The 55808-nt window shown below is 65.9% G+C and carries 52 protein-coding genes and 2 pseudogenes (1 of these 54 cut by a window edge); 27 read left to right on the top strand and 27 right to left on the bottom strand.

The genetic code is table 11. From position 1 onward, the window contains the following. Nucleotides 1-36: 36 nt before the first annotated feature. Nucleotides 37-1044, top strand: a complete 1008-nt coding sequence (locus H7F35_RS13370) for a recombination-associated protein RdgC (protein ID WP_187113322.1) — start codon at nt 37-39, stop codon at nt 1042-1044. Nucleotides 1045-1165: 121 nt separating this feature from the next. On the opposite strand, the gene H7F35_RS13365 is transcribed toward H7F35_RS13370, so the two are convergent. Further along, complete coding sequence (locus tag H7F35_RS13365; RefSeq protein WP_187113321.1) at nt 1166-2374, bottom strand: M20 aminoacylase family protein; 1209 nt, start codon at nt 2372-2374, stop codon at nt 1166-1168. A 38-nt stretch (nt 2375-2412) separates the two neighbouring features. Next, nucleotides 2413-3744: an MFS transporter gene (locus H7F35_RS13360; protein WP_187113320.1), complete on the bottom strand. Its 1332-nt coding sequence runs from the start codon at nt 3742-3744 to the stop codon at nt 2413-2415. 217 nt (nt 3745-3961) lie between these two features. Between H7F35_RS13360 and H7F35_RS13355 the strand changes: the two genes are divergently transcribed. Beyond that, nucleotides 3962-4906: a LysR family transcriptional regulator gene (locus H7F35_RS13355; protein ID WP_187113319.1), complete on the top strand. Its 945-nt coding sequence runs from the start codon at nt 3962-3964 to the stop codon at nt 4904-4906. Nucleotides 4907-4913: 7 nt separating this feature from the next. Here H7F35_RS13355 and H7F35_RS13350 read toward each other — a convergent pair whose 3' ends face one another. Together H7F35_RS13350 and H7F35_RS13345 are read right to left on the bottom strand one after the other, a co-directional pair. Further along, nucleotides 4914-5345, bottom strand: a complete 432-nt coding sequence (locus H7F35_RS13350; protein WP_187113318.1) for a glycerate kinase — start codon at nt 5343-5345, stop codon at nt 4914-4916. Next, nucleotides 5333-5722: a VOC family protein gene (locus tag H7F35_RS13345; protein WP_222622022.1), complete on the bottom strand. Its 390-nt coding sequence runs from the start codon at nt 5720-5722 to the stop codon at nt 5333-5335. Before H7F35_RS13345 ends, H7F35_RS13350 begins: the two co-directional genes overlap by 13 nt. Before the next feature lie 175 nt (nt 5723-5897). Between H7F35_RS13345 and H7F35_RS13340 the strand changes: the two genes are divergently transcribed. Further along, nucleotides 5898-6353, top strand: a complete 456-nt coding sequence (locus H7F35_RS13340; RefSeq protein WP_187113317.1) for a hypothetical protein — start codon at nt 5898-5900, stop codon at nt 6351-6353. Nucleotides 6354-6402: 49 nt separating this feature from the next. Here H7F35_RS13340 and H7F35_RS13335 read toward each other — a convergent pair whose 3' ends face one another. Further along, nucleotides 6403-7920, bottom strand: coding sequence for a BCCT family transporter (locus H7F35_RS13335; protein ID WP_187113316.1), 1518 nt, complete (start codon nt 7918-7920; stop codon nt 6403-6405). An 87-nt stretch (nt 7921-8007) separates the two neighbouring features. Further along, nucleotides 8008-9396 carry a DNA repair protein RadA gene (gene radA / locus H7F35_RS13330; protein WP_187113315.1) on the bottom strand — a complete coding sequence of 463 codons (1389 nt, stop codon included), beginning with the start codon at nt 9394-9396 and terminating at the stop codon, nt 8008-8010. Nucleotides 9397-9495: 99 nt separating this feature from the next. Between radA and hpaR the strand changes: the two genes are divergently transcribed. The 15 genes from hpaR to H7F35_RS13255 all read left to right on the top strand — a co-directional run bounded on the left by hpaR (nt 9496) and on the right by H7F35_RS13255 (nt 22124). Then, nucleotides 9496-9930, top strand: coding sequence for a homoprotocatechuate degradation operon regulator HpaR (gene hpaR / locus H7F35_RS13325; RefSeq protein ID WP_187113314.1), 435 nt, complete (start codon nt 9496-9498; stop codon nt 9928-9930). Then, the gene (locus H7F35_RS13320) at nt 9927-10562 is read left to right on the top strand and encodes a fumarylacetoacetate hydrolase family protein (RefSeq protein ID WP_187113313.1); all 636 of its coding nucleotides are present in this window, start codon (nt 9927-9929) and stop codon (nt 10560-10562) included. The genes hpaR and H7F35_RS13320 overlap by 4 nt, the downstream gene beginning before the upstream one ends. Beyond that, entirely contained in the window at nt 10559-11341 is a 783-nt protein-coding gene (locus tag H7F35_RS13315; RefSeq protein WP_187113312.1) for a fumarylacetoacetate hydrolase family protein, read from the top strand. Before H7F35_RS13320 ends, H7F35_RS13315 begins: the two co-directional genes overlap by 4 nt. Then, nucleotides 11338-12801, top strand: coding sequence for a 5-carboxymethyl-2-hydroxymuconate semialdehyde dehydrogenase (hpaE, locus tag H7F35_RS13310; RefSeq protein WP_187113311.1), 1464 nt, complete (start codon nt 11338-11340; stop codon nt 12799-12801). Before H7F35_RS13315 ends, hpaE begins: the two co-directional genes overlap by 4 nt. Before the next feature lie 2 nt (nt 12802-12803). After that, nucleotides 12804-13772, top strand: a complete 969-nt coding sequence (locus H7F35_RS13305) for a tripartite tricarboxylate transporter substrate binding protein (protein ID WP_187113310.1) — start codon at nt 12804-12806, stop codon at nt 13770-13772. 3 nt (nt 13773-13775) lie between these two features. After that, nucleotides 13776-14111, top strand: a complete 336-nt coding sequence (locus H7F35_RS13300; protein ID WP_187113309.1) for an aromatic ring-opening dioxygenase subunit LigA — start codon at nt 13776-13778, stop codon at nt 14109-14111. Next, nucleotides 14108-14935, top strand: a complete 828-nt coding sequence (locus tag H7F35_RS13295; RefSeq protein ID WP_187113308.1) for an extradiol ring-cleavage dioxygenase — start codon at nt 14108-14110, stop codon at nt 14933-14935. Before H7F35_RS13300 ends, H7F35_RS13295 begins: the two co-directional genes overlap by 4 nt. A gap of 16 nt (nt 14936-14951) precedes the next feature. Next, a complete protein-coding gene (locus tag H7F35_RS13290; protein ID WP_187113307.1) occupies nt 14952-15359 on the top strand; it encodes a 5-carboxymethyl-2-hydroxymuconate Delta-isomerase in 408 nt (135 codons plus the stop codon). A gap of 13 nt (nt 15360-15372) precedes the next feature. Next, nucleotides 15373-16176: a 2-oxo-hept-4-ene-1,7-dioate hydratase gene (gene hpaH / locus H7F35_RS13285; protein ID WP_187113306.1), complete on the top strand. Its 804-nt coding sequence runs from the start codon at nt 15373-15375 to the stop codon at nt 16174-16176. A gap of 11 nt (nt 16177-16187) precedes the next feature. After that, nucleotides 16188-17009 (top strand): 4-hydroxy-2-oxoheptanedioate aldolase, encoded by an 822-nt coding sequence (gene hpaI, locus H7F35_RS13280; protein ID WP_187113305.1) that lies wholly within the window; start codon nt 16188-16190, stop codon nt 17007-17009. An 88-nt stretch (nt 17010-17097) separates the two neighbouring features. Further along, nucleotides 17098-17502: an ester cyclase gene (locus tag H7F35_RS13275; RefSeq protein ID WP_261803682.1), complete on the top strand. Its 405-nt coding sequence runs from the start codon at nt 17098-17100 to the stop codon at nt 17500-17502. Nucleotides 17503-17539: 37 nt separating this feature from the next. Then, nucleotides 17540-19276: a dihydroxy-acid dehydratase gene (gene ilvD, locus H7F35_RS13270; protein ID WP_187113303.1), complete on the top strand. Its 1737-nt coding sequence runs from the start codon at nt 17540-17542 to the stop codon at nt 19274-19276. Between the two features lie 38 nt (nt 19277-19314). Further along, the gene (locus tag H7F35_RS13265) at nt 19315-20316 is read left to right on the top strand and encodes a Bug family tripartite tricarboxylate transporter substrate binding protein (RefSeq protein WP_187113302.1); all 1002 of its coding nucleotides are present in this window, start codon (nt 19315-19317) and stop codon (nt 20314-20316) included. A 22-nt stretch (nt 20317-20338) separates the two neighbouring features. Beyond that, nucleotides 20339-21133, top strand: coding sequence for a class II aldolase/adducin family protein (locus H7F35_RS13260; RefSeq protein WP_187113301.1), 795 nt, complete (start codon nt 20339-20341; stop codon nt 21131-21133). Between the two features lie 13 nt (nt 21134-21146). Beyond that, entirely contained in the window at nt 21147-22124 is a 978-nt protein-coding gene (locus H7F35_RS13255; RefSeq protein ID WP_187113300.1) for a 2-dehydropantoate 2-reductase, read from the top strand. Nucleotides 22125-22191: 67 nt separating this feature from the next. Here H7F35_RS13255 and H7F35_RS13250 read toward each other — a convergent pair whose 3' ends face one another. From H7F35_RS13250 to H7F35_RS13240, 3 genes are all read right to left on the bottom strand, one after another. Next, a complete protein-coding gene (locus H7F35_RS13250) occupies nt 22192-22968 on the bottom strand; it encodes a hypothetical protein (RefSeq protein ID WP_187113299.1) in 777 nt (258 codons plus the stop codon). A 111-nt stretch (nt 22969-23079) separates the two neighbouring features. Further along, a complete protein-coding gene (locus H7F35_RS13245; protein WP_187113298.1) occupies nt 23080-23892 on the bottom strand; it encodes a hypothetical protein in 813 nt (270 codons plus the stop codon). 73 nt (nt 23893-23965) lie between these two features. Further along, nucleotides 23966-24919, bottom strand: coding sequence for a DMT family transporter (locus H7F35_RS13240; protein WP_187113297.1), 954 nt, complete (start codon nt 24917-24919; stop codon nt 23966-23968). A gap of 94 nt (nt 24920-25013) precedes the next feature. Between H7F35_RS13240 and H7F35_RS13235 the strand changes: the two genes are divergently transcribed. Continuing rightward, entirely contained in the window at nt 25014-25985 is a 972-nt protein-coding gene (locus tag H7F35_RS13235) for a LysR family transcriptional regulator (RefSeq protein WP_222622021.1), read from the top strand. Here H7F35_RS13235 and H7F35_RS13230 read toward each other — a convergent pair. Next, on the bottom strand, nt 25939-26652 hold the full coding sequence (locus H7F35_RS13230; RefSeq protein WP_187113295.1) for a hypothetical protein: 714 nt from the start codon (nt 26650-26652) through the stop codon (nt 25939-25941). The two genes, H7F35_RS13235 and H7F35_RS13230, sit on opposite strands and share 47 nt — an antisense overlap. Further along, nucleotides 26649-27758, bottom strand: coding sequence for an alanine racemase (gene alr, locus H7F35_RS13225; RefSeq protein ID WP_187113294.1), 1110 nt, complete (start codon nt 27756-27758; stop codon nt 26649-26651). The genes H7F35_RS13230 and alr overlap by 4 nt, the downstream gene beginning before the upstream one ends. A 181-nt stretch (nt 27759-27939) precedes the next feature. Here alr and lplT point away from each other — a divergent pair, with 181 nt between their 5' ends. The 3 genes from lplT to H7F35_RS13210 all read left to right on the top strand — a co-directional run bounded on the left by lplT (nt 27940) and on the right by H7F35_RS13210 (nt 30696). Then, the gene (gene lplT, locus H7F35_RS13220) at nt 27940-29244 is read left to right on the top strand and encodes a lysophospholipid transporter LplT (protein WP_187113293.1); all 1305 of its coding nucleotides are present in this window, start codon (nt 27940-27942) and stop codon (nt 29242-29244) included. 61 nt (nt 29245-29305) lie between these two features. Next, entirely contained in the window at nt 29306-30196 is an 891-nt protein-coding gene (locus H7F35_RS13215; RefSeq protein WP_187113292.1) for a DMT family transporter, read from the top strand. An 11-nt stretch (nt 30197-30207) separates the two neighbouring features. Beyond that, nucleotides 30208-30696: a glutathione peroxidase gene (locus H7F35_RS13210; RefSeq protein ID WP_187113291.1), complete on the top strand. Its 489-nt coding sequence runs from the start codon at nt 30208-30210 to the stop codon at nt 30694-30696. 364 nt (nt 30697-31060) lie between these two features. On the opposite strand, the gene H7F35_RS13205 is transcribed toward H7F35_RS13210, so the two are convergent. The 9 genes from H7F35_RS13205 to H7F35_RS13165 all read right to left on the bottom strand — a co-directional run bounded on the left by H7F35_RS13205 (nt 31061) and on the right by H7F35_RS13165 (nt 40854). Further along, nucleotides 31061-31498, bottom strand: a complete 438-nt coding sequence (locus tag H7F35_RS13205) for a carboxypeptidase regulatory-like domain-containing protein (protein WP_187113290.1) — start codon at nt 31496-31498, stop codon at nt 31061-31063. A gap of 89 nt (nt 31499-31587) precedes the next feature. Continuing rightward, on the bottom strand, nt 31588-32829 hold the full coding sequence (gene glcF / locus H7F35_RS13200) for a glycolate oxidase subunit GlcF (RefSeq protein ID WP_187113289.1): 1242 nt from the start codon (nt 32827-32829) through the stop codon (nt 31588-31590). Nucleotides 32830-32850: 21 nt separating this feature from the next. After that, nucleotides 32851-33963 carry a glycolate oxidase subunit GlcE gene (gene glcE / locus H7F35_RS13195; RefSeq protein WP_187113288.1) on the bottom strand — a complete coding sequence of 371 codons (1113 nt, stop codon included), beginning with the start codon at nt 33961-33963 and terminating at the stop codon, nt 32851-32853. 17 nt (nt 33964-33980) lie between these two features. Continuing rightward, nucleotides 33981-35483, bottom strand: coding sequence for an FAD-linked oxidase C-terminal domain-containing protein (locus tag H7F35_RS13190; protein ID WP_187113287.1), 1503 nt, complete (start codon nt 35481-35483; stop codon nt 33981-33983). Between the two features lie 264 nt (nt 35484-35747). Then, the gene (locus H7F35_RS13185; RefSeq protein WP_187113286.1) at nt 35748-36632 is read right to left on the bottom strand and encodes a LysR substrate-binding domain-containing protein; all 885 of its coding nucleotides are present in this window, start codon (nt 36630-36632) and stop codon (nt 35748-35750) included. Nucleotides 36633-36983: 351 nt separating this feature from the next. Beyond that, nucleotides 36984-37916 (bottom strand): SMP-30/gluconolactonase/LRE family protein, encoded by a 933-nt coding sequence (locus H7F35_RS13180; protein WP_187113285.1) that lies wholly within the window; start codon nt 37914-37916, stop codon nt 36984-36986. 196 nt (nt 37917-38112) lie between these two features. Next, complete coding sequence (locus H7F35_RS13175; RefSeq protein WP_187113284.1) at nt 38113-39543, bottom strand: ammonium transporter; 1431 nt, start codon at nt 39541-39543, stop codon at nt 38113-38115. Nucleotides 39544-39572: 29 nt separating this feature from the next. Further along, entirely contained in the window at nt 39573-39911 is a 339-nt protein-coding gene (glnK, locus tag H7F35_RS13170; protein WP_007833403.1) for a P-II family nitrogen regulator, read from the bottom strand. 64 nt (nt 39912-39975) lie between these two features. Next, on the bottom strand, nt 39976-40854 hold the full coding sequence (locus H7F35_RS13165) for a TorF family putative porin (RefSeq protein ID WP_187113283.1): 879 nt from the start codon (nt 40852-40854) through the stop codon (nt 39976-39978). A gap of 214 nt (nt 40855-41068) precedes the next feature. Here H7F35_RS13165 and H7F35_RS13160 point away from each other — a divergent pair. Further along, nucleotides 41069-41761, top strand: a pseudogene (locus tag H7F35_RS13160) (magnesium chelatase domain-containing protein); the annotation flags it as partial. A gap of 31 nt (nt 41762-41792) precedes the next feature. Here H7F35_RS13160 and H7F35_RS13155 read toward each other — a convergent pair. Together H7F35_RS13155 and H7F35_RS13150 are read right to left on the bottom strand one after the other, a co-directional pair. Next, nucleotides 41793-42065 (bottom strand): hypothetical protein, encoded by a 273-nt coding sequence (locus H7F35_RS13155; protein ID WP_187113282.1) that lies wholly within the window; start codon nt 42063-42065, stop codon nt 41793-41795. A 9-nt stretch (nt 42066-42074) separates the two neighbouring features. Beyond that, nucleotides 42075-42707 carry a hypothetical protein gene (locus tag H7F35_RS13150; RefSeq protein ID WP_187113281.1) on the bottom strand — a complete coding sequence of 211 codons (633 nt, stop codon included), beginning with the start codon at nt 42705-42707 and terminating at the stop codon, nt 42075-42077. Nucleotides 42708-42935: 228 nt separating this feature from the next. On the opposite strand from H7F35_RS13150, the gene H7F35_RS13145 reads away from it, so the two are divergent. From H7F35_RS13145 to H7F35_RS13135, 3 genes are all read left to right on the top strand, one after another. Next, nucleotides 42936-43169, top strand: coding sequence for a hypothetical protein (locus H7F35_RS13145; protein ID WP_187113280.1), 234 nt, complete (start codon nt 42936-42938; stop codon nt 43167-43169). A 960-nt stretch (nt 43170-44129) separates the two neighbouring features. Continuing rightward, nucleotides 44130-44354: a hypothetical protein gene (locus H7F35_RS13140; RefSeq protein WP_187113279.1), complete on the top strand. Its 225-nt coding sequence runs from the start codon at nt 44130-44132 to the stop codon at nt 44352-44354. A gap of 627 nt (nt 44355-44981) precedes the next feature. Further along, nucleotides 44982-45572 (top strand): recombinase family protein, encoded by a 591-nt coding sequence (locus H7F35_RS13135; protein ID WP_187113278.1) that lies wholly within the window; start codon nt 44982-44984, stop codon nt 45570-45572. A gap of 260 nt (nt 45573-45832) precedes the next feature. Here H7F35_RS13135 and H7F35_RS13130 read toward each other — a convergent pair whose 3' ends face one another. Both H7F35_RS13130 and H7F35_RS13125 read right to left on the bottom strand, forming a co-directional pair. Continuing rightward, entirely contained in the window at nt 45833-46540 is a 708-nt protein-coding gene (locus tag H7F35_RS13130; RefSeq protein WP_187113277.1) for a hypothetical protein, read from the bottom strand. Nucleotides 46541-47926: 1386 nt separating this feature from the next. Continuing rightward, entirely contained in the window at nt 47927-49486 is a 1560-nt protein-coding gene (locus H7F35_RS13125; RefSeq protein ID WP_187113276.1) for a recombinase family protein, read from the bottom strand. 4 nt (nt 49487-49490) lie between these two features. Here H7F35_RS13125 and H7F35_RS13120 point away from each other — a divergent pair. Further along, nucleotides 49491-50360, top strand: a pseudogene (locus H7F35_RS13120) (YifB family Mg chelatase-like AAA ATPase); the annotation flags it as partial. A 17-nt stretch (nt 50361-50377) separates the two neighbouring features. On the opposite strand, the gene H7F35_RS13115 reads toward H7F35_RS13120, so the two are convergent. The 3 genes from H7F35_RS13115 to H7F35_RS13105 all read right to left on the bottom strand — a co-directional run. Next, nucleotides 50378-51559 (bottom strand): fumarylacetoacetate hydrolase family protein, encoded by a 1182-nt coding sequence (locus H7F35_RS13115; RefSeq protein WP_187113275.1) that lies wholly within the window; start codon nt 51557-51559, stop codon nt 50378-50380. Nucleotides 51560-51631: 72 nt separating this feature from the next. Further along, the gene (locus H7F35_RS13110; protein ID WP_187113274.1) at nt 51632-55381 is read right to left on the bottom strand and encodes a molybdopterin cofactor-binding domain-containing protein; all 3750 of its coding nucleotides are present in this window, start codon (nt 55379-55381) and stop codon (nt 51632-51634) included. Between the two features lie 64 nt (nt 55382-55445). Beyond that, nucleotides 55446-55808 carry the 3' portion of a (2Fe-2S)-binding protein gene (locus tag H7F35_RS13105; RefSeq protein ID WP_187113273.1) on the bottom strand. 138 nt of this gene lie beyond the right edge of the window, so 363 of the gene's 501 nt are visible here — the last part of the coding sequence; the start codon falls outside the window, past its right edge; the stop codon is at nt 55446-55448.

Below are 55808 nucleotides of genomic sequence, written 5' to 3'. Positions count from 1 at the left end.
TGGCCGGTTGTCCAAACCAGTGGAAAAAGGGTTCCCGTGTCCGTATTCAAGAACGTCATCGTCTATCGCATCGAACCTGCCTGGTCCCAAACACTGACCGAGGCAGAAGAAGGGCTCGGCAAGCAGCGCTTCGAGCCTTGCACCCCTTCGCAGGAAAAATCCGCCGGCTGGTCCGAGCCCCGCGGCGAGGCCAACGGCCCGTTGGTCGAATCCATCGACGGCCAGTGGCTGGTCGAGTACATGATCGAGAGCAAGACGCTCCCCGGCTCCGTGGTGCGCCGCAAGCTCGACGAGCGCTGCGCGCAGATCGAGGCCACCACCGGCCGCAAGCCCGGCAAGAAGGAAAAGAAAGAGCTCAAGGAAGACATCACCCTGGAGCTGCTGCCGATGGCCTTCACGCGCAATGCGCGCGTGGCGGTGTGGATCGACCAGGCCGAGCGCCGCCTCGTCATCAACAGCGCCAATGCGGCGCGCGCCGACGAAGTGGTCACCAGCCTCGTGAAGTCGCTCGACGGCTTTGCCGTGAGCCTCATCAACACGCAGATCGAACCGGCCGCCGCCATGGCCGAATGGCTGCTGACGCAGGAGCCGCCGGCCGGCTTCACCATCGACCGCGAGTGCGAGCTGAAGGCTTCGGACGAATCGAAAGCCGTGGTGCGCTACGCCAAGCACCCGCTGGACATCGAGGAAGTCAAGCAGCACATCACCGACGGCAAGCGCCCCACGCGCCTGGCCATGACCTGGGACGACCGCGTGTCCTTCGAGCTGACGCAGGGCATGCTGATCCGCAAGATCGTGTTCCTCGAAGGCACGGGCGACGGCGCCGCGGGCGGCAAGAAGGAAGACAACTTCGACGCCGACGTGGCGATTGCCACGGGCGAGCTGGGGCAGATGGTGCCGGCGCTGCTGGATGCACTGGGTGGCGAAGCGGCGTTCTCGGCCGCGCTGCCTGACGAAGCACCGAAGCCTGTTGCTGCAGCGGCCAAGCCGACCACCACAACCCCGACCGATGCCGTCGAGGCAGAAGAAGACGCGCCGTTCTAAAAGGCGTGCCGAAGACGTGAAGAAACCGTAGCGAGCAGCCCGAGCTTGCGTCGAGGACCGGAACCGTACTCGCGTACGGTGAGGACCGCAGATGCGAGATCGGGTTGCGCAGTAGGTTTATTCATGTCTTCGCCAGGTAGGTCTGCGCCAGGCGGACCCAGCAGGCGGCCCCCAGCGGCAGCACCTGGTCGTTGAAGTCGTACCCGGGGTTGTGCACCATGCAGCCCCCGAACTCGCCCTCCCCGTTGCCGAGCAGCAGATAGCAGCCCGGCAACGCGGCGAGCATCCACGCGAAGTCTTCGCTGCCCGCAAAGCCCTTGGGCACTTGCGTGACGACGTTCGCCTCGCCGACCAGCTCAGTGCAGACCTGTGCCATCAACTGCGTTTCCGCCACGGTGTTGACCACCGGCGGCACCAACTGGCGATAGTCGATCTCGGCTTCCACGCCATGTGCCTGCGCGGTGAAGCTCACGATCTCGCGAATGCGTTGCTCGACCAGCGCGCGCGTCTCGGGCCGTGCCGCGCGCACGTTGAGGCCGAGCGTCACCGACTGCGGAATCACGTTGTGCGTGGCACCGCCGCGGATGAAGCCGACCGACACCACCGCCGTGTCGTCGGGCGCCACATTGCGTGCCACCACGGTCTGCAACGCCGTCACCACCGCAGCCGCCGCGGCGACAGGATCGCGTGCGCGATGCGGCATCGCGCCATGGCCGCCTACGCCCTTGATCGTGACGTCGGCCACATCGGACGACAGCGTGACCGGCCCCGCCACCACAAGCGCCGTGCCCAACGGCACGCCCGGCGCGTTGTGCAGCGCGTACACCGCATCGCAGGGGAAGCGCTCGAACAGGCCGTCTTCGATCATCGCGCGCGCGCCGCAGAGGTTTTCTTCATCGGGCTGGAAGATCAGGTTCAGCGTGCCGTCGAAGTCACGCGTGCGTGCGAGCGCCTTCGCGGCCGCCAGCAGGATCGCCGTGTGGCCGTCGTGACCGCAGGCATGCATGCGGCCGGGGTTGCGGCTCGCATAGGGCAGGCCCGTGGCCTCGACGATGGGCAGCGCGTCCATGTCGGCGCGAATGCCCAGCCGGCGCGTGCCGTTGCCCAGCTTGAGCTGCGCCACGATGCCGGTCTTGCCGATGCCGGTGTGCACGTCGTAGCCCCATTCGCGCAGCAGGTTGGCCACCAGCGTGCTGGTGGCGTTCACCTCGAAACCGAGTTCGGGGTTGGCGTGGATCTGGCGGCGGATGTCGATGAAGGCTTGCGTGTCGGCGGGCGGCAGCAGGCGGGACAGGAGCTTGGTCGTGTGGAGGCTGAGTTCGCGGGTCATGAAGGGCGTTCGGTTCGTTCGGTAGGAAGGAAGGAGATTCAGTCGGCCTTGCGTTCGCGCATGGCCAGGAGCGCAACGAGGCTCAGCACGCCGCAGACCATCATGTAGAAGGCCGGCGACATCGGGTTGCCCGTCTTCGCGAGCAACCAGGTCACGATGAACTGCGAGGAGCCGCCGAAGACCGTCACGCCGATGCTGTAGATCACCGAGATGCCGCTGGCGCGCACGCCGATGGGCAGCATCTCCAGCATCATCAGGAACATGGGCGTGGTGCCGATGTTCACGCTTGCCGTGAGCAGCGCCGACAGCGCCAGCACCAGCGGCACGCTCGGGTAGTGGCTGATGAGCCAGAACACCGGGTAGACCGCGATCACGCTGAACAGCAGCGAGCCGATCACCAGCGGCTTGCGGTTGGGCAGCCGGTCGGCCAGGCGCCCCGCCACCAGCGAGACGACGAACAGCGTGATGCCGGTGACGCAGCCCGAGAGCAGCGACAGCGAAGGAGGCATGTGCAGCACGCGGATCATGTAGGTCGGCATGAAGAACACGACCAGGTACATGGTCGCCGTGCCCGCCGTGGTGGCGAAGATGCCCTTGAGCACCGTGCCGCCGTGCGCCCGCAGCAGCCGGCCGACGGGGCTGGATTCATGGCTGTCGGCGGTGTGCGTCTCTTCGAGGTTGGCGCGGATGTACAGGCCCACCGGCGCGATCAGCAGGCCGAGCAGAAACGGCAACCGCCAGCCCCAGCTTTCGAGCGAAGCCTGCGGCAGCGCGGCGTACAGCGCGGCGCCGGTGAGCGCACCCAGCAGCGCCGAGACGCCCTGGCTCGCCAGTTGCCAGCTCACGCGAAAGCCACGGCCCTTGATGCCGCCGGCTTCCATCAGCATCGAGGTGGCGGCACCCACTTCGCCGCCGAGCGAAAAGCCCTGCAACAGCCGGCCCGCCAGGATCATCAGCGAGCCGAACACGCCGGCCGACGCATAGCTGGGGGCCAGCGCAATGCACAGCGTGCCGAGCACCATCAACCCGATGGTCAAGGTCATCGCGGCCTTGCGGCCCTTGCGGTCGGCGTAGTTGCCGATGATCACGCCGCCCAGCGGCCGCATCACGAAGCCGATGCCGAAGGTGGCCACCGCGAGCAGCAGCGAGCCGTAGGGACTGTCGGAGGGAAAGAACAGCTTGCCGATCAAGAGCGCGAAAAAGCTGTAGACGGTGAAGTCGTACATCTCCAGCGCATTGCCCAGCGAGCAGGCGGCGATCAGGCGGAACTGGCTCTGCTTGCCCTTGCCGTGCGAGGCATCGGAAGAAGGTGCGGCAGTCGCCGAAGAAGAGCCCAGGATCGGGCTTGCAGGCAAGGCGGCTTCGCTCATTTAATGTCTCCACGAACGGGGTTGCGAGGGCGGCGGGTCGGGCCCTTCGCGGCGGAGTATTCAGGCAAAGCGCGCCAGCGCAGAATCACAAATTTTCATGCTGATAACCAAATGGAATCCCCGACAGAAGAGGCCTTGCGCGGCTATCGGGGCAACTACCGAGATGCCCCGTTTCTCGCTCCATTCGTCGCCCCATTTCTGAGAGAACCGCACCACGATGAAGCTGCAACAGTTGCGCGTTCTGCTGGCGGTGGCACAGCACGGCAGCATCCACGAGGCCTCGCGCAGCCTGCACACCACGCAACCGGCGCTGTCGAAGACCATCGCCGAACTGGAGCGCGAACTCGGCGTGACGCTGATGCTGCGCTCCACGCGCGGCGTGAGTCTCACGGCCTACGGCGTGGCGCTGGTCAAGCGCGCCAGCCTGGTCGAGCAGGAACTGCGGCACGCGCTCGAAGACATCGAGGCCATCCGCGGGCATGACGAGGCGCAGCTCAACATCGGCTTCACCGCCGTGGCATCGAGCGGGCCGCTGCCCGACGCGATGGCATCGTTTCGCCAGCGCTTTCCCAATGTGGCGCTGCGCGGCTTCGAGCTGCGGCCGCAGCAGATCTTCGAGGGCCTGCGCGAAGGCCGGCTCGACCTGGGCCTGATCTCCACCTGCAACGGGCCGGGCACCGGCGCCTTCCAGTGGGAGCCGCTGTTTTCGGTGGCGATGCACCTGTCGGTGCGCGCCGGCCATCCACTGCGGCGCGTGCGCAAGCTGCGCACGCTGATCGACGCCGACTGGCTGGTGCTCGACCCGATCGACGACGCCGGCAGCCCATTGGTGAGCACGATGCGCCTGCACGGGCTCGAGATGCCCAGGCGCATGGTGCAAAGCGCATCGAACCTGCTGGGCCTGCAGCTGGCCACGCAGACCGACCTGGTCAGCATGTGGTCGGACTTCGTGTTCCACGGCGCGGGGCCGCTGCGGCTGCAGCCCGGCCTGCTCGAACGGCTGCCGATCACCGACGAGGTGCCGGACTTCGGTGTGTTCCTGGTCTACCGTTCGGCCGACCTGATGACGCACATGTGCGCCGAGTTCGTGAAAGAAGCGCGCCACCACGCCAAGGCAAATCCGCCGTGGCGCCAGCCGCGCCGCAAGGCGGGCGCGGGCTGATGCCCGATCAGTTCGCGGGGGTGTTGTCTTCTTCGAGCGGCGTTTCCGGGCGCGTCATTTCCCAGCTTTGCAACTTGCCGCCGTTGAACACGGCATCGACGTAGGAGCCGCCGCCGTCGGTCCAGCGGTACAGCTCGGGCTGCTCGTCCTTGGGCGAACGCAGCTCGCCGAGGGCGCGCGTCATCGCGATGACGTGCATCAGCGTCGCGCCCGGCTTGAGCTTGGCATTGAGCATCACGGCGCTGCCGACATAGCCCACTGGCCGCTCGGCCGCCCGCTTGAGCACCTGCATCGCGCGGTTGAAATGCAGCAGCAGGAACATCACGATCGCGCCGCCGGCCAGTGCAACACCACCCCAGCCACCAGTGCGCCAGGCCAGACCAAGAAGGAGGATGGCGCCCACGGGCACCAGCAATTTCTGAAAATTCATGGCGCGCATTGTCGCCGCCCGCTGGATGGGCCCCGCAGGCCAATGCAGTTTCCCCACGGGTCGCGCACCTGGCACATGCGCTCCTCGCCCTCGATCTGCATTGGGCCGCGGTACAGCGTCGCGCCCAGCGACTGGAAATGACCCAGGGCCGCCTCGAAGCTCTCGACGTTCCAGTACACGACCGAACCGAAGGCGCCGGAGCCGACTTTCTCTTCCGCCGGAACGATCTCCAGCAGCACGCCGAAGAGCGACAGGCACTCGAAGGCCGGCGTGCCGATCGACACCCGCACGGCATCCGGAAAGGCGCGCTCGTACCAACGAAGCGCCGCCTCGGCATCGGCGACGTGGACCATGACTGCGGCAATGGGAAGAGGCGTCGATTTCATTGGCGGCCTGTGAACGTGGGAGCGCGATTCTGCCGCCCGGCTTCGCATGCCGCAGTAGCGGCCGTGGCTACTTCCGGGCGCGCGGCGCGGTACTCATCGCGAAAAGCGCAGGGCGCGAAGGTCGCACCGGGCACATTTCGCTTCACGGGCATCAGCCCGGGCCACTGAAAAGCGTATGACCATTCCGCGTTCCGTCACCCTCGTCCGTCTCACCCTTGTCGCCACGCTCACAGCCGCCGCACTCAGCGGTTGCTACGTGGTGCCGCTGGGGCAGCCAGCGCCCAACATGCCGTCGTCGCAAAGCTATGCGGTGGCACCGGTGCCGGTGGCACAGACCTTCAGCGCACGGCTCTATCCGTCCAACGCAGAAGCGGCACGCTACGGGACGATCGGCGGCACGGTGACCAGCGACTTGAACGGGCGCGGCCACTTCAATGCGCAGATCGGTGGAGAACAGTTTCAGGGAGAGGCAACCCGGGTCGCCGGCTCGCGGGGGACCGGCGTGGCGAATGCCACCGGCAGCCGCGGCGGCAACCTGAGTTGCCAGTACACGATGAACTCGGCCACGTTGGGCAGCGGCCAATGCGTGCTCAACAGCGGACCGGCGTTCACGATGCACATCGGGGGATAGGGGGGCTGCCCGGCGCGCCACTGGTGCGCCGGGCTTTTTTTAACAAGAGCTAACCGTTCACGAGCTGCCGCATCTTGCGTCGCAGCTCGCGTTCGCGTTTCTGCTCCGCGTTCCAGTCGTCGCGGATGGCCAGCGTGACCGACAGCGCCATCAGCAGGATCACGAACGCGAACGGCAGGGCGAACACGATGGTCGCGGTCTGTATCGCCTTGATCCCGCCCGCGAACAGCAGGCTCAGCGCAATCGCCGCCACCAGCACGCCCCAGGTGATCTTGACGCGGGCCGGCGGGTTCGGGTTGCCCTTGGTGCTCATGATGCCCAGCACCAGCGTCGCGGAATCGCCCGAGGTCACGAAGAACACGAACACCAGCAGCGTTGCGACCATCGACAGCAGCATGCCCATGGGCATGGCCTTGAACATCACGAACATGGTGGTCGACACATCGGCCTTCACCGCCTCGACCAGCGGCACGCCTTGGAATATCTGGAAGTTGAGCGCCGCGCCACCGAACACAGAGAACCATGCGAAGCCCACCAGCGTGGGCGCGATCACCGTGCCCAGGATGAACTGGCGGATCGTGCGGCCACGCGACACGCGCGCGATGAACAGGCCCACGAACGGCGACCATGCCAGCCACCAGGCCCAGTAGAAGAGTGTCCAGTCGCCGACCCACGAGCTGTTGCGGAACGGGTTCATGCGCAGGCTCATGCGGACGAACTCGGCAAGGTACGAACCCAGCGTGTTGGTGAAGGTCTCGACGATGGCAATGGTCGGACCCACGATCAGCACCACGAGCGCCAGCAGTGCCGCCAGCACCAGGTTGCCCATCGACAGCCACTTCACACCGCGCTCGACGCCGGTGACCGCCGAGGTGATGAACAGCACCGTCGTCACGATGATGATGGCCGCCTGCGTGCCCTGCCCGATCGCCACGCCGAAGGCCGCGTGCAACCCGCTGTTGATCTGCGTCGCGCCCATGCCCAGCGAGGCCGCGACGCCGAAGGCCGTGGCCACCACCGCCAGCACGTTGAAGGCCGGCGACAGCCGCTGCACGAAGCGCCACGGCAAAGCCTCGGTGGCCGAACTGACCAGCGGCAGCGCCTTGCGTCGGAACGTGAAGAAGGCAATCGACAGGCCGACGATGCCGTAGATCGCCCACGGGTGCAGGCCCCAGTGAAAGAACGCGTAGCGCATCGCCACGCCGGCGGCGTCGGGCGTGCCCGGGATCACGCCCGGCGGTGGGTTCGTGTAGTGCGAGATCGGCTCGGCCACGCCCCAGAACACCAGCCCGATGCCCATGCCGGCCGCGAACAGCATCGCGAACCATGCGGCGAGCGAAAACTCGGGCTCGTCGTCTTCATCGCCCAGCTTCAGGTCGCCGAAGCGGCTGAAGGCCAGGAAGAACGCCAGCACCACCAGCCCGAGCACCACCCACAGGTAGAACCAGCCGAAGTTGCGCGTGATGCCGGCCAGCGCGGTGCTGAACACGCTGTCGAGCGTGGCCGGCGAAACCAGCCCCCACAGGACGACCGCCGCGATCAGGCTGGCGGAAACGATGAGTTGCATGGTGAAGGTCCTCCGAAGGTGTGAACGGCTGCGCCACCGCCCGCAGGGTAACCTGCGGGGCGGCCGGCGGCACGAACCTGTCGTCGGTCAGTCGAGGCGGCGCACCACGTCCATCGCTTCCTCGATGCGCTCGACGGGGTGGATGGTCAGGCCTTCGATTTCCTTGGCGCCCTTGCGCGGCGCGTTGGCCTTGGGCACCACGGCGACGCTGAAGCCCAGCTTGGCGGCTTCGCGCAGGCGCTCCTGCCCACGCGGCGCGGGGCGCACCTCGCCGGCCAGGCCCACCTCGCCAAAGGCGATGAAGCCCTTGGGCAGCGGCTTGCCGCGCAGGCTGGAGGTGATGGCCAGCATCACGGCCAGGTCGGCGGCGGGTTCGCTGATGCGCACGCCGCCCACCGCGTTGACGAACACGTCCTGGTCCATGCAGGCCACGCCGGCGTGGCGGTGCAGCACCGCCAGCAGCATGGCCAAGCGGTCGCGGTCCAGGCCCACCGACAGGCGGCGCGGGCTGGGGCCGCCGTTGTCGACCAGCGCCTGGATTTCCACCAGCATCGGCCGCGTGCCTTCGAGCGTGACCAGCACCACGCTGCCGGGCACCGGCTCGGCATGCTGGCTCAGGAAGATGGCGCTCGGGTTGGTCACGCCTTTCAGGCCGCGCTCGGTCATGGCGAACACGCCGATCTCGTTCACGGCGCCGAAGCGGTTCTTGATGGCGCGCACGAGGCGAAAGCTCGAATGCGTGTCGCCCTCGAAGTACAGCACCGTGTCGACCATGTGTTCGAGCACGCGCGGGCCGGCCAGCGCGCCTTCTTTCGTGACGTGGCCCACCAGCACCACGGCCGTGCCGCTGGTCTTGGCAAAGCGCGTGAGATGGGCCGCGCATTCGCGCACCTGCGCCACCGAACCGGGCGCGGAGGTGAGCTGGTCGGAATACACCGTCTGGATCGAGTCGATCACCGCGATGGCCGGGCGCGTGGCGTCGAGCGTAGCGATGATTTTTTCAAGCTGGATCTCGGCCAGCACCTGCACCTGCGAATGGTCGAGCCCGAGGCGACGCGAACGCAGCGCGACCTGCGCGCCGCTTTCTTCACCGGTGACGTACAGCGCGTTCTGCCCCGCGCGCTGCAGCGCATCGACCGCCTGCAGCAGCAGCGTCGACTTGCCGATGCCCGGGTCGCCGCCGATCAGCGTGACGCCGCCCGAGACGATGCCGCCGCCCAGCACGCGATCGAGTTCGTCGATCCCGGTGGGCGTGCGCGCGATGTCGGTGGCCTCGATCTCGGACAGCGTGGCGAGTTCGGAAACGCCCGCCAGCGGAGAAAACTGCGTGCTGAAGCGGTTGTTGGCCGGTGCGTTGCTGCCGGCCACCTGTTCGATCAATGTGTTCCAGGCGCCGCAGCTCGGGCATTTGCCGAGCCATTTGGGGCTGGTGCCGCCGCATTCACTGCAGACGAAAGTTGTTTTGTCCTTGGCCATCTGCAGAGTTTAGGTGTCCGCACAAACCCTGATGGCTGACGCCTTGGAAAGAAAGAGCGATTCATTTAACATGTTAAGTAATTTCGAGAGGCACAGCTTTTGAGCACCACCTTCACGCACCGCAATTTGCCGCGCCTGCTGCTGCAGGCACGCGAAGCCGTGATGGCCCACACGCGGCCCAGCCTGCGCGAACACGCGCTGTCCGACCAGCAATGGCGCGTGCTGCGCGTGCTGGGCGAGCACGGCGCGGTCGACACCGGCCGCGTCGCGCGCGAGGCCTTCATCCTCGGCCCCAGCCTCACCGGCGTGCTCGCGCGCATGGAGCGCGACGACCTCATCACCCGCAGCCGCGACCCGGCCGACCAGCGCCGCACCGTGGTCGAGGCCACGCCGCATGGCATGAAGCTCGTGAAGCGGCTGGGCAGCAGCATCGAGTCGCACTACGCGTGGATGGAAGAGTCCATGGGCAAGGCCAAGCTCACGCAGCTCTATGGGCTGCTCGACGAACTCATCGCACTGGAACAACCCTCATGAGCCACAACGCTCCTTTCATGCCGACCGGCACCGTGTACGGCACGCTGCTGAACTTTCGCGCCGAGGTCGAGGCGCTCGCGCCGCAGATGACGCAGGCGCCCTACAAGGCTCCGCCCAAAGCGCCCGTGCTCTATGTGAAGACGGCCAACACCTGGAGCCCGCACGGCAGCGCCATCACGGTGCCCGCCGCGGTGCCTGAAGTGGAAATCGGCGCCAGCATCGGCATGGTGATCGGCGCCGAAGGCGACGTCGAAGGCTTCGTGCTGATGAACGACCTGTCGATTCCGCATGCCAGCTTCTTCCGCCCGCCGGTGAAGTTCAAGTGCGTCGACGGCTTCCTGGGCATCGGCCCGGCGCTGCGCGACGCACAGGACGTGGCCGACCCCGCGAACTTCCGCGCCGAGGTGCGCATCAACGGCGAGCTGAAGCAGTCGATCGATTTCTCGCAGCTCGTGCGCCCGGCCAGGCAACTGCTCGCCGAGGTCGGCGACTTCATGACGCTCGCGCACGGCGACGTGCTGATGCTCGGCTGCGACGCCGGCCGGCCGCTGGCACGCGCGGGCGACCGCATCGACATTTCCGCGCCGGGCTTCGAGACCCTGAGCAACACGCTGGTGAAGGAAGCCGCATGAAGCACGCACGCGTCATCCACGAAGGCCGCGAACACACCGGTATCGCCCACGATTTCAACGGCCAGCAAGACGCCGCCGTGCGACTGGAAGACGGCCGCATCGTGCCGCAGGAACAGCTCACCTGGCTGCCCCCGCTCGCGCCCACGGCGCGCCCGCGCACCATCCTCGCGCTCGGCCTGAACTACGCCGACCACGCCAAGGAACTCGAATTCAAGGCGCCCGAAGAACCGCTGGTGTTCGTCAAGGGACAGAGTGCGTTGATCGGCCACCGCCAGCTCACGCACCGCCCGGCCGACGTGAAGTTCATGCACTACGAGTGCGAACTCGCCATCGTCATCGGCAAGACCGCGAAGAACGTGAAGCGCGACGACGCCTATGACTTCATCGGCGGCTACACGGTGGCCAACGACTACGCGATCCGCGACTACCTGGAGAACTGGTATCGCCCCAACCTGCGCGTGAAAAACCGCGACACCTGCACGCCGCTGGGCCCGTGGTTCGTCGATGCGGCCGATGTGCCCGACCCCATGGCGCTCGCGCTGCGCACCACCGTCAACGGCGCGGTCACACAGCAAGGCAACACGCGCGACATGATCTTCGATGCGCCCTTCCTCATCGAATACTTCAGCCGCTTCATGACGCTGTCGCCGGGCGACCTGATCCTCACGGGCACGCCGGACGGCGTGGTCGATTGCCAGCCGGGCGACGTCATCGTCACCGAGATCGAGCGCATCGGCGCGCTCATGAACACCATCGAGACCATTCAAGGAAAAGCATGAGAGTCGATCACCTGATCAACGGCAAGAGCGTTGCCGGCACCGATTACTTCGAGACCGTCAACCCCGCCACGCAGGAAGTGCTGGCCGAAGTCGCCTCGGGCGGCGAAGCCGAAGTGAACGCCGCCGTGGCCGCCGCCAAGGCCGCCTTTCCCAAGTGGGCCGGCATGCCCGCGCCCGAGCGTGCCAAGCTAATCCGCAAGCTCGGCGACTTGATCGCCGCGCACGTGCCCGAGATCGCGCAGACCGAAACCAACGACTGCGGCCAGGTGATTGCGCAGACCGGCAAGCAGCTCATTCCACGTGCGGCCGACAACTTCTATTACTTCGCCGAGATGTGCACGCGTGTCGACGGCCACACCTACCCCACGCCCACGCACCTGAACTACACGCTGTTCCACCCGGTGGGCGTGTGCGCGCTCATCAGCCCATGGAACGTGCCCTTCATGACGGCCACCTGGAAGGTCGCGCCCTGCCTGGCCTTCGGCAACACGGCCGTGCTGAAGATGAGCGAGTTGTCGCCGCTCACGGCCGCGCGCCTGGGCGAGCTGGCGCTCGAAGCCGGCATTCCGCCCGGCGTGCTGAACCTGGTGCACGGCTACGGCAAGGAAGCCGGCGAGCCGCTGGTGGGCCACCCCGACGTGCGCGCGATCTCGTTCACCGGCTCCACCGCCACGGGCAACCGCATCGTGAAGAGCGCGGGCCTGAAGAAGTTCAGCATGGAGCTGGGCGGCAAGAGCCCCTTCGTGATCTTCGAGGACGCGGATCTCGACCGCGCGCTCGACGCGGCCGTGTTCATGATCTTCAGCAACAACGGCGAGCGCTGCACGGCCGGCTCGCGCATCCTGGTGCAGCAATCGATCTACGCCGACTTCGCCGCGAAGTTCGCGGAGCGCGCGAAACGCATCACCGTGGGTGACCCGCTCGACGAGAAGACCATCGTCGGCCCGATGATTTCGCAGGCGCATCTGGCCAAGGTGCGCAGCTACATCGAGCTGGGCCCGAAAGAAGGCGCGACGCTGCTGTGCGGCGGCCTCGAAGCGCCGTCGAACCTGCCCGACCGCGTGAAGAAGGGCAACTACGTCATGCCCACCGTGTTCGCCGATGTCGACAACCGCATGAAGATCGCGCAGGACGAGATCTTCGGCCCCGTTGCCTGCCTGATCCCGTTCAAGGACGAGGCCGATGCGATCCGCCTGGCCAACGACATCCAGTACGGCCTGAGCAGCTACGTGTGGACCGAGAACATCGGCAAGGCCCATCGCGTGGCCGCCGCCGTGGAAGCCGGCATGTGCTTCGTCAACAGCCAGAACGTGCGTGACCTGCGCCAGCCCTTCGGCGGCACCAAGTCCTCGGGCACGGGCCGCGAAGGCGGCACCTGGAGCTACGAAGTGTTCTGCGAACCGAAGAACATCGCGGTGTCGATGGGCTCGCACCACATTCCGCACTGGGGCGTGGCGTGAGCATGCAACGCCGCACACTGCTGCAAGGCGCAGCAGCCCTCGCGGCACTGCCCTCGCTGGCGCGCGCGCAGGCGGCGTGGCCCAACAAGCCGGTCCGCGTGATCGTGCCCTTCACGCCCGGCGGCACCACCGACTTCGTGGCGCGGCTCGTGGGCGTGGAACTGTCGAAGGCGCTGGGCCAGCCCGTCATCATCGACAACAAGCCCGGCGCAGGCACGGTGATCGGCGTCGATGCGGCCGCCAAGGCCGCGCCCGACGGCTACACCTTCGTCTGCGTGGCCAACAGCTTCACGGCCAACCAGACGCTGATCCGCAAGCTCCCCTACGACACGCAGAAAGACCTGCGCCCGGTCGCGCTCATGGGCATGTCGGAGCACGTGCTCGCCACGCACCCGAACAGCGGACTGAAAACACTGGCCGACCTGCGCAACGCAGCCAAGGCCAAGCCGGGCACGCTGAGCTTTGCCTCTTTCGGCAACGGCACCTCGGCGCACCTGTCGGGCGAAATGCTCAAGCAGCAGATGGCCCTGGACATCGTGCACGTGCCCTACAAGGGACAAGGCCCGGCGCTGACCGACCTGCTCGGCGGCCAGGTGACGATGATGTTCGGCAACTGGCCCGAGTTCCGCAGCCACGTGCAGAACGGCAAGCTCATTGCACTGGGCATGGCGACCGCGCAACGCTCGCAGTACGCGCCTTCCATACCCACACTGGCCGAACAGGGTGTGGCCATCGAGTCCAATTCGTGGAACGGCCTGCTGGCGCCCAGCGGCACGCCCGATGCCATCGTGCAACGCATGAACGCCGAGGTGAACCGTGCGCTCGCGGGGCCGGTGGTGAGCGAGGCCTTCCACAAGGGCGGCATTGCGTCGCTGTCGGGCACGCCGGAGCGCTTCGCGGCTTTCATCCAGAGCGAGATCGCGAAGTACGGCGACGTGATCCGCAAGGCCAACATCCAGATCGAGGGCTGACCGATGAGCCTCTATGCGATGCAGAAATTTTTGTTCGCGCTCAACCGCGAAGCGGAGGTGCAGCGCCGCTATGCCGAAGGCGGCGACACGCGCGCGGTGCTGCTCGCCGGCTACGACCTCGATGACGAGGAACGCGAAGCCATCGGCACCGGCAACATCGGCAAGCTCTACGTACTCGGCTGCAACGGCCAGTTGCTGATGCACTTCGCGCCACTGCTCGGCATTGCATGGGCCGACTACCTCGAAGCCATGCGTGAAGGCGTGCGCAAGTACGGTCCGGTACGCGCCGGCATCTACGCAATGACAACAGGCACAGACGAAAAGGTGGCGGGCGTATGAGTCTGGTTTTTGCAGGCGTGTGCAGCCACGCCCCCGGCATCACGGGCCGCTCCCATCTGGCCGACCCTGCCGTGAAGGACGAGTTCCACGCGCAGTTCCACCGCTTCGGCGAGGCGATGCGTGCCACGAAGCCCGACGCGGTGATCGTCATCGCGGCCGAGCACTTCGCGAACTTCTTCATGAACAACATGCCGGCCTATGCGATCGGCATGGCCGACAGCTACGAAGGTCCGATCGAAGACCCGAAGTGGCTCGGCATCGAGAAGCACAAGATCCCCGGTGACGCGGCACTCTCGCAGCGCCTGATCCGCGAAGTGATGCAGACGGTGGACGTGGCCTACGCGGAAGAATGGAAGTTCGACCACGGCATCATGGTGCCGCTGAACTTCCTCACGCCGAAGTTCGACACCAGGATCATCCCGGTGAACATCAACTGCCAGGGCCCGCCGCTCACGCCGCTGCACCGCGCCTGGGCCTTCGGCGAGGCATTGCGCCGCGCCTGCGACAAGGCGCCCGAGCGCATTGCGCTGGTGGGCACCGGCGGCATCTCGCACTGGCCGGCCACGCCCGACTCGGGCAAGGTCAATGCCGAGTGGGATGCCGAGTTCATGCGCCGCTGGTGCGCCAACGACCGAGAAGCATTGCTCTCGCAGGCCGACTACAACGACGAGGCCACCTACCGCGAAGCGGGCCAGGGCGGCTTCGAGATCCGCACCTTCCTGAGCGTGGCCGCCGCCGCGCGCGGCAAGGGCGAGATCCTCCACATGAAGGCCATTCCGATCTTCGCGGTGACCTGCACGGCCGCCGTGATGTCGGTGGAATGAAGAACGGAGCCACGACATGCCCCACCTGGTGATCCTGTACACGCCCAACATCGAAGCCGAGACCGACATCTCGGCGCTGTGCCGCACGCTGGCCGACACCATGCTCAAGCAGCGCGACGAAGCCGACAAGCCGGTGTTTCCCATCGGCGGCACACGCGTGCTGGCCTACCCCGCCGCGCACTACGCGGTGGCCGACGGCAAGGCCGACTACGCCTTCGTGTACCTCAACATCCGCATGGCGCCAGGGCGCTCCGAGGCGGTGAAGAAAAAGGCCGGTGACGAACTGCTGGCCGACGTGCGCGCGCATTTCGCGCCGATCTTCGACAAGCGGCACATCGGCATCACGCTGCAGATCGACGAAAGCCCCGGGCAGGTGTACGACGGCAAGCACAGCAACCTGCACCCCCTGTTCAATAAGTCATAAGAAGCGAGCCGACATGCTGTCCAAAGCCACCATCGCCCAACTGGCCGCCGAACTGCACGAAAGCGAAAAGTCGCGCGTGCAGGTCGAGCATTTCTCCAAGCGCTTTCCCGAGATGACCATCGAAGATGGCTACGCCATCTCGCGCGAGTGGGTGAAGAACAAGATCGCCGAAGGCCGCATCGTGAAGGGCCACAAGATCGGCCTGACCTCGCGCGCCATGCAGCAGTCCAGCCAGATCGACGAGCCCGACTACGGCACGCTGCTGGACGACATGTTCTTCGAGCAGGGCGGCGACATCCCGTTCAAGCGCTTCATCGCGCCGCGCGTCGAGGTCGAGCTGGCCTTCATCCTGGGCAAGAAACTGCAGGGCCCGAACGTGACCATCTTCGACGTGCTGGCCGCCACCGACTACGTGGTGCCCGCCATCGAGATCATCGACGCGCGCATCGAGCAGTTCGACCGGCACACCAAGGCGCCGCGCAAGGTGTTCGACACCATCGCCGACAACGCGGCCAATGCGGGCATCGTGCTCGGCGGCCGGCCGGTGAAGCCCGATGCGGTCGACCTGCGCTGGGTGAGCGCGCTGCTCTACAAGAACGGCGTGATCGAGGAGACCGGCGTGGCGGCGGGCGTGCTCAACCACCCCGCCACCGGCGTGGCATGGCTCGCGAACAAGCTCGCGCCGTGGGACGAATGCCTGGAAGCCGGCGAAGTGGTGCTGGGCGGCTCGTTCACGCGGCCCACCAACGCAGTGCCGGGCGACACGTTCCATGCCGACTACGGCCCTCTCGGCGCCATCTCCTTCCGCTTCGTCTGAAAGCCTTCTTCATGCAAACACCCACCAACACCTTCAAGCAGGCCCTGCAGGCCGGCAAGCCCCAGATCGGCCTGTGGGTCGGCCTGGCCGACGGCTATGCGGCCGAGATCCTGGCCGGCACCGGCTACGACTGGCTGCTGGTCGACGGCGAGCACGCGCCCAACGACGTGCGCTCGGTGCTCGCGCAACTGCAGGGCATCTCCAGCGCGTGGTCGGCGCAGCCCGAGGCCGAGCACTCGCACCCGGTTGTCCGCATTCCCGTGGGCGACACCACGCTCATCAAGCAGTACCTGGACATCGGCGCGCAGACGCTGCTGGTGCCGATGGTCGACACAGCCGAGCAGGCCGCGCGGCTGGTGCAGGGCATGCGCTATCCCCCCGAAGGCATTCGCGGCATGGGCAGCGCGCTGGCACGCGCCTCGCGCTGGCAGGCCTATCCCAACTACCTGCACGAGGCCAATGCACAGACCTGCCTGCTGGTGCAGGCCGAGACGGTCGAGGCGATGAAGAACCTCGACGCCATCGCGGCCACGCCGGGCGTGGATGGCGTGTTCATCGGGCCGGCCGACCTGTCGGCCTCGATGGGCTTCGTGGGTCAGCCCAACCACCCCGAGGTGCAGGCCGTGATCGCCGATGCCATCGCGCGCATCCTGAAGGCCGGCAAGGCGCCAGGCATTCTGTCGACCACCGAGGAGCAGGCGCGCAAATGGCTTGCGGCCGGCGCGCTGTTCGTGGCGGTGGGCGTGGACACCATCGTGCTCGCGGCAGCGGCCAAGCAACTGCTGGCGAAGTACAGGAACTCGGCGAAGACCGACGCTGTCAACGGCTACTGATCTTTCAACCAAGGGTTATCCAATGCAACGCATCACCTGGACGGCCATCGCCGCGACCGCCACCCTGTTCCTCGCAGCCTGCGCCCCCATGGGCGGTGCCACGCAAGGTGCCACCTCGCAACAGGAAGCCAACCGCCAGACCGTGCTCGCCTTCTACGAGAAGGGCCTGAACCAGAAGGACGCCGACGCGGCCCTGCAGTACGTGGGCAACCGCTACGTGCAGCACAACCCCACGGCCGCCGATGGCCCCGAGGGCTTTCGCAAGTTCGTCGCCTTCCTGCGCGAGAAGTTTCCCAAGTCGCACAGCGACATCAAGCGCAGCTTCGTCGATGGCGACTACGTGATCCTGCATGTGAACGCGGTGCGCGAGCCGGGCACGCGCGGCAGCGCCATCGTCGACATCTTCAAGCTCGAGAACGGCAAGATCGTCGAGCACTGGGACGTGGTGCAACCCGTTCCCGAAACCGCCGCCAACAAGAACGGCATGTTCTGACCTCCTGAAACCAAGCCAGCCAACGCCAGCCAGCCCGATGACCACGCCAACCGATCCGACGCCCAAGCGCTTTCGCTCCGCCACCATCCGCGAAGGCACGATCCGCGCGACCACGCGCAGCTTCCTGCACGCGCTGGGGCAGGACGACGAGGACATCGCGCGTCCGCACATCGGCGTGTTCCATACGGGCGGCGAAATGAGCCCGTGCAACCTCAACCTGCGCGAGCAGGCGCAGCATGCCAAGACCGGCATCTACGCGGGCGGCGGCACGCCGCACGAATGCCCGGTGGTGTCGATCAGCGACGGGCTGACCATGGCGCATTCGGGCATGCGCTTCTCGCTGGTCTCGCGCGAGCTGATCGCCGACAGCGTGGAAGCCTCCACGCGCGGGCACCAGTGGGACGGCATTTTCGCCATCGGTGCCTGCGACAAGAACCTGCCGGGCCTGATGATGGGCATGGTCCGCTGCAACGTGCCGAGCGTGTTCGTGCACGGCGGCTCGGCGCTGCCGGGGCAGATGCCGGGGCCGGACGGCCGCGACCTGAACGTGGTCGACACCTACGAGACCATCGGCAAGGTGCTGGCCGGCACCGCCACGCACGACGAACTCGATGCCATGAGCCGCGCCTGCCTGCCCACGGCCGGCGCGTGCGCGGGGCAGTTCACGGCCAACACGATGGGCATGGTGTCCGAGGCGCTGGGCCTGGCGCCCATCGGTTCGAGCATGGTGCCGGCCGTGTTCAGCGAACGCGCGCCATTGATGCGCCGCGCGGCAAAGAATCTCATGAAAGCGGTGATGGGCGACAGCCCGCTGCCGCGCGACATCGTCACGCGCAAGGCGCTGGAGAACGCCTGCGCGGTGGTCTCCGCCACGGGCGGCTCGACCAATGCCGCGCTTCACCTGCCGGCGATTGCGCACGAGGCCGGCATCAAGTTTCACCTCGACGACGTGGCCGAAGTGTTCGCGCGCACGCCGCTCATCGCCGACCTGCGCCCGGGCGGCCAGTACCTGGCGCGCGACGTGTTCTACATCGGCGGTGCTGGCGTCATCCTGCGCACGTTGCTGGAGCAGGGCTTCCTGCACGGCGACGTGCTCACTTTTACCGGCCGCACGATGGCCGAAGAACTTGCAAGCGCCCTCGCCCCCGATGGCCGCGTCGTGCGCGAGGCCGGCAACCCGATCACGCGCGACGGCGGCCTGGCGGTGCTCAAGGGCAACCTCTGCCCCGACGGTGCGCTGCTCAAGACGGCGGGCCTGAAGGCGCTGGTGTTTCGCGGCCCGGCGCGCGTCTTCAACTCCGAAGAAGAAGCGCAGACCGCCGTGCAGAACCGCCGCTACGAAGCGGGCGACGTGATCGTGATCCGCAACGAGGGCCCCAAGGGCAGCCCCGGCATGCGCGAGATGCTGGGCATCACCGCCCTGCTCTATGGCCAGGGCATGGGCGACAAGGTCGCGCTGCTGACCGACGGCCGTTTCTCGGGCGCCACGCGCGGCCTGTGCATCGGCTATGCGGGGCCCGAAGCGGCCGATGGCGGCCCGATCGCGGCATTGCGCGACGGCGACGTGATCGCCATCGACGCGCGGGCCGAGGCACGCTCGATCTCGGTCGAACTGGGCGCGGAGGAAATCGCCGCACGGCTGGCCGGCCGCAAAGTCAACGCAGGCATCGCCCAAGGCGGCGTGCTCGAAAAATATGCACTCACCGTGCGCCCGGCCCACCAGGGCGCCGTGACCCATTCGGGCGCGGTCACGTGGCTGCGCGACGAGTCCTGAAGTTCTGCAGCACGACAACAAAACGGAGACAACCGACCATGCCGATTTCACGCCGCCAGCTTCTTCAGACCACGAGCGCATCCGCGCTGCTCGCCAGCATCGGCCAGCAGGCCTTTGCACAAGCCCATCCGCCGCAGCTCGACACCGCGCGCATCATCACGGGCTTTTCGGCCGGTGGCACCTCCGACGTCACCTGCCGCCGCGTCGCCACCAAGCTGAGCCCTGGCTATGCCACGAGTTCGGTGGTGGTCGAGAACCGCACCGGGGCGGGCGGGCAGATCGCCATCTCGTACGTGAAGGGCCAGCCTGCCGATGGTTCGACCATGCTGCAGACGCCGACCTCGATGCTCACGATCTACCCGCACATCTACAAGAAGCTGCCGTACGACCCGGTGGCCGACCTGGCGCCGGTCTCGCTGGCCTGCGTGTTCGACTTCGGCTTCGCGGTCGGCCCGGCCGTGCCGGCCAGCGTGAAGACGGTGCCCGAGTTCCTGGCCTGGGCCAAGGCCAACCCGGCGGGTGCCAATTTCGGCTCGCCCGCCGCGGGCTCCACGCCGCACTTCATCGGCGCGCTGCTCGCCAAGAACGCCGACATCACGCTGCAGCACGTGGCCTATCGCGGCACACAGCCGGCCATGCTGGACCTGCTGGGCGGCAGCGTCTCGGCCGTGTCCGGCCCCATCGGCGACATCACGCAGCACCTGGCCAGCGGCAAGGTGCGCATCCTCGGCACCTCGGGCACCAAGCGCAGCCGCTTCGCGCCCGACGTGCCGACGCTGGTCGAACAAGGCCTGAAGGACATGGCCTTCAGCGAATGGTTCGGCTTTTTCCTGCCCGCCAAGGCCTCGCACGAAGTGGTGGCGCGACTGAACGCCGCCATGAAGCAGGCCATCGCGTCGAAGGACGTGGTCGACGGGCTCGCCGGCATCGGGCTGGAAGCGATGTCGTCCTCGCCCGCCGAGCTGGCCGAACTGCTCAAGAAAGACACCGCCATGTGGGCGCCGATCGTCAAGAAGATCGGCTTCACGGCCGACGCCTGACAACCCCGAAAAGGAACCGCAAATGAACACCGCCACAGCCGCGCCAACCGCCTCCTCGCTGGTCCATCCCAACCTGCATCCCGACGAGCGCGCCGCGCGCGAAGAGCTTGCCGCCTGCTACCGCGTGTTCGCGATGCTGGGCTGGGTCGAGATGATCTACAACCACATCACGGTGCGGCTGCCCGACAGCGTGACGGGCGGCGAGAAGCAGTTCCTCATCAACCCCTTCGGCCTGCACTACAGCGAGGTCACGGCCAGCAACCTCGTGAAGATCGATCTGCACGGCAAGGTGCTCGACGGGTCCACGCACAAGGTGAACCCGGCCGGCTTCGTGGTGCATGCCGCCATTCACGATGGCCTGCCCGGCGCGCACTGCGTGATGCACACGCACACAACAGCCGGCGTGGCCGTGGCCTGCCTGCAGGGCGGCCTGCAGCAGACCAACTTCTATACCGCCCAGTTGCACGACATGGTGGCGTACCACGACTTCGAGGGCATCACGATCCATGCCGACGAAGGCCCGCGCCTGCTCAAGAGCATCGGCAACCGCAACGCGGTGATCCTGCGCAACCACGGCCTGCTGGCCTGGGGCCAGACGCTGCCGCAGACCTTCGCGATTCTCTGGACGCTGCAGCGCGCCTGCGAGATCCAGATGGCGACCTTCTCGATGGGCGCGGCCATTCCGGTGAGCGAGGACATCGCACAGCGCTGCACGCGCGACGCGCTGCAGTTCAGCCCTGAGCACGGCGCCGGACAAGACGTGTTCAATGCGCTGGTGCGGCAGGTGGACCGCATCGACCCGAGCTACAGAAACTGAGGCGAGCTTTCCCATGAAGATTTGTATTTACGGCGCTGGCGCCATCGGCGGCTGGATCGGCGTTGGCCTGGCGCAAGCGGGCCAGCGGCTCAACGTGGTGGCGCGCGGCGCCACGCTCGAGGCGCTGCAACGCGACGGCCTCTCGCTGATGCGCGGCGACGTGCGCACGCGCGTGCCAGTCAACGCAGTGGCCGACCCCGAAGCGCTCGGCGCGCAAGACCTGGTGGTGATCGCCGTGAAGGCGCCCGCGCTGGCCGGCGTGGCCGAACGCATCGGGCCGCTGATCGGGCCCGACACCCTCGTGCTGGTCGCAATGAACGGCGTGCCGTGGTGGTTTCTCGAAGGCGGCTTCGGCGGCGAGATCACGGGGCGCCGGCTCGCGGCGGTCGACCCCGAAGGCGCGATTGCCAAGGCCATTCCGGCGCACAACGTCATCGGCTGCGTGGTGCACGCGAGCTGTTCGCTCGACGGGCCCGGCGTGGTGCGGCATCACTTCGGCAACGGGCTGATCGTGGGCGAGCCTTCTGGCGAAGCCACCCCGCGCGTGCAGAAACTGGTCGAGCTGCTCAAGAGCACCGGCATCGACACCACGCTGTCGCCGCAGATCCAGAAGGACGTGTGGTTCAAGCTGTGGGGCAACATGACGGTGAACCCGATCAGCGCGCTGACCGGCGCTACCACCGACCTGATCATGGGCGACGACTACGTGCGTGGCTTCATCTCGGCCGTGATGCTCGAAGCCAAGGAAATCGGCCGGCGCATCGGCATCGAGATCACGCAGAGCCCGGAAGACCGGCATGCGGTGACGATGAAGCTGGGCGCGTTCAAGACCTCGATGCTGCAGGACGTGGAAGCCGGGCGCTCGGTGGAGCTGGATGCGCTGGTGACGGTGGTGCGCGAACTGGGTGTGCTGACGGGCGTGGCCACGCCGTTCACGGATGCGCTGCTGGGGCTGGCGCGGTTGAGGACGCGGCAGCTCGGGCTTTATTGAGCTTGCTGCGCAGTCACCTTGGCCCGTCCGCATGAGCCAAGGTGCTCGAACCCCGTGCCTCGGGCAGTCACTGTGCTTCTCGCACGAGCTTCCTGGCGCGAAAGTACCCGCGTGCTCGCGCGGAAAAACCGAACGCGTAGAACCAATAAGCCAGGCCCGCGATCACCAGCAGACCACCCACGGCCTCGGCCGAACGGCCCAGTGCAGGGTCGTGATAAGGCTCTGGCGAGCTGGCGATTTCCTGAACCATCTGGACCCGGACGCAGGCCGCAATAAGCAGGGCAATGAAGACCAGCCCCAGCACACGCGCCCCTCTCGCGCCGCTGAAAACAGCGGCAAGCATCCAGGCGACCCCGGCAAATGCGATACCGCGCCAGCCCAGTTCGAAAGCGACGCTCGGTGCGTTTGCGGCGTGCGCACCCATCCACCACGTCAGCACGCCATACAGACCATGAGCGATGGCCAGCGCGGCGGCGGTGCCGATGATCAACACGATCCAATGCGCGATGGGCCGGGTCAGCGACTCCCGCACGCAGGCCTTCTCCAACGCGACGCGCGCGTCAGCGCCTTCCGCATTGGGGGGAAACCGCACGCGGCGGTACATGCGCCGGAACTTCGCGTAGACCAGCCACGGCAGCACGACGCCTATCAGGATCAAGGACGTTGAAGCCATTTCCGGAATGCTCTTTCCGGCCGGGAACCGCGCCAGCAGAGAGGGGACCAGAGAGAGGGCGACCGTCGCGGCGAAGGTCCCCACCGCCCAATACCCGCGCCGGCTCTGAGGCGCCGCCTTGTGCCGGAAGATGAAGACAAGGGCGACGAACAACGACAGATAAGCCAACATGGATGCGTGGTCCTGAATTCGCTAGCGGTGGGTGGCGCACATTCTGTAGTAAAGCGCCAGCGCTCCCCGCCGGCATCCTCACCCCAGATCAGGCGATGCGCCGACGAAGAATCACCAGCGTTTTTCGGGCGCCGCCGCCAGCGTCTCGGTGCAACTGGCCACGGCCTTCGCGCGCTCCTCGCGCAGCCGCTGCCAGTTGTCGGCCTTCCATTGCGTCCACGCCACGGGCTCCGATTGATAGAAGCACTCGAGCGGCGGGCGCATGAAGCCGGGGCGGCCAAGCTCGGCACCGAACTTCAGGCGGAACAGCTCATCGGTTCCCGTGAGGTTTTCGTAGACCAGATGCCACGGCCCCGGGAGCAGGGGCGTGTCGGCCTCTTTCTGGATCTTCCGCGCCTCTTCGATTTCTTCGGGGGTGGAGCCGTCCGTCAGGGCCGTGGCGAGTGCGGCCTCGGCGCGCTTGCGGTAGATGTCGGTGGCGACTTTGCTCAAGGCATCGTTCAGCTCGCTCATGGCCGGGTTGACGGCCAGCGGATCGTCCTTGAGCTCTTCCGGCGTCACGCCGCCCAAGTCGTCTTTCGAGAAACCCTGTCCGCCGATGGAGAGCCTGCCCGCGATCAAGGTCGTGGCCACGTTCAGCGCGACCTGCCCCGCGATGTAGCTGCCCGTGTCTTCGCGCCGGACCACGCGAAGCCGTTCGATGCCGGGCTTGTAGAGGCCCCGGTTGAAGCGCAGGCGCGTCGTTGGCTGTGGCACTGGCGCTACCGCTGCTTCGGCAAGCGCAGCCGGCGTGTCCGCGGCAACCGCCGCGGGTTCAGTTGCCGGGGCCGGCACCTCCGGCTCGGCGGCATACGCCGAGAAACCGAGGATGGCCAGCGCGATGCCGCATGTGAAAGCGGCGTGTGGTCGTTTTTTCAAGATCATGTGAACGGTTCTTCCTCCGGCCGGGATTGTCCTTGGCCGGAGGAGGACGTCCCGCAGATGCACGCCCAAAAACTCAAGACTGTGCGCGCGGCGCGACAGTCCTTTGCGGCATCGTCACCCACCACGCCGCCACCACGATCAACAACCCGCCGGCCCATCCCCAGGCCCCGATCCGCTCCCCGAACCCATACGCCGCGATCAGCGCACCGAACACCGGCTCGCTGCCCATCAGCAACGACACCCGGCTCGGGCTCGAGCGCGAGGCGGCGTGGTTCTGCGCGAAGAACGCGAAGACCGTGCACAGCAGCACGAGGTAAGCCATGCCCCACCAGAAGGATGCCGTGGCGGGCGGCATGTGCCAGGCGCCGTTCGGCGGCGATGCGACGAGCGATATCGCCATCGCACCGAGCGCCATCACGCCCGACTGCACGGCTGTCAGCGTGAGCGCGGGCATCGCATGCCGGCCGGCCAGCCGCCGCGTCATGCACACCATCACGGCGCGCAGGAAGGCGGCGACCACCATCAGGCCGTCGCCCCAGCCCACGGAGATGTCGGCGGGCGACGTGGCCGACAGCATCGCCGCGCCCAACGCCGACAGGCCCGCCGCCCAGAACACGCGTCGCACGGGCCGCTGCCCGAGCAGCCACCATTCGACAAAGGGCGTGAACGCCACGCACAGGCTGATGAGAAAGGCGGCGTTGCTCGCCGTGGTGAGCGACACGCCGAAGGTCTCGCACACGAAGATCGCCAGCAGGTTGGCGCCGAGCAGGCCACCTACCGCCAGGCCTTGCCGCCATTGCGCGTTGAACAACGGCCTGAGCGCCGGCAGCAGCACGAGGAAGGTCAGGCCGAAGCGCAGCGCGATGAACTCCAGCACGGGCAGTTGCTGCGTGGCCTGCTTGGCGACGGCATAGCTGCCGCCCCACACGGCGGCCACCAGCAGCAGCATGATTTCGGCGGGGCCGATGCCTGCCCACTTCGCGCCCCAACCGGCCGGCGCGGCGCCGCGCAACTGCTTTGAATCCATACTGTCGGCCCATCGTCCATGAACAAGAAAGAAGAAATTGTTCCTGGCTTCACCAGGGCCGGGTAGCCACCGGCCGGAACAGGACCCTTGCGCCGTGGGAACGAATTCATTTCTCAAAGTACTGCCGGAGATGGTGACCTTTCTGCGGGTCGCCGAGCTCGGCAGCTTCTCGGCCGCGGCCGATCTGCTGGGCATGACGCCGTCGGCCGCGAGCCGGCAGGTCAAGCGGCTCGAAAAGGAAATCGGCGTGCAACTGCTGCAGCGGACCACGCGCCAGTTGCGCCTGACCGAGCCCGGCACCGAAGCCTTCGCGCGATGCCGCGAACTGGTGCTGGCAGCGCAGGGCACGATGGACATTGCGCAGCAGTTCTCAAGCAAGCCGAGCGGGCTGGTGCGCCTGAGTGCGCCCAAGGCCTTTGCGCGGCGCGTGCTGCATCCGCACATGCTCGACTTTCTGCAGCGCTATCCCGAGGTCGATGTGCAGCTCATCGTGGAAGACCGCGACATCGATCCGATCCGCGAAGGCGTGGACCTGGTGGTGCGGCTGACGACGGCGCCGCCCGAAGGGCTGGTGGCGCGGCAGTTGATGGCGGTCGAGCACATCCTGTGCGCCACGCCGCGCTACCTGGCGCAGCACGAGGCCATCGCGCATCCGCGCGACCTGCTGGCGCACAGTTGCCTGTCGCTCGGCGAGCATGAGCGCGACAACCACTGGCGCTTCACGAAAGAAGGCGAGGAAGACGCGGCGGTCGTGGTGCGTGGGCGCTACATCTCCAACCACAGCGAGATGCGACTCGAAGGTGCTCTGACAGGCCTGGGCGTGGCCTGCGTGCCGGACTTCATGGCGCGCGAAGCGCTGGACGAAGGCCGCGTGGTGCGGGTGTTGGTCGACTGGGAATTCCAGGGCAACTACCACGGGCACGCATGGATTCTTTATCCGCCGAACCGCTTCACGGTGCCCAAGTGCAGGGTGTTGATCGATCACCTGCTCGGCGCATTGGCCGATGAGCCCAGCAAGCTCAGTGCTTCTTCAGCAAGACCCGCACGGCCTCGGGCAGGGAGTTGACCTGCGGCATGAAGTGATCGAGCAGCGCGCCGAGGATCACCGCGCTGACGATCGCGCCCAGCAGCGGCTTCCACGTCAACCGCACCGCCGCCATGAGCCAGCCTTCGCGCGCCACGCGCACGGCGGCACGCGCCGACACGTACGAGAACGCGATCTCCACGGCCACGGCCAGCAGGGCGTCCCAGCTGAAATAGAGCAACACGAGCGAGCCGGCACCGAACAGCACCGCCACGCAGATCAGGAAGACCGCGACCACGGGCACGACGATGATCGCGCCTTCGTCGGCACCGCCCGCAATGTCGAGCGCCCCGCTGGCCACGTCGGACAGCACGCTGCCGTCGCCTGTGTTGCCATTCAAGTCGCTGCCCGCGTCGAACGCGATGTCGCCTATGTCGTGTTCGATGCGGTCATGCACGAGCCGGCTGGCCCACCAGCGCAACACCAGCAGATAGCCCAGATACCCCACGCCCAGCGTGAGGAGGTAACGCACCGCCAGCGAGTCCACATGGAACAGGTGCATCTGCAGCGCCGACACGCCCCACATCAGCAGCAGCGTGAAGCTGCCGATCAGGATGCCGTGCGTGCGCAGGCTGTGGTTGCGGTGCAGGTCGCGTTCGACCTGCGTTTCCCAAAGGCGCACGGAGCGCCAGTTGGAAAGAACCTTCATTGATCGTTGGCGGGGACCTGGGCCGCGAACGGCACGCGTGGCGCCACGGCGCACATGAGCTCGTAGCCGACGGTGCCGGCGGCCTGCGCGACGTCATCGATGGACAGCAGCGCGCCTGTCTTCGCGGAGCGGCCCCACAGCGTGACCTCGCTGCCGAACTTCGCATCGGGAATGTGCGTGAGGTCGACGGTGATCATGTCCATGCTCACGCGCCCGACCATGCGGGTGCGCACGCCGTTCACCAGCACGGGCGTGCCGGTGTTGCAGTGGCGCGGATAGCCGTCGGCATAGCCGACCGCGGCCACGCCGATGGTGAGTGGCCCTTCTGCCGTGAAGTTGGAGCCGTAGCCGATGGTGTCGCCGGCCTTGAGCGTCTGCACACCGATCAGTTGCGTCGACAGCGTCATGGTGGGCTGCAATTGCCAGTGCGCCGAGTCGTGCACCGGGAAGTCGGGGGCGCTGCCGTACAGCACGATGCCGGGGCGCACCCAGTCGCTACGCGTCAGGTCGGCATGGCGCAGGATGGCGGCGCTGTTGGCAATGGAGCGTTCGCCCGGCAGGTCGCGCGTGGCGCGCTCGAACACCTCCATCTGATGGGTGATGCCGCGCGTGCCGTCGGCGTCGCTGAAATGGGTCATCAGCGAGATTTCGTCGACCTGCGTGAGCGCGTTCAGGCGCGTCCAGGCGGAGCCGAAGCGTTCGGGCGTGAAGCCCAGGCGGTTCATGCCGGAGTTCATCTTCAGGAATACGCGCTGCGGCTTGAGGGTCTTGTGGGCCGCGAGCATGTCGATCTGCTCGTCGCAATGAACGGTGTGCCACAGGTCCAGGCGCGAGCACAGTTCCAGGTCGCGCGCGTCGAACACGCCTTCGAGCAGCAGCACCGGGCCGCGCCAGCCGAGGGCGCGCACGCGCTCGGCCTCGGCCAGGTCGATCAGCGCAAAGCCGTCGGCGCCACGCAGGCCCTCGTAGACCCGCTCGATGCCATGCCCGTAGGCATTGGCCTTGACCACCGCCCAGACACGGGCGTCGAGGGCCGAGTGGCGGACCCGGCCGAGGTTGTGACGGAGTGCTTCTGTATGGACAGTGGCGAGAATGGGGCGCGGCATGGAGAACTCTGGCAAGGTTCGGGGAAAATGCAGACCACGTTTTAGCACCTTCGGGAATGGGGACGAATACCGTGGGGATGCCTATTTCGGCGTCGTACCCCCATGCTATAACCGCCCATTCGCTCCGAACGCGACACTTTTTCACTACCGCCAGCAGACCCTCTGGCCAGCCAGCCCATCGATGAAGCGCGGTTTTTACACGATCATGTCGGCCCAGTTCTTTTCGTCGCTGGCCGACCAAGCGCTTTTCGTTGTTGCCGTCGATCTCATGCGAAGTTCGGGCGCGCCCGAATGGCAACGCGCGGCCCTGGTGCCGATCTTCGCGGTCTTCTATGTGGTGCTGGCGCCGCTGGTGGGCGCGTTTGCCGATGCGCTGCCCAAGGGCAAGGTGATGTTCATCAGCAACGCGATCAAGGTGGTCGGCTGCCTGATGATGCTGTTCGGCTCGCACCCGCTGCTGTCGTATTCGATCGTGGGCCTGGGCGCGGCGGCCTACTCGCCGGCCAAGTACGGCATCCTGACGGAGCTGCTGCCGGCCTCCCAACTGGTGAAGGCCAATGGCTGGATCGAAGGCCTGACGATCGCCTCGATCCTGCTGGGCATCGTGCTCGGCGGCACGCTGGTCGGCCACGCGGTCTCCAGCAAGCTGCTGTCCTTCGACTTCCCCTTCATCGACACCGGCATCGATTCGCCGGCCGAAGCCGCCATCGCGGTGCTGATCTTCGTGTACATCCTCGCGGCCTGGTTCAACACGCGCATCCCGCACACCGGCGTTGAAATGCGTCCGCTGCGCGCCAATCCGCAGCACAGCATGACGCGCAACATCGCCGCGCTGCTGCCCGACTTCTGGCATTGCAATTCCCGCCTGTGGCGCGACCGCCTCGGCCAGATCTCGCTGGCCACCACCACGCTGTTCTGGGGCGCGGGCGGCAATCTCAAGTACATCGTGCTGGCCTGGGCCTCGCTGGCCCTGGGCTACAACACGACCCAGGCCTCGGCGCTCACCGGCGTAGTGACCATCGGCACGGCCGTAGGCGCGATCGTGGCCTCGATGTACATGCGGCTGGACATGGCAACCCGCGTGATCCCGATGGGCATCGCGATGGGGCTGATGGTGATCGGCATGAACTTCATCGGCAACGTCTGGCTGGCGGTGCCTTTCCTCATCATCCTCGGCGGCCTCGGTGGCTTCCTGGTGGTGCCGATGAATGCGCTGCTGCAGCATCGCGGCCACAACCTGATGGGCGCGGGCCGTTCCATCGCGGTTCAGAACTTCAACGAACAGACCTGCGTTCTGCTGCTGGGCGCCTTCTACAGCGTGTGCACCGGGCTGGGCCTGTCGGCCTACGGCGCCATCAGCGCCTTCGGCCTCGTGGTGGCGGGCTGCATGTGGCTCATCAAGCGCTGGCACGAGAACAACCTGAAGAAGTACCCCGAAGAGGTCGAACACCTTCTGGCCATCGCCCGCAGCGACAAGCATCACTGATCTCGCGCGACCGCGTTGGTGAACTGGCCGGCGCGCCGGGCGCCCCCACTCCAACGCCACCATGCCCGCACTCGCCCTGATGTTCAACGCCTTCGTGTGGGGCGTTTCGTGGTTCCCGTTCCGCCAGATCGCAAGCCATGGGCTGCATCCGCTGTGGACCACCTGCCTGATCTACCTTGCCATCGCCACCGTGATGGGCCTCGTGCGCCGGCATGCCTGGAAAGGCTTCGCGGCTTTTCCGATGCTGGTGGTGCTGGGCCTGGCGGCAGGCTTCACCAACGTGGGCTTCAACTGGGCCGTGACGCAGGGCGATGTGGTGCGCGTGGTGCTGCTGTTCTATCTGATGCCGCTGTGGAGCGTGCTGCTGGCCTGGCTGCTGCTGGGCGAGCGGCCCACGGGCGGCGCGCTGGCGCGGGTGGCGCTGGCCCTGGCCGGCGTGGTGGTGGTGCTCAAGACGCCGGGCACCGACTGGCCCGTGCCGTCGAGCCTGCCGGACTGGCTTGGCGTGGCGGCGGGCTTCGGCTTCGCGGTGACCAACATCGTGCTGCGCCATCTGCGGCATGCACCGGGCGAGTCGCGCGCGCTGGCCATGTTCTGCGGCTGCACCGTGGTCGCGGGCATCGCGGCACTGGTCGGCACGGCGTTCGGCGGCATCGATTCGCCCATGCTCGCTTCGCCCGGCTGGCTCGGCTGGGCCGCGGTGTTGGGCACGGGTTTCGTGATCGCCAATGTGTGCCTGCAGTACGGCGCGCCGAAGCTCGCGGCCAGCGCGACCTCGGTCATCATGCTGTCGGAGGTGCTGTTCGCCAGTGTCTCGTCGGTGGCGCTGGGTGCGGCCACGATGGACCCGCGCATCCTCGTGGGCGGCGCGCTCATCATTCTGGGCGCCTTGTGGTCGGCGTTTGCACGAACGCCGCCACCGCGCGATGATCGCGCCTCTGCGTCCACCTGAGGAACATCTCCATGACCAGCGTCTACGACTTCGAGGCCAACCAGATCGACGGCAAGCCGGTGAAGCTCTCCGCCTACAAGGGCAAGGTGCTGCTGATCGTCAACACGGCCAGCAAATGCGGCTTCACGCCGCAGTTCGCGGGACTGGAGGCGCTGCACGAGAAGTACGCCGATCAGGGGCTGACGGTGCTGGGGTTTCCGTCGAACCAGTTCGGCTCGCAGGACCCGGGCACGAACGAAGAAATCGGCGCTTTCTGCACGAAGAACTACGGCGTGAGTTTTCCGATGATGGAGAAGATCGACGTGAATGGCAGCGGTGCGGCGCCGCTGTACCAGTGGCTGACGAAAGAGAAGCCGGGACTGCTGGGGCTGACGGCCATCAAGTGGAACTTCACCAAGTTCCTGATCGGGCGCGACGGCACGGTGCTCAAGCGCTATGCGCCGTTGGACACGCCGGCATCGCTCACGCGCGACGTCGAAGCAGCACTGGCTGCGGGCTGAGAGTTCGCCCGCCTCGATCGATCCATTCGGGACCGTGCTGACGCCTGTTGCGTTGTGCGGCGTGGCGTGGCGTGGATTCATTCAGGGCAGGTGCGAATGACGCCAGGAGCTCCCCTCCGCGAATGTCCCCCGCTTCGCTCCTCCTTTATTTCGCTGCGGGGAGCACCTGGTGTCATTCGCACAGGGCACGCTGCTATTGATCCAGCGATCAACGACCGCTCTGAGCGCTCACGTCGATACGGGGCTCTTTTTAGCTAAATAAAGGAGGAGCGAAGCGGGGGACATTCGCGAAAAAGAGCACCGTGTCGGCGGGAGCGACGCCCTGAACGGCAAGCCCCCCAACGCAAACAGCCCCAGAGACTCGTCAGAAACGGAAGCTGGCAGTCTTCGAGCCACCGCCAACAGTCACTGTCTGGCTCTTCGTCTCACCGCCGGGCGCGGTGACATCGATGGTGTAGCGGCCCGCCGGCAAATCGATCAGGCACACCGGCCCGTTGGCGGTCAATGCCAGCGCAGCGGCAGTGTTGGCGTCGCCGCCCTTGATCGCGACACCGACGTTCGCCATGTAGGCGCCGTCCGCGCGCGAGAACAACAGCGCCAGCGGATGGTCTTTCATGGCGGCGCGCATGGCCGTCGACTCGTCCGAGCCGATGCCGCCGCACACATAGCGCACCGAGCCTGCACCTTGCCAGGCCGGCATGGCGGACTGGGCCTGCGCCGCCAGGGCGCCGGTTGCACAGGCGCACGCCAGCAGCGCGTTGCGCAGGCGGACGGGGATGAAGAATGCGTGGGCATGGGACATGACACTGGCTCCTTGCAGGTTCGGTGCGCCCATGATGCGCCGCGACCGCCCTCCGCGCGAGTCGGACCACAGCCCTCCACGCTGTGCGATCAAGCCCTACCCGGCGCTCCCAGCGCCGCATCGAGCAGTTCCACCCAGTGCCGCACCGGTGTGTCGCCGCTGCCGCTTTGCAGGTGCGTGATGCAGCCGATGTTGGCCGAGGCAATGGTGGTGGGCTGCAGTTGCTTCAGATGGCCGAGCTTGCGGTCGCGCAGCGGATAGGCCAGCTCGGGCTGCAGCACCGAGTAGGTGCCGGCCGAGCCGCAGCACAGGTGCGATTCGTTCATGGCCACGCGCACGTCGAAACCCAGTGCGCGCAAGTGCGTCTCGACGCCGCCGCGCAGCTTCTGGCCGTGCTGCAGCGTGCAGGGCGGGTGGTAGGCCACCACGCCAGCGGGTGCGCGCACACGGGCCTTCAATGCGGGCACGAGGTCGGGCAGCAACTCACTCAGGTCGCGCGTCAGTTCGCTGATGCGCGCGGCCTTGGACGCGTAGGCCGGGTCGTGCTGCAGGATGTGGCCGTACTCACGCACGGTGACGCCGCAGCCCGAGGCGTTCATCACGATGGCTTCGACCTCGTTGCGTTCGACCTGCGGCCACCACGCATCGATGTTGGCGCGCATCTGCACCTTGCCGCCCTCCTGGTCGTTGAGGTGGAACTTCACGGCACCGCAGCAGCCGGCTTCCTTCGCGATCACGGTCTGAATGCCGGCCGCGTCGAGCACGCGCGCGGTGGCGCTGTTGATGTTCGGCATCATCGACGGCTGCACACAGCCTGCGAGCATCAGCACCTTGCGCGCATGCATGGCGGTGGGCCAGGCGCCGGCCTCCTGCTTCGCGGGCACCTTGGCTTTGAGCGCCTCGGGCAGCAGGCCGCGAACCGACTGGCCGAGCTTCATCGCGGGGCCGAAGAGTGGCGATGACAAGCCCTCTTTCAGCAACCAACGCTGTGCCGACTCCATCGCGGGGCGCGGCACTTTCTCGTCGACGATCTTGCGGCCGATGTCGACGAGGTTGCCGTACTGCACGCCGCTCGGGCAGGTGCTTTCGCAGTTGCGGCAGGTCAGGCAACGGTCGAGGTGCAGTTGCGTGCTGCGCGTGGGCGTCTTGCCTTCGAGCACCTGCTTGATGAGGTAGATGCGCCCGCGCGGGCCATCCAGCTCGTCGCCGAGCAGTTGGTAGGTGGGGCAGGTGGCGGTGCAGAAGCCGCAGTGCACGCACTTGCGCAGGATGGCTTCGGCTTCGCGGCCTTCGTCGGTGTCGCGAAATTCGGGGGCGAGTTCGGTTTGCATCGCGGGGTGTTCTCTATTTTTTTATGCGTCAGCGATGAGGCGGCCGCGATGAAAGAGGCTGTGCGGATCGAATTCGTGCATCAGCGCGCGATGAATCCGTTCGACCGGCGTGCTCAACACGTCGAAGCGCGGAATGCCTGTGTGCACGTCGGCGCCGGCAGGCAGCCTGAACAGCGTGGCGTGGCCGCCCGCCGCGCGTGCGACTTCGCGAATGCGCGTGGCCTGCTCCGGCGGCGCCTTGTACCAGCGCTGGCCGCCATGCCATTCGATCAATGGCGCGGCGCCATCGAGCGCAAGCACCGGTGCGGTCTGCGGCACCGACAGGCGCCAGAGCGCATCCGGCCCCTCGGTTGTGGCGAACCATGGCAACTGCTGGTCGCGCAGCGATTGCCAATCGGCGGCGGCACGCGCGTTGTCCTTGCGCTCGCCGCCAAGGTGCGTGCAGGCGGCCTCCACGGCCGCGACCGCGCCGCGCAATCGGAGGTAGAGCGTGCCGGCACCGGCGTGCTCGAACCAGCAGCTCGCATTCAGCGGCAATGGTCGGCCGCCCCATTCGTTGAGCAGTCGCAGCGCATCGGCCTGGCCGCAAGCAAATTCGAGCGTGGCCTCGGCCGGCGCCACGGGCAACACCTTGAGGCTGACCTCGGCGATCACGCCCAGCGTGCCGAGCGAACCCGCCAGCACGCGCGAGACGTCGTAGCCCGCCACGTTCTTCATCACCTGTCCGCCGAAGCTCAGGATGTCGCCGCGTCCGTTGACGAGCGTGGCGCCCAGCACGTAGTCGCGCACCGCGCCCGCGCTGGCGCGCGCGGGGCCGCTGAGGCCTGCAGCGACCATGCCGCCCACGGTGGTGGCGCCACTCGCGCCGAAGTGCGGCGGCTCGAACGGCAGGCACTGCCCTTGCTCGGCAAGCACCGCTTCGAGTTCGACGAGCGGCGTGCCGGCGCGCACGGTGACGACCAGCTCGCTCGGCTCGTAGCTCGTGATGCCGGTGAGCCCGGTGGTGCTCAGGACTTCGCCTTGGGGCGCTTCGCCGTGAAAGTCCTTGGTGCCGCCGCCGCGAATGCACAGCGGCGTGGCGTCGGCGGTTGCGGCGCGGATGCGCTCGACGATCTGGTGGAGGGCTTGATCCATGACCGGGTGCCTCCTCTTCAGAAACGCGGCAGATCGGCATGCGGCAGCCTGCCGCCGCGCACCACCTGCTTGCCGTATTCGGCGCAACGCTGCAGCGTCGGGATGACCTTGCCGGGGTTCAGCAAGCCGGCCGGATCGAAGGCGCGCTTGACGCCGAACATCTGCTCGTTCTCGGTGGCGGTGAACTGCACGCACATGCTGTTGAGCTTCTCCACGCCCACGCCATGCTCGCCCGACACGGTGCCGCCCATCGCGACGCTGGTTTCGAGGATGTCGGCGCCGAACAGCTCGCAGCGGTGCAGCTCGTCGGGGTCGTTGGCATCGAACAGCACCAGCGGATGCAGGTTGCCGTCGCCTGCATGGAACACGTTGCAGCAGCGCAGGTTGTATTTCTTCTCCATCTCCTGGATGGCCAGAAGAATGTCGGCCAGCCGCTTGCGAGGGATGGTGGAGTCCAGGCACATGTAGTCGGGGCTGATGCGGCCCGATGCCGGAAAGGCGTTCTTGCGGCCGCTCCAGAACTTCATGCGTTCGTCTTCGCTGGTGCTCACCGCGATGGCGGTGGCGCCGCAGCCGCGCAGCACGGCGCTCATGCGGCCGATTTCTTCTTCCACCTCTTCGGGTGTGCCATCGGATTCGCACAGAAGAATGGCGGCGGCATCGAGGTCGTAGCCCGCGTGCACGAAGTCTTCGACGGCGGCGGTCATGGGCTTGTCCATCATCTCCAGCCCCGCCGGGATGATGCCGGCGGCGATCACTGCAGCCACCGCGTCGCCGGCTTTGCGCACGTCGTCGAAGCTGGCCATGATGCAGCGCGCCAACTGCGGCTTGGGCACCAGCTTGACGGTGACCTCGGTGGTCACGGCCAGCATGCCTTCGCTGCCGATGACGAGCGCGAGCAGGTCGAGTCCCGGTGCATCGAGCGCTTCGCCGCCGAATTCGATGGGCTCGCCCTCGGCCGTGAAGCCGCGCACGCGCAGCACATTGTGCAACGTCAGGCCGTACTTCAGGCAGTGCACGCCGCCCGAGTTCTCGGCCACGTTGCCGCCGATGGTGCAGGCGATCTGGCTCGATGGATCGGGTGCGTAGTAGAGGTTGAAGGGCGAGGCCGCCTCGCTGATGGCCAGGTTGCGCACGCCGCACTGCACAACGGCCGTGCGGCTCACCGGATCGATCTTCAGGATGCGGTTGAACTTGGCGAGCGACATCGTCACGCCCAGCGTGTGCGGCATCGCGCCGCCCGACAGGCCGGTGCCCGCGCCGCGCGCCACCACGGGCACGCCGAGATGATGGCAGGTCTTGAGCACGGCGGCCACCTGCGCCTCGGTTTCTGGCAGCGCCACCACCAGCGGGCGGGCGCGGTAGGCGGTGAGGCCGTCGCACTCGTAGGGCGTGGTGTCTTCTTCATGCCAGATCAGCGCGTGGGCGGGCAGGTGCGCCTGCAGCGCGCGAACGACCTGGGACTGGCGCTCAGTTTTCTGTAGCGATGCGTGTGACGTGGGTGTGAGCGGCGCATTCATGCGGCAGGCCTCTTTCTTGTCTCTTCTTCTGGCGGAATGTCTCGTGGATGCCCGCACTCTACGGAAATGCGGCGCCTTCGGGTTGAAGGTTTTTTGCGTGGCGCTTGAGAGAACTTTGCCGCCCTCCCCGCTCGCAGCGGCTCACAAGGTGTGAAGAAACCGTAGCGAGCGCGCCGAGCTTGCATCGAGGACCGCAGCCGTACTCTGTACGGTAAGGACCGCAGGTGCGAGATCGGGGCGCGCAGTAGGTTTATTCATACCTTGTCAGCGCAGGCTCTGTTCCAGCCACTCGGCAAAGGCCGCACATTCCCAGCGTTCGAGCGTGCCGGGCTGCCAGCAGATGTAGTGCCGGTGCGGCGAAGGCACGGCCTGGTCGGACAGCGCCACCAGCCGGCCCGATTCGAACCAGGCGGCGCCCATCTTCTGCCGCACCAGCGCCACGCCGAAGCCGCTGGCGGCCGCGTCGTACACGAGCCCCAGGTCGTTGAATTGCGAGCCGATGTTCGGCTCGGGCTGATCGAGCCCGCAGCTTGCGAACCAGGTGCCCCAGGGTTCGAGCGGGCTGCGGATCAACCGCGCGCTGGCGATCTCAGCCGCCGTGCGGAACCCGGTGAACGGGCCGAACTCGTTGAGATAACTCGGGCTGCAGGCGGGCACCACCTGCTCTTCGAGCACGAGGCGATGCTCGCAGTCGGCGTATGCACCAGGGCCGTAACGCACTTCGAGGTCGGCCTGCTCGGCGGTGACGTCGAGCAAGGGGATCGACACCTGCAGAACGAGTTCGATGTCGGGGTAGATGTTGCGGAACAGTTCCAGCCGGGGCATGAGGAACTGTCGGCTGAAAGTCGGCGTGACGGCGATGCGCAGGCGCGTGGCACGCTGCACGGCACTGCTGCCGAGCGGCGTGGCCTGCAACGCCGCAAGGCCGGTGCGTACGTTCGCAAGGTAGGCCGCGCCGTCGGCTGTCAGGCTGAAATCGCTACGGCCGAAGAGCTTGAAGCCCACGTGCGATTCGAGCTGGCGGATGCGGTGGCTCACCGCGCTCGGCGTCACGCACAGCTCGTCGGCCGCGCGGCCTGCATGGCGCAATCGGGCCACGGCCTCGAAGGTCAACAAGCACTGGATCGGCGGGATGTGCTGCAGAGCCATGGGGTTTACTGCACCATCGCGTGTCGTGCTGCGGGTTGCTTGTTTTTTGGGCACTGCTGTTCGGGGCGCGTGCGAATGACACCAGGTGCTCCCCTCCGCGAATGTCCCCCGCTTCGCTCCTCCTTTATTTCGCTGCGGGGAGCACCTGGCGTCATTCGCACATGGACACGCTGCTGGTGATCGGCGATCAACGACCACTCTGTCCAACGCTCACGTCGATACGGGGCTCTTTTTCGCGAAATAAAGGAGGAGCGAAGCGGGGGACATTCGCGAAAAAGAGCACCGTGTCGGCGGGAGCGACGCCCTGAACAGCAGCGCATAGAACGACGAACGGAAAGGCAAAGCCCCACCCTAGTCCTCGAAGAAGCTGACAGGCAACCCAGGCGTGTCGACCCGCATCGAGATCACCGTGCCCGAAGCCGGACGCTGCGCGATCTCGGCAGCAGGCCGGCCCTTGCGGGCGCTCGTCACGAACAGCGTCTTCAGGTCATCACCGCCAAAGCAAGGCATGGTCGGGCACTGCACCGGCGTGGCGATGGACGCCACCCGCTCACCCGAAGGCGCGAAGCGCAACAGTTGCGCGCCCTCGAACATCGCCACCCAGTAGTGCCCCTGAGCGTCGATGGTGGCGCCGTCGGGGCGGCCGTCGTAGTGCAAGGGCGAATCGGGCGTCCAGCCTTCGGGCTTGGCATTGAACTGCTGGAACACGCGCGCATGCGACAGCGAATTGGCCTCGGCATCCCAGTCCCAGGCATGCACCAGATGCGCAGCGGTGTCGGCCCAGTAGAGCGTGCGAGCGTCGGGCGAGAACGCCAGGCCGTTGGCGGTGGTGGACTCGTTGGCCATCTGCGTGATGTTGGGCGAGATGCCGGTATCGCTGCGCGCATCGAAGCAATAGAGGGCTGCGTTGGCGCGGTCCTTCGCCTCGTTGAGCGAGCCGCCCCAGAAACGCCCCAGCGCATCGCACTTGCCGTCGTTGAAACGCATGGTGCGCACGTCGTGCTCCACGCGCGCCATCACGACCAGTTCGCCACCCCATTCACGTGCGCGGTAAATGCCGTCGCGCAACGCGATCACGAGGCCGCCGCTGCGCGCGGGCGCCATGCAGCCGGGCTCGGTCGGCAACGGCCATCGCTCGACGGTGGCGGACGGCGTGCCGATGTCGCCGCGCGTGCGCAGCACGGCCCGGCCGGGAATGTCGAGCCAGTAGAGGGCGCGTTCCTGCGGATGCCAGAACGGCGATTCACCCAGTTCGCAAAGGCTGTCTTCGATGGAGGTCCACATGGTGTCGTCGATTGTGCCCCCGGCCATTGAAGCCGCGGGCAAAAAAAAGCCCGCTGGCGCCGAAGCGCTCGCGGGCTGAACATCCAAAGGAGACTCTCGCTTGAAAAACTCGTTACGAAGATTTGTTCTTGTAAGAAAGGATGGTGGTCATCCATCTGGCTGCGGGACCACCCGAAGGCGGCCCCGCAGTTGCGGATCAACGGTTGTAGGCAGTTTCGCCGTGGGAAGAAATGTCGAGGCCTTCGCGCTCTTCTTCTTCCGACACACGCAGGCCGATGGTGAGGTCGGCAATCTTGAAGGCGATGAACGCCACCACGCCCGACCACACGATCGTGAGCGCCACGCTCTTGATCTGGATCCAGACCTGTGCGCCCATTGCGAAGGTGTCGGGCGTTGCGCCGCCGGTGCCGCCCAGGCCCTTGGCTGCGAACACGCCGGTCAGGATGGCACCCAGGATGCCGCCCACGCCGTGCACGCCGAACACGTCGAACGCGTCATCGGCGCCCAGCATGCGCTTGAGGCCACCGACACCCCACAGGCAGACCAGGCCAGCCAGCAGGCCGAGCACGATCGAACCCATCGGGCCGATGAAACCGGCAGCAGGCGTTACCGCCACCAGGCCGGCAACGGCACCGGACGCAGCGCCCAGCATCGAGGCCTTGCCCTTGTGCAGGCTTTCACCCAGGATCCACGACAGCGCGGCGGCAGCGGTGGCAAGCACCGTGTTGATGAAGGCCAGGCCGGCAACGGCGTTGGCAGCACCCGCCGAGCCGGCGTTGAAGCCGAACCAGCCGACCCACAGCAGCGAAGCGCCGACCATGGTGAGCGTGAGCGAGTGAGGCGTGAACGCTTCCTTGCCGTAGCCGACGCGCTTGCCGACCATGTAGGCACCGACCAGACCGGCCACACCGGCGTTGATGTGCACCACGGTGCCGCCAGCGAAGTCGAGCGCGCCGTCCTTGCCCAGCAGGCCGCCGCCCCACACGATGTGGGCGATCGGCACGTAGCTGAAGGTGAACCACAGCACCGAGAACAGCAGCACGGCGGAGAACTTGGCGCGCTCTGCGAACGCGCCGACGATCAGCGCCACGGTGATGGCCGCGAAGGTGCCCTGGAAAGCAACGAACACGTATTCAGGAATGGTCGTCAGCGCACCGAAGGTTTCCTGCGTGATGCCCTTCATGAAGATCTTGTCGAATCCTCCAAAGAAGTTGCCGTCACCCGAGAAGGCGATGCTGTAGCCGTAGACGGCCCACAGGATGCTGATGAGCGAGAAGATCACGAAGACCTGCATCAGCACCGACAGCATGTTCTTCGAGCGGCCCAGGCCACCGTAGAACAGCGCCAGGCCGGGGATGGTCATCAGGATCACGAGCAGGGTCGAGGTCAGCATCCAGGCGGTGTCGCCGGAGTCGATCTTCGGTGCCGGTGCGGCGGCGGGTGCCGCAGCAGCGGGCGCCGCGTCGGTGGCGGCTGCTGGCGCGGCCGGCGCTGCGGGAGCAGCCGCAGCCGGTGCCGAAGCGGCCGGCGCTTCGGCCGTGGCCGCTGCGGGCGTTTGCGCAAAGCCGGTGGTGCCGGCGGCCAACACGCTCAAACCGAGCGCAAGAGAGACAAGCAGTTTTTTCATAATCGTTGTTCTTTCGTGCCAGGACTCGGTCAGAGGGCTTCGCGGCCTGTTTCGCCGGTGCGGATGCGAACGACCTGTTCGAGGTTGTAGACAAAAATCTTGCCGTCGCCGATCTTGCCGGTGCGTGCCGCACCCTCGACGGCTTCGATCACGCGATCGACGAGGTCGTCGGAGACGGCCGCTTCGATCTTTACCTTGGGCAGGAAGTCGACCACGTACTCCGCGCCGCGGTACAGCTCGGTGTGGCCCTTCTGGCGACCGAAGCCCTTGACCTCCGTGACGGTGATCCCCTGCACGCCGATGGCCGACAGTGCTTCGCGCACCTCGTCGAGCTTGAACGGTTTGATGATGGCTGTGACCAGCTTCATGATTTGCTCCTTTGGATGGAAATGAAATGGTGCGGCAGCTTGGGCCGCGCCTCGTTGTGATTGTTTACAGCGTCTTCGTCAGCGTGAGGATGAAGCGTGCCTTGTTGGGCGAGTAGACCTGCTGCGCGGTGTACAGGCCGAAGTCGTACACCGGGCCGGCCGCGGTGTTGTACGCGCTCTTCTTGTTCGCACCCTGCACGGAGCCGGTCAGCGACAGGCCATTGCCGAAGTCGTACGCGGCGCCGATGTTGTAGTCGACGTAGCTCTTGTAGGGCGTGTTCCTGCGGATGTCGCTCGAGAGGGCTGTGTAGCCAACGGCCGCCTTCAGCGTGACCTTGGGGAAGATTTCCTTGCTGTAGGCCAGGTTCAGGTAGCCGGTGTTGGTGCCCTTCAGGCCCGAGCCGCCCTTGTTCCCTGCGAAGTTGAAGTAGTCCTTCGACACCGTGTGCGAATACTTGGCGGTGAACGAGCCGATGGTGTCGTTGGCGTAGGTGGCGCCGACATACAACTCAGTGGTGTTGCCTGCCGAGTTGCCCGAGTAGATGTAGGTGAGTGCACCGACGTCCATGTCGAGTGGGCCGGCCTTGAACTTGTAGCCGCCGTAGAGGTCGGTCTCGATGCTGTTGCCCTTGAGCCAGTTGACGCTGGAGTTCCAGTTGCCCACATAGAAGCCGCTGTCGCCGAAGGCGTAGTCGAGGCCACCCTGGATGGCGGGCTTGAAGCCCTTGGTCTTGGCGTAGTCGTTGCGACCGATCATGTCCTGGTCTTGCCCACGGAACTTGTAGTTGGTGGTCAGGGACACGTTGCCCGTGAGATTCGGGGCGGGAGCTGCCGCTGGCGCTGCGGCGTCCGTCGTTGCTGCGGTCTGCGCCAGGGCGGCGCCCGACGTGGTCAATGCTGTGGCCAGAACGATCAGCGCCTGAACGGCGGTACGGTGCGTCATCGGGAAACTCCTCGCAAGTGTTGTGGAACCTGATGACCCCCAAAGCAGGGAGCGTGCCAAAGTGCACGAATACGGCCCCTCAAGGCGATGGCCGTGGCCCGAGTTGGGAGCCAATTCGCTACAACGGATGTTTCGAGTGGTTGCAGAAGCCCGTGCGCTGCACCACACCGGGCATGAGAAAGATGGGCGCACCATCTTGGGGAGAGGGAGAAGAATGAGTCTGTCTTTGGTGCAAAGCCGCGCTTTGCTAGGGCTGGAAGCAGCCAGTGTCACGGTCGAGGTGCATCTGGCGAACGGCCTGCCCAGCTTCACGCTGGTCGGCCTGGTGGAAACCGAAGTCAAGGAAGCCCGCGAGCGGGTGCGCTCGGCGATCCAGAACGCGGGGCTGGAATTTCCGAACAACAAAAAAATCGTCGTCAATCTCGCGCCGGCCGATCTGCCCAAGGACTCGGGCCGCTTCGACTTGCCGATTGCGCTCGGCATCCTCGCGGCCAGCGGGCAGATCGACAGCGCCCGGCTCGCCGGTCACGAGTTCGCCGGGGAGCTGTCCCTTTCGGGCGAACTGCGCCCCGTGCGCGGCACCCTGGCGATGGCGCTGGCCCTGCACACGCGTGGCGTGGCAACGCGGCTCGTGCTGCCCATGGACAGTGCGCAAGAGGCCGCGCTGGTCCCGGGCGGCGAGGTGTATGGCGCCCGGCATCTGCTGGACGTGGTGCGGCAATTCATCGTCGACAGTGATGCCGCCGTGCAACTCCCCGATGCGCCGGACGACGGCTGGGCACGGGTGCACGCCGCATCCGGCGTGATCGCACCGCTTTATGCCGACCTGGCCGACGTCAAGGGACACACGGGCGCCAAGCGCGCGCTGGAGATTGCCGCGGCCGGCGGCCACAGCCTGCTGATGATGAAGACTAAAGACCCCGAAAGTTGTGAGCTAGTTACTTAAACAGATAGCCAAAGGCCACCCCTCCCACAGTAACTATTGCGACGATCATGGCCGCGTATTTCTGAGTGTTTGCGGAACTCACCACCACCCGGTGTTGTGCGACTTCTCGATCCTCGCGCTTTTGCTCATCCCGAAGCTTGATCCAAGCCGTCACCTCTCGGTGCTTTGCAGGGCTATACCCGCCCGAGGCATGTTTTTTACGGATGAAGTCTTCGTCAGTCGCATTAAGCTCCCGCCAAAACTCCGCCTTGTTGAACGCAGCCATACGCCCACCTCATGCATCGAGTTCCGGGCCCGCACCAATCTCTTGTGCGCGGTGGAACAGGGCGGTGTACTGAACCTCTTGAATCCATTTTTTGGCCCGCAACTGCATCGCGACCTTGTAGGGGTTCAACAGAAGAATGAAGTGCATAGGACCTGCGGCCCCAGGCCGATAGTCGATAAAACCCAACTCCTTAAGCACGCGCATGTGTTCGCGCCACGTAGAGACGCTCCTCTCACCCAAATAGCCCGCCTCCGATGCAGCAACCATCTCGTTGTCAATCTTCACCACCGCTTCGCCGAATACTCGGCACCACAACACTAGGTAGGAGCGGCCTGCTGGCACCGACTTCGAACTGACATGCTTTGAGGCATCACCGATCATGTTCATCAAGATCGGAACCGGACGGGGTATAGGGGAAAAGCCCTTTTTCTTGCTGTCGCCGATTAGCCATAGCATGTCATCGCTGACGTCTGGCCAGAGATGCTTGCGCATCGCGATGGTGTCCTCGACTGCTTTGTTGAGCTTCTTCGCCGTTTGCTTCGCGTTCAACACCCCAAAAGGCAACACGGGAATTGGGGGTACCGCAGGCGCAACAACCACAACTGCGTCGAGTGACGGTGCTGCATGGACTTGAAGCGGCAAGACTGGCGGCGGGATTGGGGCGCCACCTGACACCGGAGTGGCCGGAGTAGGCAGGGAGACCACACCGCTTTCGCCGGAATCTTGAGGGGAAGCGTTGGCGGCGTGAGGCGCAGACGGAGTTGAATCTGAGCCGTTTGGAACAGGCTGCGGCAGCAGGGGAGATGTAGGGTCAGACATTTGATTTTTCTCGGCGAAGTGGGGTTGGTGTCGATGGGTTGAAGGTAATGCATGCTCCTCAGCACCGCCACCTTTCCGTTTCCGAGATCCGCAAACGGCTGCCAAGAATTGCCGCAACTGAGATTCTCAGTTCGCGGAAATGATACATCCGAAACCTCAATTTGCGAATTTGCCGAGTTGAGATCGAAAAAAACGTTACGTGACAACACCTTAGGAGAAACGAACGGTGTTCGCTCTCTTCGTGTTATCGGCGTGTCGCTGGTGTTCGCGGTGGTCGTGGATTGACAAGGGCTGGCGGCCCAATTTTCGGAGTGCTTTTTGTTAGTTTCCCGTCGTCGAAGCGCTCACAAAAACAACTGTCGGCGGCCTCGCTGCGAATTGCGGGGAGTTACCGCAAATTGCATGCTTGACAAGCCCACGAACGAAAAATCTGTGGGACACAGATACACACACAGACAGCTATGCGGAGAAGAAGAGGGAGATAACGGCGGGGTCAATGGCGCACCTCCGCCACCCGATACGGTCTCGGCGAGACGACCTGACCGGGAATCAAGCCTCGTAACGAGAGCTCAGCAGCGCCACATCTGTCGATGGAAAGACCAAGAAGGCCGTCGCGGTGTGCCAAGTCGACATGCGGCGCCCGGCTTCAACCCGATAGTGCGATTCGCCGTATGGGACTCAGTGCTCTCGATCCTCAAATGAGGACGGCTATCCATGGTCTTGGGTCCGCAAGGCAAGATTGAAACGCTCCAAGGGCCTCGCCTTCGGCATTGGAACGTTATCTATACCGCGATTCCGTGGGTCCAGCGTTCATGCGGGTTGGCAGCCCATTGGTGCTTAATATTTGAGCAATCACCCACGGGTACTTCCGTTACACAACCATAGATCGCAGCCTTTTGCAGTGCGTACAACGCCTGAGGCAGTTGGCGCTCTGCTCCGAGTAGTTCGAGCCAGTTACGAGGGAGAGCGGAGGGGTCTTCGCGGTGCGCCGCTGCTTTGCGGCGACGGTCCGCCATTGGGACCACAAGTGCGCCCTTGGAGTCCACCGCCAGGATTTCGAGCGATGGCAAGATGTCGGCCAGATCATCCTCGAAGACCCGGGGCACGGCCCCAGCCTTGCTACGACTGTGCTGCATCGCCAGTCGGCCACAGGGCTTGCATCTACCTTGGAGAAAGAGCGGCGGACGAGACCTATCGAGACCGAAGGAGGTCAAGGGGAGCGCGTGGCCGCAGGCGCAACATCGCTTGGCGATGGCCGGCGCGGTAAACATGGAACGGTCAGACATGTTGTTCGCGGTGATGCGTCGCGGGGAAGCGCCGAACTTCGGAGACCCAAAAACCAGCGCCGTTGAGCGCCATCCCTCGGGCCACCTTCTCGGCATCGGTGAGGCATCGCCGCTGGTTGCCTGCGTGGCGCCCGTAACGGTGGCTGTCGAATGCGTGGGTGCTGTTAAAGAAAGCGCCGCATGAAGGGCACTGGTTTCTGTCGCCGGAGAGGTGGCGGCGGGGTCTTTCGGTGAGGGTGCCCGGTGCTGCGGACGTGGCTGTGCTGACGTGCATGTGTGCTTTCGTTGAGGTGTGGTGGAGGTGAACCCGAGAGGTGCTCGGGCGGGAGCCGGTGTGGCTCTCCTAATTCAGGGGGGTAATCGCGATTCGGGCGTTTTCGGGCATCGACGCACCAGCCCCCTTGGCGAGTCCTGATCGCGCCCCGTGGGCGTCTGCCCTCGGGTTGCGCGGGGCAGTTCGAACGGTTCGAGGCATCGAGCGCCCTGTCGGGCTTATCTATTGCGCAGGCTTATGGCCGCGCCGCTGACAGCCCGCTCTTCCAAGTGAAGGGGCTATTGGATTCAGCCGCTCACAAGACCTCGCGCACCCAACCCCTCGGCCAGCGCAGATCGCGACTCGCAGGCCCTCACCCTCGGGGTGCGCGGGCGGGTGTTCTCCCAGGTGTGGGCCTCAATCTTTAAAGGGGCTCGAAACTTGTACCTTGTGAGCCGCGCGGGGCTGACCTCATTGATATAGCTCACAACCTATTGACACTACTAAAGAGCTAGGCTCATAATCCTCCCCATATCATTTGAGCCTTGGAGGGCTGACATGGCGCAGATCGCCTACTACCGCGTTTCCACCACTGACCAAAGCATCGAAGCGCAACGGTCCGCGATGGGGGGCAGCTTCGACGAGGAGTTCAGCGACATCGGAGTGAGCGGTGCTGTGCCCGCCGCGCTACGCCCCGGATTCGCCAAGCTCCTTGCCTTCATTCGGAAGGGTGACACGTTGCACGTCTACGCTGTGGACCGCCTTGGCCGCGATGCGCTCGACGTTCAGGCCATGGTGCGGGCGCTCCTCGACAAGGGCGTTGAGGTGGATGTGCAGGGCCTCGGTCGGATCGCCAAGGGCGTGGGGGAGTTGATCCTCGCGGTGCTCGCGCAGGTTGCCGACATGGAGCGTCACCGGATCAACGAGCGGACTGCTGCTGGTCGAGACGCTGCGCGGAAGTCGCTTGCAGAGACCGGACTTACGCATAAAGGGAAGGCAAGCCTGGGGCGTCCCGTGAAGGGCGACGCGAAGAAGGTCGTGAGGTGGCGCATGGAGAACGGCGCCAGCATCGCCGCGACGGCGGCGCACTGGGGGCTCTCCCTTGCCACCGTGAAGCGGTACTGCTTGAGCGGCACGGCCTCAGTCTGAGGCGTACGACGATGGCGAAGCGATCCGCAGCACCTGACCCTCTGCACTCCCTGGCTACAGACTGGATCAACGAGATGAGCGCCCGGTTGACGCACCTGAAGACTGCTGATGAGGCCTCCGTGTGGGAAGCCGTCCCGCCAATCTTCCCCGAGGTGTACGGGTCGCCGTTTGACAGGACCAACGGGTATCACATTGCGCTGGCCGGCGCCGTGGTGGCTACCGTGCTGAGTGGGCGTCCTGAGCGAGAAGCGCTGTAGGCGCTACGGCGGTCGCCGGTAAACGAAATCGGAGTAGCCGCTTACGTTGGCAACCATGAGGATTTCCATGAAAGAGTGCTGCGGGAGTTGCCGGCTCACTTCGACGACCAATAATTCCCAGTCCCACGATGTGTAGACGGAGTTAAGTGTGCAATCGACCACGAGCGCGGTGTGCTCCGGATAGTTTTTCCTCATCTTTGTCTTGATGGCATCCAGCACCATGATCGCGAGTTCATCAACGTGCGACCGATGCGTATGCAAGGTGGGCACGGCAACAATCTGCCGACGCCCTCCCTCGTCCTTGACAGTCTTCAGCCCGTTCACCCCGAATACGGCCAGCCCGCTATTCAGAGCTTCACGCACGAGGTACTCGTTGGGATGCTGTGCTCCGGTGACCTCGATGAAGCTGAATCGAGGGCAGTCTGCGGCGTCGGCCCTGCCTCCGTGCCACGCCACTTCGGCGTCGTAGGCGCCACCCTCGCCAACCCACTTCACCGTCATGTAGCAGCCAGGGCCGTAACGGGCGTGGACGTAGCGGCAGATCGGGAGAAGCTCCTCAAGTAGCCTCTTTTCAGGCCGTTGACGCATGCGCAGCTTCCTGGCGCCGCTCTCTCCAAGTCGAACGTGCTCGAACACGGCGTAGACGAGGCGGCAGAACTCCAATCCGTCGAGGGAATGGCCGTCGAATTGATCGAGGAATGTCGGGACCATGCGCAAGTGTAGGAGCGGCACAGCATGTGCCCAAGGGGTTTCGCTCGGGGGCCACAGGGGGGAACTTCGCCGCCCGATCTCTTCGAGGGAGCTCTCAGACTTTTGTTCAAGAAAACAAAACGCGTGCGACGTTAGAACGGCAGCCAATTCACCGTGTAGCAGGCGTCGATGCGTGCAAGGGCAGGCTGTTCCTCTGAACAACTTCGAGCACAAGCAAGCCATTTCGGCGAAGCATCCGCAGTACCGCACCTTTGGCGGCAAACGGCGTTCTGGTTCCTTGCAGCTACGAGGTCTACGTCCGCCCTTGCCGAAGCAGTGAGCAAGCCACTTGGGTCAAGGTAGGACTTTGGGACAAGGTAACTCGCAATCCGATTAATGTCGTTCTGGACACCATCGGCGAAATTGTTAATGTTCGCCTTCACGTCCACATTTTCGGCGCCCGCAGCCGTATCGCGGAGGATTCCCACTTGCAGCTTCAGCGTCCTCAAGCAGTAGGCGGACTTCAGGTCCACGTCTGTCGGCGCGATCTGCGCGAAACCTGATAGCGGAGCCATCACGAAAGCGAAGCACGCTGCAAAGCGTCGGTTGACATGCATGGCTCGGAGCATAACTCTCAGGAGGTCCGTTAGAGAGAAGCCTTGCCGACGCCGACGCCGAAGCCGCGCCGTGTAGGAGGCAGCGATGCGTGCCGTGTTGAGTCGCTCGACCGTGACTGCGGTGAGGTCTGAATTTTGTGAACGATAAGTGCGGGGAGCGCCTAGCATGCCTTTGTACCCCCTCGGCCTTGTGGTCGTTTCGGTGGTCGTCAGAACCCCTGCCTGCCCCACTGGCGCCCGTTACAGATCAATAACTTAGCCGTGGATGCGAGGTTCGATCAAGCATCTCCCCAACACTGACCTATGGGCGGCCATTCCGCCGCCGTTCCCCGAGGTCTACGGCTCGCCATACGACAGAGCCGACAGCTATCACTTCTACATCGCGGGCCCCGTGGTAGCAGCCGTTCGCGGGATGCCCTGGTCGACTCTAAAGAAGTGCTCCCGTGTGCAGCGGGGCGGTGGCGCGATGGGGCACAGGGGGGGAACTTTCGCCCTGCGTTCATCGAGGGCCCGCTCCGAGTTTTGTGCCGCAAAGCAAAATTACCCCAAGGGGCAAATCCGCAAGCAGACTTACGGTCGAGCCCGACTCCTTGCGTGCTGGCACGTGGCACAGGATCAGGCCGGATTGTTCCCGGCTACGGCGCCCAAAGCGTCCTCCCAGTGAGCCATCGACATGAACAGGAACTGTTGCGGACCCAGGTGCGCAGACGATTCCCCGGTGTCGGCCAGTGGTCCACTCCGGGGTTTGGATGAATACCTGAGTGCGCGTCGCCTGATGTGGGTAGCCGCCCTATTCAAGGGGCCATCCGTAGGTCAGGCGGGTTTCGCCACCCTGAGCCCAAGCGAACTCCAGCTCTCCGTTCGGGTAGTCAACGGTAACGCTTTTCAAGACGCGTCGAAGGGCAGCGTTCGCCTTGGGAATGTCGAGCGTCTCAATATCCCCGGTGATGGTACGTTGAAGGTCATCGAGGGCCTTCCCCACGAAGATGGACGATGAGGTGCCAATCTGTTCTGCCAACAAAGCGAGGCGTTTCGTCAGTAGGTCGCGGTCTGCTTGGAGGATGTCGAGCCGTTGGCGAATAGGCCGGGACTCACCCCCATGACCGAGGGCGTCGAGAAGATTATCCATGGCGGCATCTACCGCGTCTCGCTGATCCTGCGTCGCTTGCCATTCTTGGTCGAGTCCCGACTGGCCTGATGGTGCCGTGCCGACGACAAACGAAGCGCCAATCGTGATGGCTGCGTCCACGTCCTTGACACGCACCGCCTTGTAGACACACCCCGCTCCTTGCTTGGCTCTCGAACAGACGAGGTAAGGGTGGCCTGCCTTGGTACGACTACCCTTGGTGATCCGGCTCATGCTCGCACCGCATAAGGGGCACACCGCTAGACCCGCAAGCAGGTGCCTTACGCCGCCGCTCCGTGGTCTAGCTGTAGCTTCCCGACCCGCCTTTTGCTTCATCGCCTGCGCTGCATGGAACGCCTCCTCATCGAGGATCGGGGGAAAGTACCCGAGAACAGGTTCACAAGGCGTGCGTACTGTTCGGCCATTGACCCGTTGATCCGTGTGCGGCACGAAGACTCCAATCACCGCTGGGTTAACGATAATTTTTGCGACATAGCTTCGGCGCCAGAACGTACCCCTGCCCCATGGCTTGACCGCAGCTTGGTTGAGTCGAGACGCAATCGACTCCAACCCTACGCCCCCCAGATAGTCGAGAAACATTCGCCGGACAACATCTGCACGGTCGGGGATGACATCGAAACCATTCTTTGCGGGGCGGGCTTTCAACCAAGCCGGTGCGATGCTTGTGAGATTCACAGTGCCGAGTCGCGAACGCTTAGCTTGCCACGCTTCCTTTAGCCGAGCCGCTTTGGTCGCGCTCTCACCATGGGCACGCATCATCTCAACGATGGCAATGATGAGTTCGTGCGGGTTCGCTCTTAGGGCCTCCCGGGAGTAGACACGCTCGGCTCCCTGCTGAAGCGTCACGACCGTTATTCCACGGCCGATGATCGACATCAATAAGCCTTGTGCTTCCACGATGTCGCTGCGGCTTAAGCGATCAAGCGACTCCACTAGAAGGTAGCTCCCTGCTGGAATGACGCCTTCGTAGACGAATTGTTGAAACTTAAAAAGGGCTCCCGTACGGGCGTTGTCGCCACTGAACGCTGAAACCCCAAGGTCTTGGAATGTGCTGGTGTCCAGATCGAGGCCGTGGCGGGCTGCGTAGAGAGTCGCAAGGTCTGTCTGTCGGCGGAGACTGTCGCCCTTCATTTGCTCGGGTGTACTGAAACGAAGATAGCTGTAGGCCTTAGGGCGAGTGGTAGTCGAAAGCATGGGGTCCATCGTACATTGCCTGTTGATGGTGGGCGAGCCGGGTTCGGGCAAGTCCATGCTCGCGCAACGCTTTGCCGGCCTGCTGCCGCCGATGAGCATCGACGAGGCATTGGAGAGTGCGGCCGTGGCCAGCTTGGGCGGGCGCTTCGCCACGGAAAGGTGGATGTCCCGCCCGACAGCCGCACCGCATCACACGGCCAGCGCGGTGGCGTTGGTGGGTGGCGGCTCTCCACCGCGGCCGGGCGAAATCTCGCGGGCCCACCATGGCGTGCTGTTCCTCGACGAATTTCCGGAGTTCGCCCGCGCAGCATTGGAAGCGCTGCGCGAGCCGCTCGAGACGGGCACGATCACGATCGCCCGCGCTGCGCGCCACGCAGAATTTCCCGCGCGTTTCCAACTGATCGCGGCCATGAACCCCTGCCCTTGCGGCTATCTCGGTGCCGCATCGAAGTCGTGCCGCTGCACGCCCGACCAGATCCTGCGCTACCAGGGCAAGCTCAGCGGCCCGCTGCTGGACCGCATCGACCTGCACATCGAAGTGCCTGCGGTGCCACCGCAGTTGCTGCTCGACGCGCCGCCCGGCGAATCGACCGACAACATCCGCGCCCGCGTGATCGCCGCGCGCGAACGCGCGATGCAGCGCCAGGGCACGGCCAACCAGTCGCTGCAAGGCAGTGCCATCGACAAGCATGCCGGACTGGATGCCCCGGCACGCCAGTTCCTGTTCAACGCCGCGAACAAGCTCGGATGGTCGGCGCGCAGCACGCACCGTGCGCTGAAGGTTGCGCGCACGATCGCCGACCTGGCGGGCACGAGCGCCGTGCAGGTCGTGCACGTGGCGGAGGCGGTGCAATACCGGCGAGCGCTGCGCGGGAGCGCATGAAGCCCGAGGGCCGCCAGTTACAACAGCCCGCGCCCGCCCAGGTTGCGCATCAGCGCGCCGATGCCGAAGGTCCATCGCGGCGCCTGATCGGCATGCACCACGCGATTGACCAGCGCGCCGAGTTCGGGGGCTGCGATGCGCACACGGTCGCCCACGACATGGGTGAATCCCTGGCCAGGCCCGTGACGGTCTTGGGTCGGCGCGAACATCGTGCCCAGAAACAACATGAAACCGTCAGGGTAGGCGTGATGCTTACCCACGGTCTGCGACACGAGGTCGAGCGGGTCGCGGCTGATCTTCGACAGCGAGCTTGAACCTTCGAGCGTGAAGCCCTCAGGCCCGGTCACTTCGAGCGCGACCGTGATGCAGCGCACATCCGCAATACCGAAGTGCGCATCGAACAAACGGATGAAGGGGCCGATGGCGCACGAGGCGTTGTTGTCCTTCGCCTTGCCCAGCAGCAGCGCGCTGCGGCCTTCGAAGTCGCGCAGGTTGACGTCGTTGCCGAGCGCCGCGCCCAGCGTCTGGCCCCGGCTGTTGACCGCGAGCACGACTTCGGGCTCGGGGTTGTTCCACACGGAACCCGAATGAATGCCGACATCGGCGCCGGTGCCCACGGCCGCCAGCACAGGGGCCTTGGTGAATATCTCGGCGTCGGGGCCGATGCCGACTTCGAGGTACTGCGACCACACGCCTTGCGCGATCAGCACCTCTTTGACCTTCGCCGCTTCGGGCGAGCCGGGCACGATGTTCGCGAGGTTGTCGCCCAACACATGGCCGATGGCGGCGCGCGTGGCTTCGGCCCGTGATGCATCGCCGCGCGCCTGCTCCTCGATCACGCGTTCGAGCAGGCTCGCAACGAAGGTCACGCCGCTGGCCTTGATGGCCTGCAGGTCGCAGGGTGCGAGCAGCCAGGGCTGGCTGTCATCGCGTGCGGTCTCGTCACTGTTGGCGAGCACGGCATCGAGCGCGGCGATGTGCGGTGCGTCTTTCAACGCGCGGCGCACGGCTTCGGCGGGCTGTGCCTCGCCTTCGAGCAGGTCGCTCATGGTCGGCGCGAGTGCCGTCAGGTCGTGCAGGCCGCCTTCGTGCACGGCCACCAGCACCGGGCCCACGCCCGGCTGCCAGATGCGTCCGACCAATGTGGCGCGCTCAGCGTCGCGGGGCAGGCTGGAAGAAGTCGAGAGGTTCAAGGACATGGCGCTGTGTCTCCGTGTGTGTCGCTACATGGCATCGTAGCGGCGCATCGCGGGCGACGACGGTCGGCCCTGTCAGTGTCCCGGTGCCGCACGCACGCGAGCGACTTCGGCGGGCAGGTCTTTCCACGCTGGTTCCTGCGGCGCGAAGCGTGCACGCATGTAGCCGGCCAGCTCGGCGATCTGCCGGTCGTCGAGCGCTTCGCGGAACGCAGGCATGAAGCCGATGTCGCGGTTCGCCGGCTCGCGCACGCCATCGAGGATGGTGCGCAGCAGGTTGTCGGGCCGCGCGCTCGTGAGGTTGCTGTTGAGCGCAAGCGGCGTGTTCACGCCCAGCAGCGTGGGGCCGTTGCCGTCGTGATGACACGAAGCACATGCGCTGTCGAACATGCGCTGCGCGGGGCCGAGCAACCGGCCTTGCGTGCGGGCCGCATTGTCGACCGCCTGTTGCGCGATGGCCTGCGGCTCGGCAGCCGGCAAAGGATTGAACGAGCCGAGGTAGGCGGCCATCGCACGCACGTCGGCGTCCGGCACCTGGGCCAGTTCGCGCACGACCTCGGCCATCGGTCCACCGGCGATGCCGTGGCGTGGCGAGTGGCCGTTGCGCAGGTAGCGGTAGAGCGCGTCGGCGTCCCACGGCACCGCCGACTTCGACAGATGCGTGAGCGGAGGCGCTTCCCAGCCATCGACCATCGCGCCCGAGAGAAAGGCGCTGCCGCCCTGCTCCGCGCCCAATGCATTGCGCGGCGTGTGGCAGGCGCCGCAATGGCCCAGGCCGTTGACGAGGTAGGCGCCACGGTTCCACTCGGCGCTTTGCGTGGCCACGGGTTGCAGCGGTGCAGGGTCGTGGAAGAGCGCGTTCCAGCCGGCCATCAGCGGCCGCATGCTGAACGGAAACTTGAGTGTCGACGCCGGCGTTTCAGCGCGCACCGCGGGCATCGACATGAAGTACGCATAGAGCGCCTGCAAGTCGTCGTCGCTGGTTTTCGCGAACGCTGTGTAGGGAAACGCGGGGTAGAGGTGATGGCCGTCGCGCGAGACGCCTTCGCGCATCGCGCGCTGGAAGGCGCTGAACGACCAGCGACCCAGGCCGGTGTCGGCATCGGGCGTGAGGTTGGTGGTGTAGAGCGTGCCGAAAGGCGTGTCCATCGCACGGCCACCCGCGTTGGGCGCGCCACCGGGCGCGGTGTGGCACACGGCGCAATCGCCGAGGGCGGCGAGCACGCGGCCGCGTTCGATGGTGGACGCGCTGTAGACCGGTGCGGTAAGGGACACGGGGGCGATGGCGGAGCGCCAGCCGAGCAGGCCGGCGATGACACCGATGCCGCCGATGAACAGCGCTGCGCCTGTCGCCCACACGCCCTTCCTCTTGGGCCAGATGGCTTCCGTATTGCTCCTTCCCCCTTTGGGGGAAGGTTGAGATGGGGGCACGGCAGCGTCACCATCCAAGCGCCGCACGCCCCCACCCCCGCCCTCCCCCGGAGGGGGAGGGCGCAAACCCCGGTTCAACTCCGCCAACACCGTCTCCGGCGTGAACGGCGGCGCCCTGAACCGCACACCCGTCGCATCGAAGATCGCGTTCGCAATCGCCGCCGTTCCCGGCACCGACGACGACTCGCCCGCCCCCAGCGAAGGCTCACCCGGCCGCGGCATGTGCATGACCTCGATCACCGGCACTTCGCGGAAATTGATGATCGGGTAGCTGCCCCACTCGCGGCTTGCGACCACGCCCGATGGCAGCACGCCGGGCAGTTGCGCACCACCAGACTCCGTGCCCTGCTGCGACGCGAACTGCACGCGCTCCTTGAGCGCGCGGCTGGTGGTCTGGATCACGTTGCCGTGCACCTGATGCTCGACACCCGCGGGGTTGATCATCAAACCCGCGTCATGCCCCACCACGACACGGCGCACATGCACCTCGCCGGTCTTGCGATTGACCTCGACATCGGCCACCCACGCAGCCCATGCGGCACCGAAGCCGGGCCATTTGCTGTGGATGTAGCGCGCATACGCAAAGCCCTGGCCGAAGAGGATGTCGCCACCCTCCCCCAGCCCGCCGTCGACGTTTTCCTGCGGCCCGGTGCGCATGCGCCAGCCGGCCTTCTGCGCGGTGGCCTGCACCAGCTCGACCGCGCGCGGATCTTCCAGATGGCGCAGCCGGAACTGCACCGGATCGACACCCGCCGCCGTCGCCAGCTCATCGATGTACGACTCGTGCGCGAACGAACTCGGCAGCGCCGACACGCCGCGCAGCCACGAGGCGCGCACGATCGGCGCCATGTCGTTGACCTTCACGCGCAGGTTGTCGTAGGTATAAGGCGGGCGCGCCGTACGGTCGCCCATCTCGAAGGATTGCGCCACCGGCTCGATGGTGCGTGTGAGCAGCAGCGCGAGCGTGGGCGCTCCGTTCGATGGGTATGAAGTCTCGAAGTCGTAAGCGGCGATGCGGCCATCGGCCATCAGGCCGCCGTCGATCTCCATGAGCTGCGCGGCACCCTTCGGCTCCCACGCGTGTTCCTGCTCGCGCGTGAGCTGCACGCGCACCGGCATGCCGACAGCGCGTGCAAGCAGCGCGGCATCTGCCGCCACGTCGTCGGCACCGTTGCGGCCATAGCAGCCGGCGGCCTCCATGCGGACCACGTCGACCTGCACGTCTTCGACACCCATGAGCTTCGCCAGATCGTCGCGCAGCACATGCGGGTTCTGAGAGCCGGCCCAGCAACGCAACTGCATGCCGCTGCCATCGGCCGGCTGCCAGTCGGCCAGCGCGCACGAGGGTCCGATGGACGCGTGCATCTGATACGGCCACACGTAGGTGCGCGGCATCGGATGCGCGGCCGCTGCAAGAGCGCCGTCGACATCGCCTTCATCGACCAGCAGGCGCTGCGTCGAAGGGTTGTCGCGCAGGGCCTGCGCAACGTCCGACAGGTCGGGCATGCCGGGCCACGGCTTCCATGTCACACGCAGTTCGCGCAGTGCCTGCTCGGCATGTTCCTCGCGCTCGGCCACGATGCCGACGAAATCGCGGATGACGACCACGGCGCGAATGCCGGGGATGTGTGCAATGGAGGATTCATCGACGGAATCGAGCGTGTTGCCGATGAAATCGCCATGGTCTGCGCCGGCGTAGGGCGGGCGCACCACGCGACCATGCAGCATGCCGGGCACGCGCATGTCGTGCACGAACACGAGTTCGCCCGCGAGCTTGGCGGGAATGTCGACGCGCGCCTGCCGTGTGCCGACGACACGGTAGTCGGCTGGGTTCTTGGGCTGCGCTTGCGGATCGAGCCGCAGCACGGTGCGCTGGCCCATCAGCAGTTCGGCATAGCTCACGTGTAAGTTCGGCGCCTCGGTGACACGCACCACGCCATTGCGCACCTGCAGCGCATCGACCGCCACGCCAAGGCGCTCGGCCGCGCGCGCCAGCAGCCAGGCCCGCGCCTGCGCAGCGGCAAGGCGCAGCGGCTGCGAATGGATCTGGATCGACGCGCTCGCGATCGTCGCGCCCTGGTTGGGCACGCGCGCCGTGTCGCCGAGCATCATGCGCACGCAGGGCATGCCGAGGTCGAGTTCCTCGGCCACGATCTGCGCGAGCGCGGTCTGGATGCCCGTGCCCAGGTCGACGTGGCCGTTGAGCGCCGATGCGCTGCCGTCGTCCCACACGGCGAGCAGGATCTCGTCGCCCTCGATCGGGTTGCCGGCGATCAGCGCAGGCTGGCCCTTCGCGGGCGGGGGTGCGGGCGGGGCCTCGCGCACGACGAGCAGGACGCCATCGGCAGCGAAGAACTCCGCACGGGTTTGCGGCAGATCGGCGCGGCGTGTCATCGGATTTTCTCCCTCTCCCTCTGGGAGAGGGGACAAGACCTCGAGAGGGGACAACGCGGGCGGCTCATGGGTTCGGCTTTGCGCGCATGCGCAGCGCCGCGCGCTGCACCGCATCAAGGATCTCGATATGCGTGCCGCAACGGCACAGATTGCCCGACAGCTCACTGCGGATGCGCGCATCACTCGCCTGCGGATCGCGTGCGAGCAACGCCGCCGCCTGCATGACCATGCCGTTGAGGCAGTAGCCGCACTGCGCCGCCTGCGCATCCTCGAAGGCGGCCTGCACCGGATGCCAGTTGCCCCGCGTCCCCAGCCCTTCGAGCGTGGTGATCGCACGACCCGCCACGCCATGCGCCGGAATCACGCAGGCACGCGCCGCCACGCCATCGACGTGCACCGTGCAGGCACCGCACTGTCCCAGCCCGCA

This window comes from Variovorax sp. PAMC26660 (assembly GCF_014302995.1).
Lineage (GTDB): Bacteria > Pseudomonadota > Gammaproteobacteria > Burkholderiales > Burkholderiaceae_C > Variovorax.
This window is presented reverse-complemented; position numbering and strand designations above follow the sequence as displayed.

Excerpts from the sequence above, each read along its gene's own strand:
- alr (WP_187113294.1), bottom strand. The coding sequence starts at position 27,758 with ATGCCGCGCCCCATTCTCGCCACTGTCCATACAGAAGCACTCCGTCAC.
- H7F35_RS13305 (WP_187113310.1), top strand. The coding sequence starts at position 12,804 with ATGCAACGCCGCACACTGCTGCAAGGCGCAGCAGCCCTCGCGGCACTG.
- H7F35_RS13320 (WP_187113313.1), top strand. The coding sequence starts at position 9,927 with ATGAGCCACAACGCTCCTTTCATGCCGACCGGCACCGTGTACGGCACG.
- H7F35_RS13290 (WP_187113307.1), top strand. The coding sequence starts at position 14,952 with ATGCCCCACCTGGTGATCCTGTACACGCCCAACATCGAAGCCGAGACC.
- H7F35_RS13335 (WP_187113316.1), bottom strand. The coding sequence starts at position 7,920 with ATGCAACTCATCGTTTCCGCCAGCCTGATCGCGGCGGTCGTCCTGTGG.
- H7F35_RS13180 (WP_187113285.1), bottom strand. The coding sequence starts at position 37,916 with ATGTGGACCTCCATCGAAGACAGCCTTTGCGAACTGGGTGAATCGCCG.
- glcE (WP_187113288.1), bottom strand. The coding sequence starts at position 33,963 with ATGGATCAAGCCCTCCACCAGATCGTCGAGCGCATCCGCGCCGCAACC.
- hpaI (WP_187113305.1), top strand. The coding sequence starts at position 16,188 with ATGCAAACACCCACCAACACCTTCAAGCAGGCCCTGCAGGCCGGCAAG.
- H7F35_RS13300 (WP_187113309.1), top strand. The coding sequence starts at position 13,776 with ATGAGCCTCTATGCGATGCAGAAATTTTTGTTCGCGCTCAACCGCGAA.
- H7F35_RS13345 (WP_222622022.1), bottom strand. The coding sequence starts at position 5,722 with ATGAAATCGACGCCTCTTCCCATTGCCGCAGTCATGGTCCACGTCGCC.
- radA (WP_187113315.1), bottom strand. The coding sequence starts at position 9,396 with ATGGCCAAGGACAAAACAACTTTCGTCTGCAGTGAATGCGGCGGCACC.
- H7F35_RS13295 (WP_187113308.1), top strand. The coding sequence starts at position 14,108 with ATGAGTCTGGTTTTTGCAGGCGTGTGCAGCCACGCCCCCGGCATCACG.
- ilvD (WP_187113303.1), top strand. The coding sequence starts at position 17,540 with ATGACCACGCCAACCGATCCGACGCCCAAGCGCTTTCGCTCCGCCACC.
- H7F35_RS13155 (WP_187113282.1), bottom strand. The coding sequence starts at position 42,065 with ATGGCTGCGTTCAACAAGGCGGAGTTTTGGCGGGAGCTTAATGCGACT.
- H7F35_RS13265 (WP_187113302.1), top strand. The coding sequence starts at position 19,315 with ATGCCGATTTCACGCCGCCAGCTTCTTCAGACCACGAGCGCATCCGCG.
- H7F35_RS13130 (WP_187113277.1), bottom strand. The coding sequence starts at position 46,540 with ATGGTCCCGACATTCCTCGATCAATTCGACGGCCATTCCCTCGACGGA.
- H7F35_RS13205 (WP_187113290.1), bottom strand. The coding sequence starts at position 31,498 with ATGTCCCATGCCCACGCATTCTTCATCCCCGTCCGCCTGCGCAACGCG.
- hpaE (WP_187113311.1), top strand. The coding sequence starts at position 11,338 with ATGAGAGTCGATCACCTGATCAACGGCAAGAGCGTTGCCGGCACCGAT.
- H7F35_RS13355 (WP_187113319.1), top strand. The coding sequence starts at position 3,962 with ATGAAGCTGCAACAGTTGCGCGTTCTGCTGGCGGTGGCACAGCACGGC.
- H7F35_RS13175 (WP_187113284.1), bottom strand. The coding sequence starts at position 39,543 with ATGAAAAAACTGCTTGTCTCTCTTGCGCTCGGTTTGAGCGTGTTGGCC.
- H7F35_RS13135 (WP_187113278.1), top strand. The coding sequence starts at position 44,982 with ATGGCGCAGATCGCCTACTACCGCGTTTCCACCACTGACCAAAGCATC.
- H7F35_RS13315 (WP_187113312.1), top strand. The coding sequence starts at position 10,559 with ATGAAGCACGCACGCGTCATCCACGAAGGCCGCGAACACACCGGTATC.
- H7F35_RS13215 (WP_187113292.1), top strand. The coding sequence starts at position 29,306 with ATGCCCGCACTCGCCCTGATGTTCAACGCCTTCGTGTGGGGCGTTTCG.
- H7F35_RS13145 (WP_187113280.1), top strand. The coding sequence starts at position 42,936 with ATGCTCCTCAGCACCGCCACCTTTCCGTTTCCGAGATCCGCAAACGGC.
- H7F35_RS13340 (WP_187113317.1), top strand. The coding sequence starts at position 5,898 with ATGACCATTCCGCGTTCCGTCACCCTCGTCCGTCTCACCCTTGTCGCC.
- H7F35_RS13185 (WP_187113286.1), bottom strand. The coding sequence starts at position 36,632 with ATGGCTCTGCAGCACATCCCGCCGATCCAGTGCTTGTTGACCTTCGAG.
- hpaH (WP_187113306.1), top strand. The coding sequence starts at position 15,373 with ATGCTGTCCAAAGCCACCATCGCCCAACTGGCCGCCGAACTGCACGAA.
- H7F35_RS13360 (WP_187113320.1), bottom strand. The coding sequence starts at position 3,744 with ATGAGCGAAGCCGCCTTGCCTGCAAGCCCGATCCTGGGCTCTTCTTCG.
- H7F35_RS13240 (WP_187113297.1), bottom strand. The coding sequence starts at position 24,919 with ATGGATTCAAAGCAGTTGCGCGGCGCCGCGCCGGCCGGTTGGGGCGCG.
- H7F35_RS13250 (WP_187113299.1), bottom strand. The coding sequence starts at position 22,968 with ATGTTGGCTTATCTGTCGTTGTTCGTCGCCCTTGTCTTCATCTTCCGG.
- H7F35_RS13260 (WP_187113301.1), top strand. The coding sequence starts at position 20,339 with ATGAACACCGCCACAGCCGCGCCAACCGCCTCCTCGCTGGTCCATCCC.
- glnK (WP_007833403.1), bottom strand. The coding sequence starts at position 39,911 with ATGAAGCTGGTCACAGCCATCATCAAACCGTTCAAGCTCGACGAGGTG.
- H7F35_RS13110 (WP_187113274.1), bottom strand. The coding sequence starts at position 55,381 with ATGACACGCCGCGCCGATCTGCCGCAAACCCGTGCGGAGTTCTTCGCT.
- lplT (WP_187113293.1), top strand. The coding sequence starts at position 27,940 with ATGAAGCGCGGTTTTTACACGATCATGTCGGCCCAGTTCTTTTCGTCG.
- H7F35_RS13245 (WP_187113298.1), bottom strand. The coding sequence starts at position 23,892 with ATGATCTTGAAAAAACGACCACACGCCGCTTTCACATGCGGCATCGCG.
- H7F35_RS13115 (WP_187113275.1), bottom strand. The coding sequence starts at position 51,559 with ATGTCCTTGAACCTCTCGACTTCTTCCAGCCTGCCCCGCGACGCTGAG.
- H7F35_RS13190 (WP_187113287.1), bottom strand. The coding sequence starts at position 35,483 with ATGAATGCGCCGCTCACACCCACGTCACACGCATCGCTACAGAAAACT.
- H7F35_RS13275 (WP_261803682.1), top strand. The coding sequence starts at position 17,098 with ATGGGCGGTGCCACGCAAGGTGCCACCTCGCAACAGGAAGCCAACCGC.
- H7F35_RS13255 (WP_187113300.1), top strand. The coding sequence starts at position 21,147 with ATGAAGATTTGTATTTACGGCGCTGGCGCCATCGGCGGCTGGATCGGC.
- H7F35_RS13350 (WP_187113318.1), bottom strand. The coding sequence starts at position 5,345 with ATGCGCGCCATGAATTTTCAGAAATTGCTGGTGCCCGTGGGCGCCATC.
- H7F35_RS13125 (WP_187113276.1), bottom strand. The coding sequence starts at position 49,486 with ATGGACCCCATGCTTTCGACTACCACTCGCCCTAAGGCCTACAGCTAT.
- H7F35_RS13165 (WP_187113283.1), bottom strand. The coding sequence starts at position 40,854 with ATGACGCACCGTACCGCCGTTCAGGCGCTGATCGTTCTGGCCACAGCA.
- H7F35_RS13210 (WP_187113291.1), top strand. The coding sequence starts at position 30,208 with ATGACCAGCGTCTACGACTTCGAGGCCAACCAGATCGACGGCAAGCCG.
- H7F35_RS13230 (WP_187113295.1), bottom strand. The coding sequence starts at position 26,652 with ATGAAGGTTCTTTCCAACTGGCGCTCCGTGCGCCTTTGGGAAACGCAG.
- H7F35_RS13365 (WP_187113321.1), bottom strand. The coding sequence starts at position 2,374 with ATGACCCGCGAACTCAGCCTCCACACGACCAAGCTCCTGTCCCGCCTG.
- glcF (WP_187113289.1), bottom strand. The coding sequence starts at position 32,829 with ATGCAAACCGAACTCGCCCCCGAATTTCGCGACACCGACGAAGGCCGC.